Annotated in this window: 51 protein-coding genes, 3 tRNA genes, 5 rRNA genes, 1 other RNA gene and 1 other annotated feature (2 of these 61 only partly in view); of the genes, 5 read left to right on the top strand and 55 right to left on the bottom strand. The window is 37.7% G+C overall.

Going from position 1 to position 57,671, the window contains the following annotated elements:
• From yabP to metG, 24 genes are all read right to left on the bottom strand, one after another.
• Positions 1-143, bottom strand: the beginning of a protein-coding gene (gene yabP, locus O1A01_RS00355; RefSeq protein WP_066418030.1) for a sporulation protein YabP. It extends 163 nt beyond the left edge of the window; only the first 143 of its 306 coding nucleotides appear in the window; its start codon is at positions 141-143; the stop codon falls past the left edge of the window.
• A 69-nt stretch (positions 144-212) separates the two neighbouring features.
• Complete coding sequence (locus O1A01_RS00350) at positions 213-482, bottom strand: RNA-binding S4 domain-containing protein (RefSeq protein WP_066418032.1); 270 nt, start codon at positions 480-482, stop codon at positions 213-215.
• 14 nt (positions 483-496) lie between these two features.
• Positions 497-1,963 (bottom strand): bifunctional methyltransferase/pyrophosphohydrolase YabN, encoded by a 1,467-nt coding sequence (gene mazG, locus O1A01_RS00345; RefSeq protein ID WP_270065359.1) that lies wholly within the window; start codon positions 1,961-1,963, stop codon positions 497-499.
• Positions 1,964-1,979: 16 nt separating this feature from the next.
• Complete coding sequence (locus O1A01_RS00340; RefSeq protein WP_270065358.1) at positions 1,980-3,557, bottom strand: putative polysaccharide biosynthesis protein; 1,578 nt, start codon at positions 3,555-3,557, stop codon at positions 1,980-1,982.
• Between the two features lie 227 nt (positions 3,558-3,784).
• Positions 3,785-4,321, bottom strand: a complete 537-nt coding sequence (gene spoVT / locus O1A01_RS00335) for a stage V sporulation protein T (RefSeq protein WP_066418041.1) — start codon at positions 4,319-4,321, stop codon at positions 3,785-3,787.
• A gap of 294 nt (positions 4,322-4,615) precedes the next feature.
• Entirely contained in the window at positions 4,616-8,152 is a 3,537-nt protein-coding gene (gene mfd, locus O1A01_RS00330) for a transcription-repair coupling factor (protein WP_270065357.1), read from the bottom strand.
• Between the two features lie 65 nt (positions 8,153-8,217).
• Positions 8,218-8,448: an anti-sigma-F factor Fin gene (locus O1A01_RS00325; protein WP_066418045.1), complete on the bottom strand. Its 231-nt coding sequence runs from the start codon at positions 8,446-8,448 to the stop codon at positions 8,218-8,220.
• Positions 8,449-8,524: 76 nt separating this feature from the next.
• On the bottom strand, positions 8,525-9,085 hold the full coding sequence (gene pth, locus O1A01_RS00320; protein ID WP_094366351.1) for an aminoacyl-tRNA hydrolase: 561 nt from the start codon (positions 9,083-9,085) through the stop codon (positions 8,525-8,527).
• An 875-nt stretch (positions 9,086-9,960) separates the two neighbouring features.
• Positions 9,961-11,073, bottom strand: a complete 1,113-nt coding sequence (locus tag O1A01_RS00315; RefSeq protein WP_270065356.1) for an IS110 family RNA-guided transposase — start codon at positions 11,071-11,073, stop codon at positions 9,961-9,963.
• 378 nt (positions 11,074-11,451) lie between these two features.
• Positions 11,452-12,093, bottom strand: a complete 642-nt coding sequence (locus O1A01_RS00310) for a 50S ribosomal protein L25/general stress protein Ctc (RefSeq protein ID WP_066419734.1) — start codon at positions 12,091-12,093, stop codon at positions 11,452-11,454.
• Between the two features lie 93 nt (positions 12,094-12,186).
• Positions 12,187-13,140 (bottom strand): ribose-phosphate diphosphokinase, encoded by a 954-nt coding sequence (locus tag O1A01_RS00305; protein ID WP_066419733.1) that lies wholly within the window; start codon positions 13,138-13,140, stop codon positions 12,187-12,189.
• Positions 13,141-13,166: 26 nt separating this feature from the next.
• Positions 13,167-14,537 carry a bifunctional UDP-N-acetylglucosamine diphosphorylase/glucosamine-1-phosphate N-acetyltransferase GlmU gene (gene glmU, locus O1A01_RS00300; RefSeq protein ID WP_270065355.1) on the bottom strand — a complete coding sequence of 457 codons (1,371 nt, stop codon included), beginning with the start codon at positions 14,535-14,537 and terminating at the stop codon, positions 13,167-13,169.
• 205 nt (positions 14,538-14,742) lie between these two features.
• Entirely contained in the window at positions 14,743-15,039 is a 297-nt protein-coding gene (gene spoVG / locus O1A01_RS00295) for a septation regulator SpoVG (protein WP_066419729.1), read from the bottom strand.
• 117 nt (positions 15,040-15,156) lie between these two features.
• Positions 15,157-15,531 carry a RidA family protein gene (locus O1A01_RS00290; protein ID WP_066419727.1) on the bottom strand — a complete coding sequence of 125 codons (375 nt, stop codon included), beginning with the start codon at positions 15,529-15,531 and terminating at the stop codon, positions 15,157-15,159.
• A gap of 19 nt (positions 15,532-15,550) precedes the next feature.
• Positions 15,551-16,387, bottom strand: coding sequence for a pur operon repressor (gene purR / locus O1A01_RS00285; RefSeq protein WP_066419725.1), 837 nt, complete (start codon positions 16,385-16,387; stop codon positions 15,551-15,553).
• 56 nt (positions 16,388-16,443) lie between these two features.
• Positions 16,444-17,313 (bottom strand): 4-(cytidine 5'-diphospho)-2-C-methyl-D-erythritol kinase, encoded by an 870-nt coding sequence (gene ispE, locus O1A01_RS00280; protein ID WP_066419723.1) that lies wholly within the window; start codon positions 17,311-17,313, stop codon positions 16,444-16,446.
• Between the two features lie 189 nt (positions 17,314-17,502).
• The gene (locus O1A01_RS00275; protein WP_066419722.1) at positions 17,503-17,688 is read right to left on the bottom strand and encodes a small, acid-soluble spore protein, alpha/beta type; all 186 of its coding nucleotides are present in this window, start codon (positions 17,686-17,688) and stop codon (positions 17,503-17,505) included.
• Between the two features lie 156 nt (positions 17,689-17,844).
• Positions 17,845-18,111, bottom strand: coding sequence for a biofilm formation stimulator Veg (gene veg, locus O1A01_RS00270; RefSeq protein ID WP_066419720.1), 267 nt, complete (start codon positions 18,109-18,111; stop codon positions 17,845-17,847).
• A gap of 259 nt (positions 18,112-18,370) precedes the next feature.
• Positions 18,371-19,255 carry a sporulation peptidase YabG gene (gene yabG, locus O1A01_RS00265; protein ID WP_066419718.1) on the bottom strand — a complete coding sequence of 295 codons (885 nt, stop codon included), beginning with the start codon at positions 19,253-19,255 and terminating at the stop codon, positions 18,371-18,373.
• A gap of 468 nt (positions 19,256-19,723) precedes the next feature.
• Positions 19,724-20,605 carry a 16S rRNA (adenine(1518)-N(6)/adenine(1519)-N(6))-dimethyltransferase RsmA gene (gene rsmA / locus O1A01_RS00260; protein ID WP_066419716.1) on the bottom strand — a complete coding sequence of 294 codons (882 nt, stop codon included), beginning with the start codon at positions 20,603-20,605 and terminating at the stop codon, positions 19,724-19,726.
• A complete protein-coding gene (rnmV, locus tag O1A01_RS00255; protein ID WP_270065354.1) occupies positions 20,606-21,160 on the bottom strand; it encodes a ribonuclease M5 in 555 nt (184 codons plus the stop codon).
• A gap of 244 nt (positions 21,161-21,404) precedes the next feature.
• The gene (locus tag O1A01_RS00250) at positions 21,405-22,604 is read right to left on the bottom strand and encodes a G5 and 3D domain-containing protein (protein ID WP_270065353.1); all 1,200 of its coding nucleotides are present in this window, start codon (positions 22,602-22,604) and stop codon (positions 21,405-21,407) included.
• Between the two features lie 209 nt (positions 22,605-22,813).
• Positions 22,814-23,596 carry a TatD family hydrolase gene (locus tag O1A01_RS00245; protein WP_270065352.1) on the bottom strand — a complete coding sequence of 261 codons (783 nt, stop codon included), beginning with the start codon at positions 23,594-23,596 and terminating at the stop codon, positions 22,814-22,816.
• A 118-nt stretch (positions 23,597-23,714) separates the two neighbouring features.
• On the bottom strand, positions 23,715-25,703 hold the full coding sequence (metG, locus tag O1A01_RS00240; protein ID WP_270066358.1) for a methionine--tRNA ligase: 1,989 nt from the start codon (positions 25,701-25,703) through the stop codon (positions 23,715-23,717).
• Positions 25,704-26,161: 458 nt separating this feature from the next.
• On the opposite strand from metG, the gene O1A01_RS00235 reads away from it, so the two are divergent.
• Positions 26,162-26,443, top strand: a complete 282-nt coding sequence (locus O1A01_RS00235; RefSeq protein ID WP_066419709.1) for a transition state genes transcriptional regulator AbrB — start codon at positions 26,162-26,164, stop codon at positions 26,441-26,443.
• A 234-nt stretch (positions 26,444-26,677) separates the two neighbouring features.
• Here O1A01_RS00235 and rsmI read toward each other — a convergent pair whose 3' ends face one another.
• The 23 genes from rsmI to tadA form a co-directional block, all read right to left on the bottom strand.
• Complete coding sequence (gene rsmI, locus O1A01_RS00230) at positions 26,678-27,556, bottom strand: 16S rRNA (cytidine(1402)-2'-O)-methyltransferase (RefSeq protein ID WP_066419708.1); 879 nt, start codon at positions 27,554-27,556, stop codon at positions 26,678-26,680.
• Positions 27,534-27,815, bottom strand: coding sequence for a GIY-YIG nuclease family protein (locus O1A01_RS00225; protein WP_066419707.1), 282 nt, complete (start codon positions 27,813-27,815; stop codon positions 27,534-27,536). Before O1A01_RS00225 ends, rsmI begins: the two co-directional genes overlap by 23 nt.
• A complete protein-coding gene (locus O1A01_RS00220) occupies positions 27,805-28,545 on the bottom strand; it encodes a tRNA1(Val) (adenine(37)-N6)-methyltransferase (RefSeq protein WP_066419706.1) in 741 nt (246 codons plus the stop codon). The genes O1A01_RS00225 and O1A01_RS00220 overlap by 11 nt, the downstream gene beginning before the upstream one ends.
• A gap of 119 nt (positions 28,546-28,664) precedes the next feature.
• Positions 28,665-29,030 carry a DNA replication initiation control protein YabA gene (gene yabA, locus O1A01_RS00215; protein WP_066419704.1) on the bottom strand — a complete coding sequence of 122 codons (366 nt, stop codon included), beginning with the start codon at positions 29,028-29,030 and terminating at the stop codon, positions 28,665-28,667.
• Between the two features lie 13 nt (positions 29,031-29,043).
• Complete coding sequence (locus O1A01_RS00210) at positions 29,044-29,871, bottom strand: PSP1 domain-containing protein (RefSeq protein ID WP_066419702.1); 828 nt, start codon at positions 29,869-29,871, stop codon at positions 29,044-29,046.
• A gap of 4 nt (positions 29,872-29,875) precedes the next feature.
• Positions 29,876-30,868: a DNA polymerase III subunit delta' gene (gene holB, locus O1A01_RS00205; RefSeq protein ID WP_066419700.1), complete on the bottom strand. Its 993-nt coding sequence runs from the start codon at positions 30,866-30,868 to the stop codon at positions 29,876-29,878.
• 16 nt (positions 30,869-30,884) lie between these two features.
• Positions 30,885-31,325, bottom strand: coding sequence for a YaaR family protein (locus O1A01_RS00200; protein WP_066419699.1), 441 nt, complete (start codon positions 31,323-31,325; stop codon positions 30,885-30,887).
• Positions 31,326-31,385: 60 nt separating this feature from the next.
• Positions 31,386-31,715, bottom strand: coding sequence for a cyclic di-AMP receptor DarA (locus tag O1A01_RS00195; RefSeq protein ID WP_066419697.1), 330 nt, complete (start codon positions 31,713-31,715; stop codon positions 31,386-31,388).
• A gap of 46 nt (positions 31,716-31,761) precedes the next feature.
• Positions 31,762-32,400 carry a dTMP kinase gene (gene tmk / locus O1A01_RS00190; RefSeq protein WP_066419696.1) on the bottom strand — a complete coding sequence of 213 codons (639 nt, stop codon included), beginning with the start codon at positions 32,398-32,400 and terminating at the stop codon, positions 31,762-31,764.
• Positions 32,397-33,869: an aminotransferase class I/II-fold pyridoxal phosphate-dependent enzyme gene (locus O1A01_RS00185; protein ID WP_066419694.1), complete on the bottom strand. Its 1,473-nt coding sequence runs from the start codon at positions 33,867-33,869 to the stop codon at positions 32,397-32,399. Before O1A01_RS00185 ends, tmk begins: the two co-directional genes overlap by 4 nt.
• 113 nt (positions 33,870-33,982) lie before the next feature.
• Positions 33,983-34,183 (bottom strand): sigma factor G inhibitor Gin, encoded by a 201-nt coding sequence (locus O1A01_RS00180; RefSeq protein ID WP_066419693.1) that lies wholly within the window; start codon positions 34,181-34,183, stop codon positions 33,983-33,985.
• A gap of 1,217 nt (positions 34,184-35,400) precedes the next feature.
• Positions 35,401-35,517, bottom strand: a 5S ribosomal RNA gene (gene rrf / locus O1A01_RS00175).
• A gap of 78 nt (positions 35,518-35,595) precedes the next feature.
• Positions 35,596-38,530, bottom strand: a 23S ribosomal RNA gene (locus O1A01_RS00170).
• Positions 38,531-38,654: 124 nt separating this feature from the next.
• Positions 38,655-38,730: transfer RNA gene (locus O1A01_RS00165), tRNA-Ala, on the bottom strand.
• Positions 38,731-38,754: 24 nt separating this feature from the next.
• Positions 38,755-38,831: transfer RNA gene (locus O1A01_RS00160), tRNA-Ile, on the bottom strand.
• A 67-nt stretch (positions 38,832-38,898) separates the two neighbouring features.
• Positions 38,899-40,450, bottom strand: a 16S ribosomal RNA gene (locus O1A01_RS00155).
• The 16S, 23S and 5S rRNA genes sit together here with 2 tRNA genes alongside, the layout of an rRNA operon.
• Positions 40,451-40,757: 307 nt before the next feature.
• Positions 40,758-41,021: a pro-sigmaK processing inhibitor BofA family protein gene (locus O1A01_RS00150; protein WP_066421692.1), complete on the bottom strand. Its 264-nt coding sequence runs from the start codon at positions 41,019-41,021 to the stop codon at positions 40,758-40,760.
• 142 nt (positions 41,022-41,163) lie between these two features.
• The gene (locus tag O1A01_RS00145) at positions 41,164-41,376 is read right to left on the bottom strand and encodes a YaaL family protein (RefSeq protein ID WP_066421689.1); all 213 of its coding nucleotides are present in this window, start codon (positions 41,374-41,376) and stop codon (positions 41,164-41,166) included.
• A 28-nt stretch (positions 41,377-41,404) separates the two neighbouring features.
• Positions 41,405-42,001: a recombination mediator RecR gene (gene recR, locus O1A01_RS00140; RefSeq protein ID WP_066421687.1), complete on the bottom strand. Its 597-nt coding sequence runs from the start codon at positions 41,999-42,001 to the stop codon at positions 41,405-41,407.
• A gap of 11 nt (positions 42,002-42,012) precedes the next feature.
• Positions 42,013-42,336, bottom strand: coding sequence for a YbaB/EbfC family nucleoid-associated protein (locus O1A01_RS00135; protein WP_066421694.1), 324 nt, complete (start codon positions 42,334-42,336; stop codon positions 42,013-42,015).
• 22 nt (positions 42,337-42,358) lie between these two features.
• A complete protein-coding gene (gene dnaX, locus O1A01_RS00130) occupies positions 42,359-44,035 on the bottom strand; it encodes a DNA polymerase III subunit gamma/tau (RefSeq protein ID WP_066421685.1) in 1,677 nt (558 codons plus the stop codon).
• Between the two features lie 329 nt (positions 44,036-44,364).
• Positions 44,365-44,628: signal recognition particle sRNA large type (gene ffs / locus O1A01_RS00125), an RNA gene on the bottom strand.
• 97 nt (positions 44,629-44,725) lie between these two features.
• Entirely contained in the window at positions 44,726-45,220 is a 495-nt protein-coding gene (gene tadA / locus O1A01_RS00120) for a tRNA adenosine(34) deaminase TadA (RefSeq protein ID WP_066421682.1), read from the bottom strand.
• Between the two features lie 75 nt (positions 45,221-45,295).
• Between tadA and O1A01_RS00115 the strand changes: the two genes are divergently transcribed.
• The 3 genes from O1A01_RS00115 (at position 45,296) to O1A01_RS00105 (ending at position 47,286) form a co-directional block, all read left to right on the top strand.
• Positions 45,296-45,847: a cysteine hydrolase family protein gene (locus tag O1A01_RS00115; RefSeq protein ID WP_066421680.1), complete on the top strand. Its 552-nt coding sequence runs from the start codon at positions 45,296-45,298 to the stop codon at positions 45,845-45,847.
• A gap of 132 nt (positions 45,848-45,979) precedes the next feature.
• Positions 45,980-46,621 (top strand): deoxynucleoside kinase, encoded by a 642-nt coding sequence (locus O1A01_RS00110; RefSeq protein ID WP_094366246.1) that lies wholly within the window; start codon positions 45,980-45,982, stop codon positions 46,619-46,621.
• Positions 46,618-47,286, top strand: a complete 669-nt coding sequence (locus O1A01_RS00105) for a deoxynucleoside kinase (protein WP_066421676.1) — start codon at positions 46,618-46,620, stop codon at positions 47,284-47,286. The genes O1A01_RS00110 and O1A01_RS00105 overlap by 4 nt, the downstream gene beginning before the upstream one ends.
• Before the next feature lie 130 nt (positions 47,287-47,416).
• Here O1A01_RS00105 and O1A01_RS00100 read toward each other — a convergent pair.
• From O1A01_RS00100 to guaB, 6 genes are all read right to left on the bottom strand, one after another.
• Positions 47,417-47,509 (bottom strand) — tRNA-Ser (locus O1A01_RS00100).
• Between the two features lie 96 nt (positions 47,510-47,605).
• Entirely contained in the window at positions 47,606-48,883 is a 1,278-nt protein-coding gene (gene serS, locus O1A01_RS00095; RefSeq protein ID WP_066421528.1) for a serine--tRNA ligase, read from the bottom strand.
• Between the two features lie 49 nt (positions 48,884-48,932).
• Positions 48,933-49,165, bottom strand: a binding site (T-box leader).
• 62 nt (positions 49,166-49,227) lie between these two features.
• On the bottom strand, positions 49,228-49,809 hold the full coding sequence (gene pdxT, locus O1A01_RS00090; protein WP_066421525.1) for a pyridoxal 5'-phosphate synthase glutaminase subunit PdxT: 582 nt from the start codon (positions 49,807-49,809) through the stop codon (positions 49,228-49,230).
• Between the two features lie 345 nt (positions 49,810-50,154).
• Positions 50,155-51,039 carry a pyridoxal 5'-phosphate synthase lyase subunit PdxS gene (gene pdxS, locus O1A01_RS00085; RefSeq protein WP_066421523.1) on the bottom strand — a complete coding sequence of 295 codons (885 nt, stop codon included), beginning with the start codon at positions 51,037-51,039 and terminating at the stop codon, positions 50,155-50,157.
• 264 nt (positions 51,040-51,303) lie between these two features.
• Entirely contained in the window at positions 51,304-52,686 is a 1,383-nt protein-coding gene (locus tag O1A01_RS00080) for a D-alanyl-D-alanine carboxypeptidase family protein (RefSeq protein ID WP_270065351.1), read from the bottom strand.
• Positions 52,687-52,809: 123 nt separating this feature from the next.
• Entirely contained in the window at positions 52,810-54,276 is a 1,467-nt protein-coding gene (guaB, locus tag O1A01_RS00075) for an IMP dehydrogenase (RefSeq protein ID WP_066421517.1), read from the bottom strand.
• A gap of 124 nt (positions 54,277-54,400) precedes the next feature.
• Here guaB and O1A01_RS00070 point away from each other — a divergent pair, with 124 nt between their 5' ends.
• The gene (locus tag O1A01_RS00070) at positions 54,401-55,360 is read left to right on the top strand and encodes a YaaC family protein (RefSeq protein WP_270065350.1); all 960 of its coding nucleotides are present in this window, start codon (positions 54,401-54,403) and stop codon (positions 55,358-55,360) included.
• Positions 55,361-57,008: 1,648 nt separating this feature from the next.
• Here O1A01_RS00070 and rrf (O1A01_RS00065) read toward each other — a convergent pair.
• Both rrf (O1A01_RS00065) and O1A01_RS00060 read right to left on the bottom strand, forming a co-directional pair.
• Positions 57,009-57,125: ribosomal RNA gene (gene rrf / locus O1A01_RS00065) — 5S ribosomal RNA — on the bottom strand.
• A 78-nt stretch (positions 57,126-57,203) separates the two neighbouring features.
• Positions 57,204-57,671: ribosomal RNA gene (locus O1A01_RS00060) — 23S ribosomal RNA — on the bottom strand; it runs 2,467 nt beyond the window's last position.

Here is a 57,671-nt window from a genome sequence, read left to right as displayed (position 1 = left end):
GTTTCTAATAAAAATTCTTCATTGTCAAAGCTTTCAACCTGCTTTACTCCTGTAATATCTAATAACCTTCTGCCTCGCATAACAATGTCTTGATCTTGAATATTACTTTTTGATGGTTGATTCTGTTCATAATATTGGTTCATATTCATCCCTCACTATTAAGACTATTAATAGTACATATATATGAGAGAGAATCTTTTTTAGAACAAGCTCTAAACTTCTTCTTGTTCTATTCTTTCTTCTTTTATAATCGTATACATTAAAGACGCTTCTTCTTTCTTTGCATTTTCTTGAATATGGTTAACTTTAGCAGTTACAATTTTTTGACCAAAATGTAATGTCAGTTCATCGCCAGCTTTTACGTTACTACTAGCTTTTGCTTGAACACCATTAATCGATATTCTACCTTTTTCAGCTACTTCCTTAGCTAATGTACGACGTTTTATAATTCTTGATACTTTTAAATATTTATCTAATCTCATCTCACATACCCCTTTTACTTTTCTAATTTTTTTGCTTCATTCCAAAATGCATCTAGCTGTTCTAATGAAAATTCGTCCCAATCTTTTTTTAATTCTTTTACTCGACCCTCTATGTAACTAAAACGATTATAAAATTTATGATTCGTAACAGTTAATGCGTCTTCTGGATCTATTTTGTAATAACGCCCTATGTTAATGAGTGCAAATAGTAGGTCGCCAAACTCTTCTTTCACCTTTAGATCATGGTGACCTTTTTTCCACTCTTCTTGTAGTTCTTTTAATTCTTCATAAATTTTGTCCCAAATCGGATCCGTCTCTCCCCAGTCAAACCCAACTTTCGCTGCTTTCTTTTGGTAATGAAACGCTTTTGATAAGGCTGGTAAACTTTCAGACACAGTATCAAGTAGGTTACTTTGCTGCCTCTCTTTTTTCTCTTCCTTTTTTATCGCTTCCCAGTTTGTCACAACATCATCTGCAGTTTCTATCTCCACTTTAGCAAAAACATGCGGATGTCTTCTAATCATCTTTTCATTTATTGTTTGTATGACATCATCAATAGAAAAATACCCATCATCTTCACCAATTTGGGAATGTAACATTACTTGAAGCAGAACGTCACCTAACTCTTCTATTATACCTTCTATATCATCACCATTAATCGCATCAATAAGCTCATATGCTTCCTCTATCAAATATTTCTTTAGCGATTCATGCGTTTGTTCTTTATCCCAAGGACAGCCATTTGGCCCTCTTAAAGTAGCGATAGTTGCCCGGAAAGAAGCAAACTGATGATTAAGTAGTGCGCGGTCTTCAACTTTTGGTACGTATACACTCGTTAAATTATTTAATGTTGTTACCCTATCTAATTCATATAAAGGAACTTCAACTATCTTCTCTTCACTTGTACCCGCTCCTGTTACTAAATAAACTGTATAATCATCTGGTAGCAGTTCCATCAACGTTAGCTTTACTTCTGAAGCTACATAAGCATCATACACTTGGCCAATAATGAGCGCAGAAGATAGTTGAATATCATCTCTATTTAAACTTGTCGCATCCAACAATTGAAACCCATCAATAGGGTCTAAACCAATTGCGGAGAACATCGGGTCGAGAAAACTCTGTCCACCTATTATTTCCACAGCAATATTTCCTCGCTTTTCTTCTTCCAAAAGTAGTTGTACCGTTCTTTCGGCAACTAGTGGGTGCCCTGGAACAGCATATGTAATTTCATCGTTTTCACTACTTTTTTGTAATAAAACTTGCACAATTGCTTCATAGACCTGTTCAAACTGTTCGTGCTCTTCATACAAGTAATCAAACGATTCAAACGAAAGACCTTCCTGCTCTAGCTCTTTTAATACAGGATGTTCACTTGTACGTAAATACAATGATTGACTGTTTTTTAAATGTTTATATATACCTAAAGGAAGTTGATTTAGATCTCCAGCACCTAAACCTACTATGTTGATTCGTTTCATACTTTCACCATCCTAGTTAATTTAAAAGTCTAGCTATTCTTTTACCAAGAGGAAGTAATAATAGTTCCTCCTTTGAAAAATAATGTCCCCTTATTATTGTATATAAAAATATCGCTCCACCAATTATTACTCCTAAAAAAGACCTTACAATTTCTCTATTATCTAAATTCAAAGGTAGTTGCAAATAAAGTAATAAACTTACACTCATGAAGACAGTAGCTTTCCCTAAAGTCCAAATAAAACTGCTATTGAGCACTGGTCTCCTCGTTTTATTATAAATTATTACTAACATAATACTTGCAACGATAAATAATGACAGAACCGTCGCAATAGCTGCACCTAATATATCGTATTTCGGTAATAATAGGATGTTAGATATATATTTAGATCCTACACCTATCGCTACAATAAAAGCAGGCGTATAAGGAAAGCCCAACCCTTGCAAAATGGCTGCACCCGTTAATGCAATACTACTGAAAAGAATCGAAAAAGAAAGAATCATTAATACGCTAGACTGATGGTCATTCATAAATAACATTGTATTAATTGGTTTCATTAATAGTGCTAAACCAAATGATGCGCCTAACCCAATGACGATACTTACTCTTAGAGATAAATTTATTTTATCTTCTATTTCTTTCTGTTCTTTTCGCACTATCGCCATCGTTATAGCGGGGACTAGCGATAAAGAAAAGGCCGTTGCCACAACAGTACCCAATTGAATAAAAGGTTGTCCACGGTCATAGATACCTTTTAACCCCTTGGCGACAGTTTCATCTATCCCCACTTCCACCATATTTCTATATACAGTAAAAGCATCGACCATGTTAATTAAAATTAGTAGTAAACTACTTATACAAATAGTAATACCTTGAGTTAATAGTTTTTGGATAATCGTATAGCTAGAAATATTTGTTTTTTTAACACTTGTCCTGTTAGTAAGCTGCTTGGACTTCACTAAAAATACAAGTAAAACAATGATAGCTGCCATTCCACCAATGACTGATGCTAATATAGCTCCTTTACCAACGTAATACAAATTATATTCGTTATATACTAAATAAATGGAGAAGAAAATAATTAGTCCTACTCGAAATGTTTGTTCCACAATTTGTGAAACTGCTGTTGGTACCATTTCATTTCGCCCTTGAAACACCCCTCTCAAGACAGAAAGAGTTGATAGGGACAAAAATGAAAAAGCAGAAAGTTGAATTAACCCTGTTAGCTGCTCATCCCCCATAACATTCGCTATTAACTGGGCATTAAAAAATAAAAAGATAAAAAATAACGTACCAACTATGCTCAAAAATATAAATGATATTTTCCCAATTTTCCTTGTTGCTTCAAGTTGTTCTTCTTCTGGGAATTCTGCAATTAATTTTGAAATAACGACAGGAAAGCCATATGTAGACAAAATAAGTGCAATCCCGTAAATAGGGTACACTTGTTGATAGATAAAAAAGCCTACGTCACCTACTATATTTTGAAAAGGTATTCTATACGCTGCACTTAATATTTTTGTTATGATTCCAGCAATGGATAATATAGCTGCACCTTTTAGTACATGCCCTGTTACGTTTTTACTGTTATTCATTTGTATACCGCCTAATTTTCTCTAATTCCAGTTTCTCCATTATATCACCAGCTGTTTACATTTGGGTAGCGGTGGGAGGGACGCGATTCCCACGTAAATAAGAGGAACATCAACTATTAGGTCATTTTTAATGTTTTAGTTAGTCCGCTTCTGCAGTTTCACGATGCTTTTCAAAAGAAAAAGCAATAGGGTTTCCCCTACTGCTTTTTTGATTGCGGTTCTTGTTCTTATTGCTCCATTTGACGCGCTAAAAACCCAGCCGCTGTTTCTACTGCTTTTTGTTCTACTTCTCCAAGTGCCTTGTCTTTAGAAAGAATGACGACTGCACCGATGGGATCACCATTCGCTACAATTGCTCCGATAGTATAAGACGTAAGTGTTTCTGTATTACCGTCAACAATTGCAACTTGTTGCTCGTCCGTTACTAGTACAGATCCTCTTTCTTCCATAGCACGTTCAATTACGTCACTTACACTTTTGTTTAAGTATTCTTTCTTTGATCCACCAGCAACCGCGATAAACGTGTCTCTGTCACAAATTAAAACCGGTTGCCCTAAACTATCATACAAGGCTTCTGCATATTCTTTCGCAAAATCACTAAGTTCACTAATAGGAGAATATTTCTTTAGAATAACCTCCCCATCTCGATCTACGAAGATTTCCAAAGGATCTCCTTCACGAATACGTAACGTTCTTCTAATTTCTTTCGGTATAACGACCCTCCCGAGGTCATCAATACGACGTACAATACCAGTTGCTTTCATTTCTAAGTTGCCTCCTTCATCCGATGATAAAAAGAGATGATTTAATTTGGTTGAATTGATCAATTTATCCTTCTATTGAATAATTCACCTTTGTTGAAATTAGTATCTAACTTCTGGTGGTTTATATACATGTTGGGAAAGTTTTTTTGTAGAAGAAAATTACCCCAGTATTTATATAGACATGAAAAGGCATTCTTAAACCTTTTTTTCTAATATTGATTTTTTTGATGTATAAAAAAACTTCTCCTTTACTAGCAACATGCATACTAGTACGGAGAAGTTTATTTTATTATTTTAAGCACTAACGTTTTCTTTTTTTAACGTTCTTAATTGTTCTAGTATTTCTTTCACGCAATCTAACCACTCGTCATCGCTCATTTTATTTGTTGCAACAACAAGTTTAAATTTCGTTCCTTCTTGTCCTCCACCTACGTGGCGTCCATATTTTGCTATGAGCTGAGATAATTTCATCACATCTATTGTTTGTGACGCTTCTTCTGAAAATAGAATCGTAACCTGTTGCTTTTGCTGTTTTACGGAGTCAATTTTTTCTAATCTTGCTAGCACTTTAATTTCTGATACTTTTAATAAATATTGAACTTCCTTAGGATATTCTCCAAAACGATCTAAAAGTTCCTCTTTTAACTCCTCGATTTCTTCTATTGAGTCTAATCCTCGGAAACGCTTATATATCTCGATTTTTTGACGGCTATCTGATATATATACATCTGGTAAGTAAGCATCGAGTTCCACATCTAATTCTACCTCATGAGGCTTTTCTTCGTTAGTTGTTCCTATTCTTTGTTCAATAGCTTCTTTTAATAATTGAGAGTACATATCAAATCCGACAGAATCAATAAATCCATGCTGTTGAGCTCCTAATAAGTTACCTGCTCCACGTATAGATAGATCTCTCATCGCAATTTTAAACCCAGATCCAAGTTCAGTAAATTCCTTTATCGCTTGAAGTCTTTTTTCTGCGACTTCTGTTAACACTTTATCTTTTCGATATGTGAAATAAGCATACGCCACACGATTAGATCTTCCTACTCGACCTCTTAGTTGGTAGAGTTGCGAAAGGCCCATACGATCTGCATCAAACACAATAAGCGTATTTACGTTAGGAATATCGACACCTGTTTCTATAATAGTTGTACTAACTAATACATCCGCTTCCCCTTCTAAAAACTGAAGGATAACTGATTCAAGTTCATTCTCTGTCATTTTACCATGGGCTACAATAACGCGAGCATCTGGGACAAGCATCGAAATTTCCTCCGCTTTCCTTTCAATATCTTCTACCCTATTGTATAGGAAGAATATTTGGCCATCGCGGGCCATCTCTCTTTCAATTGCCTCTTTCACTAGCGCACCATTGTATTCCATCACATATGTTTGAACAGGGAAGCGGTTTTCCGGCGGCGTTTCAATTACAGATAGATCACGAACTCCAAGCATGGACATGTGAAGCGTTCTCGGAATCGGTGTAGCAGTTAACGTTAATACATCAATATTCGCTTTTAATTTTTTAATTTTTTCCTTATGTGTTACACCAAACCGTTGTTCTTCATCAATAACTAATAAACCTAAATCTTTATATTTAACATCTTTTGATAAAAGACGATGTGTTCCAACCACAATATCGACCGTTCCATTGGCCAAACCTTTCATCGTTTCCTGCTGTTGTTTTCTTGAACGGAATCGACTTAACAAACCGATATTAATAGGGTAATCTTGAAATCTTTCTCTAATTGTTTCGTAATGTTGCTGAGCTAATATCGTCGTAGGTACTAGTATTGCTACTTGTTTTTCATCCATTATCGCTTTAAATGCTGCCCGGATTGCAACCTCTGTCTTTCCATAACCAACATCTCCACATAAAAGACGGTCCATCGGTCTTTCTCTTTCCATATCCTTCTTTATTTCTAGGATGGATCGTAATTGATCCTCCGTTTCGTTGTATGGGAAAGACGCTTCGAACTCACGTTGCATTTCAGCATCTGGAGAAAATGCATATCCTGTACTAGCTTCACGTTCTGCATAAAGCTTAATTAAATCATCTGCTATGTCTTGAACAGATGACTCTACTTTTTTCCGCACTTTCTTCCAATCTGTTCCACCAAGTTTATATACTTTCGGTTCCTTACCTTCAGAGCCTACATATTTCTGAACTTGATCAATTTGTTCAACTGGAACGTATAGTTGATCGGTACCTTGATATTTAATGTGTAAATAGTCTTTATGAACACCATTAATTTGCAGCGTTTCGATTCCTAAGTACTTTCCTATTCCATGGTTTATATGTACTACGTAGTCGCCAACATTTAATTCTGAATAGCTTTTTATTCTCTCAGCGTTAGAAAGTTTTTGTCTTTTCTTTTGTAGTTTTTTCGCTTTCTTTTTGAAAAGTTCTTCTTCTGTTATTACTGCTAGTTTTTGAAGTGGTAGCTCAAAACCAGATTGCAAGTCTCCTTCTAACAATTGTACTTGTCCATGTAAGATAGGTGAATTGCTTTTTTGCTTCCTAGCTTCAATGTCATAATCGGAAAGGACTGCTTCTAATTTTTCCATACGTTCTTCGTTCGAACCTAATACAACAACTGCATAACCCGCTTTTTGCCATCTGTCCATTTCATTTTTAAGTAAATGCATTTGACCATGAAAATGTTGCATTGACTTCGAAGAAAGATTTACTAGATTTTCTGGATGCGTATGACTTACATGACGTAAAAATAACGATAAATAAACGTAAGGGCGTACCTTCTTTTGTAATGTTTGAATAAAAGAATGGGTTAACTTTACATCATGAACTATTTTCCCTTCAGCTATTAACTCTGTAAGCCATTCTGCCTCTTCCTTATCCAACGATTCCGCAGTTTCTTGAAGTCGACTAATTTCATCCATAATAACTATTGCATCTTCTGGTAAATAATCTAGTAAACTAGCTGGCTTTTCGTAGAAGACAGATAAATATTTATTTATCTCTTTTACTTCTTGGCCTGACCTTACCGTCTCTATTTCATGTGTAATGTTTTCAGCTAACAGTTGCTTTACTTTTTCTTCTTTTACCTTTTTGATTGATTTAGCTAATAAATGCTCTAATTTCTCTGCTCCACGCATCATTTCAAGCTTGGATAATAAAACCTCTGTTGCAGGCCCAATTTCAACCTTCGTATCACTTTTTTGAGAGCGTTGATCTTCTACATTAAAATAACGAATTGAATCAACTTCATCGTCAAATAACTCAATTCTCACAGCATATTCTTCCGTTAATGGATAAATATCAATAATTCCACCACGGATACTGAAATCACCTGGTGTTGACACCATTCCAACACGCTGATACCCAAGTCGAACAAGTTTTTCAGCCAATGAATCTAACTCTATTATTTTTCCAACTTCAAATGTCATTATTGACTGAAGCCACATATCCCGTTGTGGTAATATTTTTTTCACTCCTGCTAATGGAGCAATAATAATTCCCTTTTTTTGTTTCGCCAAAAAGTTTAACACTTCTAACCTTTGTGCTTTAAGCTCTGGGCTGGCAATTGCAACCTCAGCTGCTAATACATCATTTGCTGGAAATAAATAAAGTTCATCTTCTGAAAAAAGATTTGTAAAATCATCGTACAATTTTTGCGCATGATATAAATTGTGTGTTAACACTACGATAGGCTTTTGTAATTGTTCATACATCGATGTAATAAATAATGTTCTAGCCGATCCAGACAAACCAGCTACTAGCTGCTCCCGCAAACCTTCCTCTACACCTACAATTACAGATTGAAAATCATCGTTTTCTTTAAAATAAGGAATAAAACTACTTTTCATACCAGCCCTCCTCTCCTTAATGTTTTGACACAAAAAGGCTTTGGCAAGTACCAAAGCAAGTGTCATTATTGTATAAATTTTTCATATTGATGAAAATCAGGATTTCTATTAAGTGCCTCCTGACAATCTTCGCATATTGTTTGTACATGTATATCACCATTTTGTTGATATGAAATCATCTCTTGTCTCTCATCGTCACTTAAATGATGAAAGCCTAGTGCTTCTGAAAAAACGGAAGCATTCTCAATACTTCCAACACCACATTGGCAGTGTCTACAATGGTAATGAATAGCCACTTTGTTTTCCTCCCGTGCTTTTTAAGATTAGTATAAACATGGAAGGAAAATGTTATACAGCTTTTAAACCATTCTATTATTGATTAAATGTATTCATGACTTGTAAAAATGGAGTTTTCATTGATTCTTCACAAGCTTTAGCTGCTTGTTCGACAGATTCTTGTACAATTGGACGTTCTTCCACTGTAAATTTCCCTAAAACGTAATCTGAAATAGGCTGACCATTTGTAGGTCGATCAATTCCCATTCGAACACGATTAAATTGTTGCGTCTGAAGATGTTGTATTAATGATTTGATACCATTATGTCCACCTGCGCTACCTTTTTGCCTTAATCTTAATTTTCCTACTGGAAGGTCTAAATCATCATATATGACGTAAATGTCCTCTATTTCCACTTTATAATAATCTAATAATGGCCTTATACATTCTCCAGATAAGTTCATATATGTTAACGGCTTTACAAGAATTACTTTTTCACCATTTATTAGTCCTTGCCCGAATTGTCCTTTAAACTTTGATTGAGTTAAAGAGATATTCCATCTATTAGCCAATTCATCGATAACCATAAAGCCAATATTATGTCTTGTTTCAGCATATTTTGGCCCTGGGTTTCCAAGTCCGACAATTACTTTCATGCCTTCTTCACCTACTTCTACCTCTTGCTTTGAAAATATGGAACGTAACAATTGTATCATGAAACACCTTCCAAAAAATAATGTAATGATTCAAACATTTAAATATAGTGCTTTATAACGAGGTTTAAAATATATGTATATGATAGCTGATGAATGATAAAAATTCACACGTTCCTTATTTTCATTCCTCTTTATGCAAATTTTCACTTGTTTGATAGTCTCCCCTGAAAATAGGCGTGTTTAGAAATATTGCATTTCATTGTAGGCAACGTTTGTTTTTATACGTTTTAAGTTAGCCCGTTGCACTTCGCTGCAGACACTTGCTTTCCGCGGGGAGGGAGTCGAGCCTCCTGATATGAACGAAACTATCAAGGCCCCCACTCTAAATTATTATTCGTTCTATTTTTGGGCAACTTTAAGTAGAGAAGCTGTTTTTTGGCTCCTTTACTTTCTTTTAATTTTTAGCCTTTACAGGCTAGATTCACTCCTTCTTTAGCTTACAAACCCTACCTCAACTCTTTGAATGGCTGTCAAGTGCTCTCCTTGACTGTCATTCAAAGAGTTGAGACACTTATTTAAGCTAAAGGAATTTATAAACTGTCACACCTCCATATATTATTGGAATAGATGTTAAGAACACGGCACGAAAGCAAAAACTCTACTGCGGTTAGCATTCTGATATACGTGGGTTTTCACAATTTATCTTTCCGTATAAAGGACTTTCCACTAACTCGGGACGTGCGTTATTCTTATTTAGAAATAGCACAGAGGAGGCACGTGGTTTTTCCTTTCCGGTTTTAACCTTTGCTTTCGAGCCCTATTCTCACATATCTACTTTAAAGCAATTCTATTCTTCTTCATGATGCCCCTGATGCTTATGAGACTTTTGTCTCTTCTATCTCTTGTGTAACAGCCCAAATAAATCCTGACAATTCCCTAGCGACAGCGGTAATTGCCTTACCACTTTCTTTACCTCTAGATAGTAATCGGAAATATTTTTTATGGAGTCGGTTTTGTGCTTTCCATGATATCGCTTGAATTGTAGGAGATTGGCCATCTTGTCTTCTCTTTAACTCACCTTTTACTGCTGGCTGGTATCGATAACTCCAGGCAGACTCTATTAACAATCTTCGAACATGGCGGTTACCCGCTTTAGTAATTTCCCCTTGTCTTCTTCTATCACCACTAGAACTTTCACTTGGAGTTAAACCTACATAAGCCATAAATTGTTTTGGAGTAGGAAAGCGTTTAAAAGATCCAATTTCAGCTACAAGACTCGTCGCAGTTATTAGGGCAACACCTCTTAATGCCTGTAACGCTTGTATAGTTGGTGCATGAATACCTTCTGATGCTTCTAGTTTAATTTCTTCTTCTAATCTTAGGACCCGTTGTTGTAATTCTTTTAATTGGTGATAGTATTCTTGGAAAACCACTCGTAAAGATCTATTTTCAAATTTTAACGCATCCAACCATTCACGGTATTTTTTCGTCCATTTTCTTACTCCAACTGGTGGGTGTATATTATTTCTTAGTAAAAATTTAGTTAACCGATGCTTAGCTCTCAATTCATCTTCTTTGGCATCTTCACGAGCTCTAACTAAATCTCGTAACGCTTCGCCGTCCGGAGTAGGTACATATATAGAAGTTAATTCTCCAGCTCTGTATAGTTGGGCTAGACGAATTGAATCTCTACGGTCGGTTTTTACTCGCTCACCAGGTCTTTTCGGAATTAAAGATGGGGCAATGACATCACAGTGAACTCCTAAAGAGATTAATAACCTATATAATGGGTAACCAGTTGGCCCTGCTTCATAACAAACATATAATGTGTCTGGTTTACCAAGTTTCTTTATTAATTTTCTGATTGCTTCAGGTGTATGAGGTATCATTCCAAAATATCTTGGCTCTCCACGTCCCTCTTCAGCAATAGCAACAGCAATTTTTTCTTTTGATACGTCTAAACCTACGTATTTTATGGTATCCTTCATAATAACTAGCTCCTTCCGTAATGTAGCACTGATTTGGTTTTTATATTTAACAGTAACATTCTTACCAAATTAACCTACGAATTTACGAGTAAGGAGCTAGTTTCGTTCATTATAACTCGGCTGCGCCTGTGGGGTCTCGACCTTCCCTCTACCTCCCGCTGGAGTCAAGTGTCTTCCGCTCCGTTCCACTCAAGGTACTAGATTTGGAAAGGTAAAAAATTGTAGCTGTTCAAAGTCGATCCATCCATTTTTCATTCTTTATGATGCAAATTTTCACTTGCATAGTGTCTACCTTAAAAGTAACAGGAATGTGCACGTGTCTTTGTTCTAAGTGGTATTACGTTTTCTATCTTTTAATCAAAAAGCGCAACCATGTGGTTACGCTTCTTCATTTACTTCAGTTGTTTCACGACCTTCTACATTTTCTGGTTGCCCAGCCTCTTGTTCTTCGCCGCTATTTATTTCTTCTTCTTGCTTCGGAGGTAAGATGGACGCAACAGTCGTTTCTAAATCTTGGTTTATCTCGAAGTTAGAGGAAGGGACATCAGCAAGAGTAACCGTATCTCCAACTACTAGATGACTAACATCAAGCTCAATTTGTTCCGGAACATCGTTTGGAAGCACACTAATAGAAACAGAGTGAAGGGATTGCTGTAACACTCCTCCATCTTTTACACCGCTAGCTTCTCCAGTTAAAACAATATTTACATCCACGTCAATTTTTTGCGAAAAATTGACGACTTGGAAGTCTAAGTGAACAAATTCAGATGATTTTAATGGGTCTCTTTGATAATCAGAAAGCATCACTTTTCTTTTGTCCGACCCAACAGCTAGGGTAATAATTCCGTTTCGCCCAACTTCTCGAATTGTTTTAATAAAATCTTTCTCATTAACTGCGATTGATTTGTTCGAAGTATTATTTCCGTAGACAACTGCTGGAATATAGCCTTCATTTCTTACTTGACTACGCCCAGACTTATTAAAACTAGAGCGTTCTTTTGCTTCTAATACAGCTTCCATATAATCACCTTCCTAGTAATATAAGAACTTGTCTATATATATCCATTCCCTATTACTAAAAAGTTAATCACAGAAAAAATATTTTTCACTCAATCAATCAAATAACGTACTAACTGATTTCTCTTCGTGTACACGTACGATTGCTTCTGCAATTAGCTCTGCAACAGACAATTGTGTAATCTTTGGAATACATTTTTCTTCTGGAAGAGCTATCGTATTCGTTACAACTAGCTCTTTAATTTTTGAGTTTTCAATTCTCTCGATAGCCGGTCCCGATAATACTGGATGAGTACAACAAGCGTATACTTCTTTTGCTCCATTTTCCACTAAAGCGTTAGCAGCTAACGTAATAGTACCGGCTGTATCAATCATATCATCAATAAGTATTGCTGTTTTCCCCTCAATATGACCAACAATGTTCATAATTTCCGCTACATTAGGACGAGGGCGACGCTTATCAATAATTGCAATTGGTGCTTTTAAGCGGTCCGCTAGTTTTCTTGCTCTTGTAACACCACCGTGGTCAGGTGATACGATAACAAGCTCATCTAAACCTTTACTTTCAAAGTATTCAGCAAGAATAGGCACACCCATTAAGTGATCTATTAGGATGTCAAAGAAACCTTGAATTTGTGGAGCATGTAAATCAAGTGTAATGATACGATGCGCACCAGCTGTTTCTAATAGGTTTGCAATTAATTTTGCCGTAATCGGTTCTCTTGCACGTGCTTTACGATCCTGTCTACCGTATCCATAATACGGCATAACAATATTGATTGTTTTAGCAGAAGCTCTTTTTAATGCATCAATCATAATTAACGTTTCCATAATGTGCTCATTTACCGGTGCACTTGTAGATTGGATGACGAATACATCACAGCCACGAATACTCTCTTCAATATTAATTTGGATTTCACCGTCGCTAAAACGAGTAACACTACTTTTTCCAAGCGTTGTTCCAACGTGTTGAGCAATTTCTTCCGCTAGAGCGATATTTGAATTTAAAGAGAAAACTTTTAAATTTGTGTTTGCATATTTATAAGACATGTTAATAAGAACCTCCGAAATTAAATTCATTTATTGCTTAATTTTTGAACGTAGTTTTCTTTATTTACTTGACGAGCCCTTGCAATAGATAATGCTTCTCCTGGTACATCTTCCGTAATAGTTGAACCAGCAGCAATATACGCACCTTTTCCAATTGTGACAGGTGCAACAAGATTAGAATTACATCCAACAAAAACTCCATCTTCTATTTTTGTTAAATGCTTTTTCGAGCCATCGTAATTTACTGTTATAGAACCGCAGCCAAGGTTTACATCTTTTCCGACCTCTGCGTCTCCGATATAACTTAAATGAGAAGCTTTACTTCCGTCTCCAAACGTGGACTTCTTTACTTCCACAAAATTTCCAAGCTTCACTTCGTTTCCGATTGTAGATGCAGGACGTATATGTGCAAATGGCCCAATTTGTACATCATTTCCAATTTCACTTTCATGAGCAACTGACTGACGGATAGATGTATTATTACCAATCACACAATCTTTAATTTCAGAATGTGGTCCAACATGACAATCCTCGCCTATTGTTGTTTTTCCGATAATAACCGTTCCTGGATAAATGACTGTATCTCTACCTATCATAGCTTCTGCTGAAATATATGTGTTAGCTGGATCAATAATAGAAACACCGTTTACCATATGTTTTTTATTGATACGTTTTTGCATAATTTGTTCAGCCTGACTTAAAGCAACTCGGTCGTTTACACCTAACGTTTCATCTAGATCTAACGTTTGGTACGCTGTTACAATTTCATTTTGATTTTTTAAGATTTCAATCACATCTGGTAAGTAATATTCCCCTTGAACATTATCATTAGATACATTTGTAAGCGCTTCAAATAGTGCCTCATTATCAAAACAATATGTTCCAGTATTAATTTCTGTTACTTTTAACTCATCCTCCGAAGCATCTTTATGCTCGACAATCTTCTTCACATGTCCGTTATTATCGCGAATGATTCGACCATAACCAGACGGATCTTCTGCATAAGCAGTCAAAATAGTTGCTTTTGCTCCAGTTGATTCATGCTGCTCAACAAGCTTCTCCATCGTTTCAGGTGTAATAAGTGGTGTGTCGCCACAAATAACGAGGGTAATTCCTTGTAGATTATTTAAGATTGGTGCTGCTTGTATCACTGCATGTGCAGTTCCTAATTGCTCTTCTTGAAGAACATAGTCACTACGATTTCCTAAATGGTTTTTTACCATTTCAGCTCCATGTCCTACTACCGTCACTATTTTTTCTAAATTCAAACTGGTTACATGATCTACAACATGTTCAACCATAGGTTTTCCACATACTGGATGAAGCACTTTATATAATTTCGACTTCATTCTTGTTCCTTGTCCGGCTGCTAATATGACAGCATATTTATTAACCATAACAGGCCTCCATTTACCTAATTATCCATTACGAATATATCCTAAATACGATAGGTTTTCAAGGAAGTTCATAAAAGTACATTTATTTTACAAATTAATTTAGTGCGCGAACACGTTTTTGGGGATAATTGTTAAAAAGACAAAATTAAAGGCTGCCGACTAATGTCGACAGCCAATGGCAAATATACCTTTTTTAAGAAAAATTTTATGATGCCCCTGCTCCTGCTTCTTCATACTCAACTTCTAACTCGCCTAAGCGGTCATATTCCGCTAATACAGCGTCTTGAATCTTAGAACGAGTTCCAGAGTTAATCGGATGAGCAATGTCACGGAACTCCCCATCTGGTGTACGTTTACTTGGCATCGCTACGAATAACCCATTGTTTCCATCAATTACACGAATATCATGAACAACGAATTCATGATCTAATGTAATAGATGCTATCGCTCTCATGCGACCATCAGTATTAACGCGGCGTAATCTTACGTCAGTTACTTCCATTCTGTTCACCACCTTTTACTTTAAACAAAAACTTAGTATTATAAATTCTCCGAAAATTTTCAAAATCCTTCTAAATACTAAAAGTTTTTTTAAAAAAAGTGAATAAACATGAAAAAACTACTTTATTAATGCGATTACTTCAATTTCTATTAATACATCTTTCGGTAACCTTGCCACTTCCACACAAGATCTAGCTGGTTTATGACTATGAAAATACTCTCCATACACTTCATTTATAGCCTGGAAATCATCCATGTTTTTGATAAAAACAGTCGCTTTCACAACGGTATCTAAGCTTGCACCCGCTGCTTCTAATACTGCCTTTAAGTTATGAAAAACTTGGTGCGTTTGTTCTTGTACATTTCCATCCATTAATTCCCCATTCGGCTTTAAAGGAATTTGACCAGAACTATAAAACATATTATTCACTACAACACCTTGTGAATATGGACCAATAGCTTGCGGTGCATTTAAAGTTTTTACAATTTTCACAGTACATACCTCCTAGAATTTATTCATTACTTTTTGACATTACCGTTAAAAAATTTCCTGGGTTCACTTCAATTTGACGATCTCTTTCATTTACGTTCTCTAATTTCACTAATGAAATATAATCTTCTACTAGTCGCTCTTCTACGTTTTCTGATTCCACTAGAACTCCTATACCCGCCACGTTCGCTTGGAATTCGGCTAATAAATTTACCATTCCATTAACCGTTCCACCAGCTTTCATGAAATCATCAATAATTAACACGTTTGAACCCGTTTCTAAGCTTCGTTTTGCTAACAACATCGTTTGAATTCTTTTAGAAGACCCTGATACGTAGTTTATACTTACTGTTGATCCTTCTGTTACTCGACTATCTCTTCTAACAATAACTACAGGAACGTCTAAATAACTTGCAACAGCGTGCGCAAGAGGTATCCCTTTCGTTGCCATTGTCATAATAATATCGACTTTTGTGTCTTTAAAGGCTGTTGCAAACATTTTGCCGATTTTGTTCAATAGCTTTGGATTACCTAATATATCAGTCATATATAAATAGCCACCGGGTAATAAACGGTCCGGCTTCGCAATTAATTCACTCAGTTCCTCAATAAATTGTGTGGCCTCTTCCAAGCCTGTATATGGAATATATTTCACTCCACCCGCTGCACCTGGAATTGTTAATAATGATCCAATACCTTGCTGTTCAAACGTTTGCTTAATAATCCCTAAATCTTCGCTAATTGAAGACTTCGCTGATTGGTATCTATCCGCAAAGTATGACAAAGGAACTAACGTCTGTGGGTTTTGGAGCAGATAATGAGTCATATCTACGAGGCGACCGCTTCTTCGCAGTTTCATGGAACCCCTCCTAAAATCCGAAAATTTTATAGTAAATATACCATTAATATACGGATTTAATCAAGTTTATTCTGTTCTCCAATAAGTCGAACCGCAAACACTTGATCACAAAATCCTCTTAATCCATTGTACATTCGATGTAATCGGGAATCATGTTGAACTAGTCCAAAAACTGTTGGGCCACTTCCACTCATTAAGACCGCATCTGCTCCAAAACGTTTCATTTGTTCTTTTATTTGGGCAACTTCAGGATAAAGTTTTAAAGTAACAGATTCTAACACATTCCCAACTAACTTTGTAACTTCTTCATAGTTTTGGTTTTTAATTGCCTCTACCATACCATCAACATTTGGATGATTTACTTTCTTTAAATCTAAATTATTATATATTTCAGCCGTTGATACACCTGTTGTTGGCTTCGCAAGAACGACCCAACAATGCGGAGGTGCAGGAATAGGTTGGATGATTTCGCCTCTTCCCGTCGCTAAAGCTGTGCCCCCGTATACACAGAAAGAAACGTCAGAACCGATTTCTGCTCCTAGTACTGCCAATTCATCTAATGTTAGCCCAAGATTCCATAATTTATTTAATCCCCTTAGCGTAGCAGCTGCATCACTACTTCCTCCCGCTAAGCCAGCAGCAACTGGGATAATTTTTGATATTTCAATCGATACCCCTTTTGTAACTCCATACTTTTTTTGGAGTAATTGTGCAGCTTGATATGCTAAATTACGGTTATCGTCTGGCACAAATCGATTATGCGAAATAATTTCGATTTGTCCATCCGTTCTTTCTGTTAGCTCAATTCGGTCAGCAAGGTCGATTGTTGTCATTACCATTTTCACTTCATGAAAACCATCTTCCCGCTTATATAGAGCATCTAGCGATAAATTTATTTTAGCTGGGGCTTTTTCTAACACCTTCACTTTTTTCACCTACTTTTTCGTCTCTCCATTGATTATTTATGTATTGTACCATTATCTTGTACGTTGTGAAACTTCCATCATAAAAACAATATCGACTTATAAATCAATCTACATAACATGTTGTAATAATTTTTATTAACAAAGAAAAACCGAAGCGCAGGCTTCGGTTGTCGTATCTTTGAAATTTTATTATTGATTACCTTTTTGAGCAAGTTGACGTTCAGCAATTTCAATAGCTCGTTTTACCATGTTTCCAGCATCTTTAGCCCGGATTCCTCCCCAGCCTTCTTGCTGCACTACATCATAAAAACCTAACTCTTTTGCTAGCTCCTCTTTTAACTGAGGAGACATAATACCTCTACGACGTCTGCCCATGTTACGCAACCCCTTTCAAAATGATACGACATTATTAGTATGAATAAGTATTACGTAATTTATTTCATGCAAAAATTTGATTGTATAGTATTTATTTTCATGGCACATATTAACAAGACCTGAATTAGAACAAAATAAAAAGCAGCAAACTTTTGTCTACTGCCCACTTAAAGCCATATTACCTTGTTCTTCAATAAATGTAAGTTGTACCGTTTCTGTGAGGACATCTGCATAGCTGTAGGATACACGTTCAAACGCATTTTCATCTTGATCTAGTTCAATAACAAAGACAGATGGATATGTTTCTGCTAAAACACCTACACGCTCAATAGTTTTTCTACGACCACCGTTCGCACGAAGAGTTAATCTCTTCCCTAAGTTAGAATCTAACGTACTTTTAATATCATTTAGCGTTTTTCCCATTTTTACTCCACCTCACTATTTTTAAGTATAGCACAAAACGTGAAAAAAGACAAATAAAACTTTAAATTATATCAACCAGATATAAAGTTCGTCAATATAATTTAATCAACAATTATCTCCAAATGTCTACAATTACTTTGCACCAATAGTTCCGTTACTATGTAAAAATATTTTAAAAACTTTTACTTCGCTTGATATATAAAATAAAAACCTCTATTACTCATAGTGAACAACACAAAAAAACTTCTAACGAAAATTGTCAGAAGTCTTCTTCATGTTTCCGATACGGCATACCTGTACGAAGTAATCCTCTCGTTTCAATACCGCCTAATCCCTTTTCTCCTGTTAGTGTGTTACGTAATACATCCCACACATTTACCCTATCCATAAATGGGGTGAAACATATTCTAGCAACAATATACACAGGATCTAAGGCGTGTATATTTACTCTAGAAGGTGAACTCGCAAAATTCGCTCCTGCCCTAATTAATGATTCAAAATGAGACTGACAAGCTCCTGCAAAGATGACAAGCTGATCTAAGTGAGGGACTTTTTTTCTAGCTTCTTTTACTGTTTGAACAAAATGGCGTGAATGACGGTATGCTTTTATATCTGATACTTTTCCTTTTGATTTCGAATATGCATCATGACCAGTAATAACAATAATATCTGGTCTATGCTTATCGATTAATTCTCCAATCTTTAAATGCATTTCTTTTTCATGACAATGCACCCCTTGAACTGGCACTTGAAATTTTGAATACAAATCTAAACACTTTTGTAAGTAGAGAGGATCTCCATCTATATGCAAAACTTTCCCCGGCACTTGAAAATATTCATTATCGGTTTGATATCCTCCTGTAACCTCGTATTCACTTTTTTCACGAATTAACTCGTAATCTTGCTGAAAAAGATATAAGGAACGACTTAATCTCATATCTTCTACTTTTTTTCTTTCTTGTACTTCAATATTGTCCATCTTTCTTAAATCACCATAAGGTGCATCCGCCATTAAACGAACATCCTCCCCATATAGAAGTACTATTTTTTCTCCTTTCTCATTGTGATATATATCAATAACTCGGAATAGCAAGTCAAATTTATATGATGCTCTTGCAACAATATCTCCAACATTTATATTCATCGTTACTCCCTCCAAAACCAAAAAAGCTTAGGTGTTTTTCTCGGTCAAGTAAATACATTCTCCCTTATCACAAACAGAGAGTAAAAGCCATTGGGACCACAACACCGGAGCTTGACGTCACTTCAAGACTATAAGATAAACGTTAATCCATTTAACTGCTCCGTTAAACAGATTTTTCACTTTTCGCTTGCGGTCAGATTATCAAAAACTTCTCTCTCCAGAACACCGCACCCTAAGTTCTATCAAAAGTTTTACTCACTTCATAACTGGAAGACGAGCAGCTAACTTAACAGCCACCTAAACTAGACTATGCAACCAAATACCCCTTGGTGATTAGAAAAGCGTAGGTGAATCGCTTAGGGTCCAATCAAACTGTGTACCGGAAGTAGCGGATGGGCTAGACATACAAGGAGCCGCAGACAACTAGCTTATAAAAAAAAAATAGACTTGCTCTAAAAAGCAAGTCCATCATTTATTTAACAATTTATAAAGCGTGTCACTTAGAAAACCGAACTCCTCAATAGATAACGTTTCTCCACGTCGTTTCGGGTCAATCTGAGCCATTTGTAGCGCTTCTAATATCGAATCTTTCTCTACCTTTCCATTCGGCAAATTCGTTGATAAGTTATTTAAAATCGTTTTTCTTCTTTGTGCAAAGCTAGCACGCACGACAGAGAAGAAAAATTCCTCATCTAAAACAGTAACAGCTCTACCCTTCCTAACGGTTAGTCTAATAACCGCCGAATCAACGTTAGGCTGTGGGACAAATACAGTTTTAGGGACAATCATTACGGTTTCGGCATTTGTATAATATTGAACTGCAATAGATAACGACCCATAATCTTTCGTACCAGGCTTAGCAGTCATTCTATCTGCCACTTCTTTTTGAAGCATAACCGTTATGGACTGCAGAGGTAAGTCTTCTGATAGCAATTTCATAATGATTGGTGTTGTTACATAGTAAGGAAGGTTAGCAATTACTTTTAACTCACTATAAGGCTTTAACTCTTCCTTTAACACTTTCGGTACGTCAGCCTTTAAAATATCTTCATGAATAATTTTAATATTGTTATAAGGCTCTAACGTTTCTGCTAGTATTGGCAATAGTCGTTGATCAATTTCAAATGCAATCACTTGACCTGCTCTTTTAGCGATTTGCTCCGTTAATGCTCCAATCCCTGGACCTATTTCAATGGCAGCTGTTTCTTCTGTTACTTCAGCTGCGTCTACAATATTTCTTAATATATTAGTATCAATGAGAAAGTTCTGCCCTAAGCTTTTTTTAAACGAAAAGCCATACTTTTCTAATATTTGCTTTGTTCGAACAGGTGTTGCAATATCTTTATGCATTTAGCTTTCCTCCTGGTTAATTTGTGACACCGCTTCTTCTAGTTGCTCCCTCGTTATTTGGAACATTTGGAGTCTTTTTTGCAGCTGTTTCCCATTAGTATAGCCTATATTTAATATGTTTCCGAGACGCTCTCTTCTCACCTTTGACGCTGGATGGGAAACTAAATGGTAATCAATCAAAACAGACATAGGGATAAGCTCGCTTTCCCCTTCATACGATTGATGAAGCCCAGTTAGAGCCTTAATAATTGATTCTTTACTTGCATGCTCCACTCCGATGCCCCTTCCATTTTTCCCTTTAGCTAGTTCCTTCGGCAGGAAGGCATGTTTACATTCTGGTACATACTCTGATATAGTATGTCTTATTTTTTGCCCTGGAAAGTCTGGATCGGTAAATACGATCACACCTCTAGTTTTTTGTGCATGTTTAATCCGTTCCAAAATTTCTCTATTAATAGCAGATCCTCCTGTTTCAATTGTATCTGCATCAACTGCGTTTTTTATCGCTACTGTATCGTCTTTTCCTTCCACAACGATTATTTCTTTTATTTTCATTTTTTCCTCCGAAATCATGCAACTTTTCATATGTACATACGTCTATATATATAGAGTTGTTTTTATGTTTTTATATTATAACGCAAAACGTTAAAAAAAGCGCAACAAGGCTTGAATTAGTATTTGTATTAATAACACCCCGAAAACTAATTTTGAGCCAAGAGGATTAAAAAATAGGCTGTATACGATTTATAGCTAGAATGTAAATAAAAAAACAGAGGTAAAAACACCTCTGCTCTTTACGTTAATCTAAAATTGTAATCTTTACACGCTTTGATCCCCAGCGGTAAGCACTTTGCTTATCTGGGAAAAATACGTCAATTTTATTTCCAACAATCGCACCACCAGTATCTCCAGCTACTGCATAACCGTAACCTTCAACATGAACTTTTGTTCCTAAAGGTATAACGCTAGGGTCAACGGCAATAACCTTCATATTAGGGTTAGCCTTTAAATTGATTCCCGTGCTCGTTATTCCACTACACCCGTTACAATTAGCAGTATACGCTGTAGATGAAACATAAAATTCTTTTGACGATGAACTGTTGCTTCTAGAGACCTGTTGTGGTTGAGGAGCTTGCTTCGTTCCAACTGCCACAATTCGGTCACTACTATCTTTCAATGTCTTTGTTTCTACTAATTCTCTTGAAACTTCTTTACCATTTTCGATAATAACTTCGTAATGCTTAGCAACTAAACCTTCTTGACCTTGTTGAACAACTTTTTCTGTACCTTTGTTTAAAGAATTATCATTTCTCGTAACAACACCAAATTTTATCGGTTCTTCCACTACATCGGTGACTTTTTCAACTCTAATAACTTCCACATTAGAATCGCTCGTAACCATTGCTTTTAATCCAGGCTCAACTCGGTCTAAATCATTTAACGTAATTTCTTGCTGTTCTAAAAAGTCAGCGACCGTAGTCGAAGTTGACCACACTTGTTGTTCTTCTCCACCAACTGTTAAGGTAAGTTCAAATGCTTGCTCATATACAATGTTTATATCCTTTTCTAACTCTGTATCAAGACTAGGATTAATTTTATCGTGTTTCGATACTGTTATGTTTTGCTGAGCTAAAAGCTCTTTTACTGTTTTCGCCGTTGTCCAAACGATTTGCTCTTCGTTATTAACATTAAGCGTAATCTGTTTGGCTGGTTCCCATACTATTTCCATCGAGTTTGTAACAAGCTCTGAGCTCTCCGGAAATAAATAGTCTTCTGATCGAACAGTGATGTCTAGTTCATTAAGGATGTCTGCCACAGTTTTAGCATGAGTTCGAACGTTTACTTCTTCCCCATCAACGTTAACTGTTACGGACGCTTTTGTTGCTTCGTATGTACCGAAGCTTAGTATGGTTAGGAAGACTATAAAACTAGTAATAATAATAACTAATTTTTTTCTCCCCATAGAACCGGAAAACAGTTTTTTCATGTTTTGAAACATGCAAAAACGCCTCCTTCTCCTTGGATGGATTATAAACAGTTGTTTCTGCCTTGTCAACCCCTCCCTTTATTGCCCTGACGTATTGTTTATTATGCAGACAATCTAAAAAAAAGGAAAGCATAACTTCTCGACAGTTTATCCTATGAGGAAAAAGAGGCATGTAGAACTTTTTTGAATTAGTTTATAATTGGACAAGATTCTTCCATAAATTACATGTGTTTGTGTCGATTAATGCCGAATAGTTTTTCTGCATTTTGAGTTGTTTGTCTTGCAACTTCTTCGTATGAAATATTTTTTAATTCTGCAATTTGCTCTGCGATATACTTCACGTAACCTGGCTCATTTCGCTTCCCACGAAATGGGTGCGGTGTTAAATACGGGCAATCCGTTTCAATAAGTAATTTATCTAAAGGAATCTCTTTAGCCACTTCTTTCGGTTTTTTTGCATTTTTAAAGGTAACGGGACCACCTAACGAGATATAAAAATTCATATTTAAACATTGATGTGCCACTTCTACACTACCAGTAAAGCAATGCATGATCCCCCCAACCGTTTGAGCATCTTCTTCTTTTAATATTGTTACGACATCTTCTGTTGCATCACGGTTATGTATAACTATTGGCAATTTTAATTTTTTAGCAAGGCGAATTTGTTTACGGAAAACTTCCTGTTGAACCTCCTTTGGAGATTTGTCCCAATAATAATCTAATCCCATCTCCCCTATTGCAACTACTTTTTCATGCTGGGATAATTTTTCTATCCATTGTAAGTCTTCATCCTTCATGTCAATTGCATCTACTGGATGCCATCCAATTGCTGCGTATATAAAGTCATATTGATCAATTAACTCCATTGCACGTGTAATGGTAGGTCTATCAAAACCTACAACAACAATTTTCGTTACCCCTTCACTCATAGCCCGATCAATCACTTCTTGTAAATCTTCTTCATATTGATGAGCATTCAAGTGGGCATGTGTATCAAACAACAAAGAGAACACCTCATTTTAATTTAGTTATGATTATTCTTTCCTAATTCAAAAAAGGAAAAGGTGTTACCCGTCGTTACACGTGAAACACCTATTTCCAAATAGTATTTCTATATAATTATTATTTTACTTTGGCACCTATCGGTAATTCCTCATCTACAGTAGCTAGTGATAATACACCGTCTTTTTCTCCAGCTAATATCATTCCTTGCGATAATTCACCTCTAAGCTTAACTGGTTTTAAGTTTGTGACACAAATAACTTTCCTTCCAACAAGCTCTTCTGGTTTATAAAATTCTGCAATTCCGGACACGACTTTTCTCTTTTCAAATCCTAAGTCTAGCTGAAGTTTTAGCAGCTTATTAGCCTTTTTAACAGGTTCCACTTCTATTACTTTTGCTACCCGCAAGTCAACTTTAAAGAAATCATCTATTGTTATTTCCGGTAGAGTTTCTTCCTGCTCTTCTTGTTCCTTTTCGATTGTAGGAGCAGAACTTCCTGACATAGAGGTTTTAATATATTCTACTTCATCCGCTACTTCTAACCTTGGAAATAATGGCTCACCTTTTTCTATTTTTGTCCCTTCAGGTATAACTCCCCAAGTTTGGATACTATCCCAATTTGTCAAAGTAGATTCGTTAACTCCTAGTTGACTGAAGATTTTGTCTGGTGTTCTTGTTAAAAATGGCTTTAACATTACACTTGTATATCGCAAACTTTCTGCTAAATGAGTCATGACAGAAGCGAGTCCCTCTCTGTTTTCTTCATCTTTTGCTAACACCCAAGGTTGCGTTTCGTCTATATATTTATTTGTACGGCTTACTAATTGCCAAATCGTACTTAGAGCTACGGAAAACTCCATTTTCTCCATCGCTTGCTCATAATTAGTTACAGTATCTTTTGCGAAATTAGATAGTGTTTCATCATAATTCGTTACATTTCCATTGTATGTTGGTACTACACCATCAAAGTATTTCCCAATCATCGCTACAGTACGGTTTAATAAGTTTCCAAGGTCATTCGCTAAATCAAAGTTTACACGATCAACAAATCCCTCTGGCGTAAATACCCCATCTGAACCAAACGGTACTTCTCGTAATAAATAGTAGCGAAGAGCATCTAATCCGTAACGGTCTATTAAAGTATTTGGGTCCACTACATTTCCTTTAGATTTAGACATTTTCCCATCTTTCATTAATAGCCAACCGTGTGCAAATACTTGTTTAGGTAACGGTAAATCTAACGCCATTAACATAATTGGCCAATATATTGTATGAAAACGCACAATTTCTTTACTCATTAAATGAACATTAGCCGGCCAGTATTTTAAATATTTTTCGTCATTATCTGAACCGTACCCTAATGCAGTAATATAGTTGGATAGCGCATCAATCCAAACATAAATAACATGTTTAGGATCTCCAGGAACTTTTACTCCCCAGTCAAACGAAGTTCTAGATACTGCTAAATCTTCTAATCCTGGTTTTATGAAGTTATTGATCATTTCGTTTTTCCTAGACTCTGGTTGAATAAACGTAGGATTTTCTTCGTAGTATTGAAGAAGTCGATCAACATACTTACCCATGCGGAAGAAATAAGATTGCTCTCTAACTAATTCAACTGGGTGTCCACTATCTGGACTTTTCCCACCAACAACTTTTCCATTCTCCATGATTGGGTCGACTAATTGAGTTTCTGTATAAAAAGTCTCATCTGGAACAGAATACCAACCTTCATATTCGTCTAAATAAATATCTCCTTGATCAAGCAGTTTTTGAAAGATTTTTTCGACTGTTTCTTTATGACCTTGATCCGTTGTACGAATGAAATCATCGTATGAAATATCCATCTTGGCCCAAAGCTCTTTAATACCAACTACGATATCATCGACATATTTTTGAGGCGATACACCTAGTTCTTCCGCTTTTCTTTGTATTTTTTGACCATGCTCATCTGTACCCGTTAAGTACATCACATCATATCCACGCATTCTTTTGTAACGAGCCATCGCATCCCCTGCAACCGTAGTATACGCATGACCAATATGTAATTTACCACTTGGATAATAAATGGGAGTAGTAATATAAAATGTTTTTTGTACCAACACAATATCCTCCTTTTGTACGAATTGTATATAAAATGGAAGTTAATTAGTATCATTAATAGATACATCTTAACCTAATTCTTCTTATTATTATACATTCTTTCACTCCTGAATGGTAACTACTACTTCATCGAAAGGAAAACTACAAAAACATTGTTTCGACAAGTTTATGTAGAATATGTCGTATTTTGTCGAATTTGCTCGTCATCTATTTTTAGTGCATTATTTTTTTGGAAAAAATATATTATTCACCAAATAGTATTACTTTATGAAGAATGTTGATTTTATAGGGTTCTCACCGAGTATATTATACATATTTTAATAGAAGTACAAAATTCTAGAATAAAATGATTGACGGAAAATGTAAATACTGCTATGATTGTTTCATAGAATAAATGTCGAATAATGACGAAACACTATGCCAAAAACCATACATGATTTATAAAATGAAGGGAGAAAAACAAATGAAATCTACAGGTATTGTACGTAAAGTTGATGAGCTTGGCCGAGTGGTGATTCCAATTGAACTTCGTAGAACTTTAGGAATTGCTGAGAAAGACGCATTAGAAATTTATGTAGATGATGAAAAAATCATCTTAAAGAAATACAAACCAAACATGACTTGCCAAGTTACTGGTGAAGTTTCTGATGATAACCTTACTTTAGCAGAAGGTAAAATCATCTTAAGCCGTGAAGGTGCAGAAAAAATCGTGGAAGAAATCCAAAATAGATTAGTAACAAAATAATGTAAACAGCAAAAGCTTCAAGTGGTTGATTTTAACTCAACACTTGAAGCTTTTTTCATTTTAAGGAGGTTATAACACTGGAAAGCTTGTGGATAGCTTTTGACATCTTTTGTTACGTCTAGCTCTGGCGACATAGCCCTCGAGACATAAGTCAGTCACTTCCCGTCGACAAAACCTTCAGCGCCATACCTTTCTTGTCGAGCCAGAGCGAGACGCCTCCGCTTTTATTCTTTATTAATTAATATGATAGGATTGGTACACTTCTCGCTTCGGTATATTTCTTTCTTTTGCTACTAGCTTGATGGCATCCTTAGAAGAATGTCCTTCTTCTATCATTTGTTGAACATGTTCTTCAATTGATAAATCTACCCACCACTCTGTTTCCTCATCTTCTTGCTCCATTTCAATGCCTTCAATAATTAAACAGCATTCTCCTTTTACTTCATGCTGTTTTATTTTTTCGAGCACTTCCCCTACAGGTCCTCTTACGAACTCTTCAAAACGTTTTGTTAGCTCTCTACTTAAAACTATATTTCGATCACCTAATTGTTCCTGAATGAGTACTAATGTTTCTTTAAGACGGTGAGGAGACTCATATAAAATAATCGTATCTTTTAATTTTTTAAACGCATCTAGCTCTTTTTTCTTTTCTTTTTTTTGTCGATTTAAAAAACCGTAAAAGTAAAATGGTTGTGCTCGTAAACCTGATGCTATTAAAGCCGTTAACGCAGCGTTAGCTCCTGGTACAGGTATGACATATAGTTTTTCTTTTATTGCTTCTACTACTAATTCATATCCTGGATCGGATATACAAGGCATTCCGGCATCACTAACTAAAGCAACGTCTTTTCCTTCTTTCAGTAATTGGATTACTTTGTAACCACTTTGTTCTTTATTATGTTCATGATAACTTATTAACGGTGTTGCAATTTCAAAGTAATTACTTAACTTTTTTGTTTGTCTAGTGTCTTCCGCAGCAATAATATCTACTTCTTTTAATATTCGTAGAGCACGATATGTAATATCTTCTAAATTTCCTATCGGTGTTGCCACTAAGTATAATCGTCCATATTCGTATTTATCGGAAAAACTAGACTGTGTCCATTGCTCCATTCCATAATCCCTCTTTTATATAAATTTCCTTTTGTTTTCTTGTTAATTGTTTAAAGCGGTATTCTGCTTGCATCGCAGCTCTTTTTGTTGAATATTGCTCTTGATAGATTAGATGGACAGGGGTTCGATATCTCGTATATTTTGCACCTTTTCCCGCATTATGTGCATCAATTCTTTTAGCAACATTATTTGTATAACCAGCATAATAAGACTTGTCCGCACATTGTAATACATAAAAATAGTGTTCATTATTCTCCATACAATATACTCCTAATTTCAGGTGTATACTCGTTATCTTCCGTATAAACAATTAACGGTGGCAAAACCTTTAGATCTTTCTTTCCGTCTTTTATTCCTTCAATTAATAAGGTATTTGCTTCTTTTCCCTCTTTCGGGTGAACTAGCCTCATCCGTTTCGGTTCTAATTTATATTTTCTCATTAACGTTATGATATCAATCAACCTTCCAGGACGATGAACAAACGTTGCTTTTCCCCCTTGTTTTAATAATTGGCTACTTACTTGGATAACATCCTCTAGCGTACAATATATTTCATGACGTGCAATCGCTAAATGTATATTGTCACTAATCTTCTCTTCGGATACAGTTGGAAAAAAAGGAGGATTACATGTAACACTATCATACTTTTCTTTTCCTAATTGTTTTGGCATATCTTTTAAGTCACCATGTATAATTGATAATTGCTCTTCTAAGTTATTATATGTAATACTTCTCTTTGCCATATCTGACAACCGTTCTTGTATTTCAACCCCAATGATGGAGGCTTTCGTTCTAGAGCTCATTAGTAACGGAACTACTCCATTTCCACTACATAAGTCGACAATGCTCCCCTTTTGAATTGGTATAGACGCAAAACGAGATAACAACACTGCGTCTAAAGAAAACGAGAACACAGAAGGACTTTGTATAATTCTTAAATTTTCCGCTAGTAAATAATCTAATCTTTCATCACCTTGTAACTGTACCATATTTATTTCCTTTCTATGACGAGCATTAATGGATTAATTGTTGGTGTTAAAAAAATAAATAGTTATAAAATTAGTCTCTCTTAACACGTAAAGAAAAAGTCGCCAAAAATAGGCGACCTTTACTTTTTATTAAGGAAGGAGAGGCAAAATAAGCAATCCCCTTCTTTTCTTGGGCTTCCGAAATGTAAGTTACAAATATGAAATCCCTCTTGATATAAGCGAGCTAAATTATCATAGCCTTCCCCAATTTCCGCCCTTTGCTCATCTTTTTTCCCTTCTGTTTCTTTGTCTATCTTTTCAATATTTTCTTCAGAAGGAGAAAAGTGCTCTAGACGGTTGCGAAGATGAATATTTTCAACTTGTAGGTTGTGGTTTTCCTCAATAAAAAGGGCTAGCTGTTCTTTTAATTCACCTAATTGCTTATATAAGTGACCTATTTGCTCTTCCATGTTCGTAACCGAATCAAATATTTGTTTCTTGTCCAATATCTCCACCTCATTAATCTGTGGCTTGTATCGAAACGGTTCCTTCTTTGATTAATTCATCTAAGGTGTATTCAATAACCTTTTCTTCTTCTAGCAATTGTACTTGTAATACTCTTTCTAAAATATTTAAGCCAACTACTTTACCTTCACCTCTAGGTGTTGCAATTACCTCATCTAAATCAGGTAATTGCTCTTTTGCAGATTCGTATTCGTCGTTTTCATATTTTAAACAACACATTAATCGTCCGCAAAGCCCTGAAATTTTAGAAGGATTTAAAGATAAATTTTGGTCTTTAGCCATCTTAATCGATACTGGTTCGAAATCTCCAAGGAAGGTGGAGCAACAAAGCATCCGACCACAAGGTCCAATACCACCGAGTAATTTTGCTTCATCACGAACACCAATTTGACGTAATTCAATCCTAGTTCGGAAAATAGCTGCTAAATCTTTTACAAGTTCACGGAAATCTACACGACCATCAGCTGTAAAGTAAAAAATAACTTTGTTTCGATCAAAGGTATATTCTACATCTACAAGCTTCATGTCAATTCCATGTTCTGCTACTTTTTCAAAACAAATGTGAAACGCTTCTTCTGCCGCTTTTTTATTCTCTTCTACAATTAAGCGATCTTTCTGGTCTGCAATTCGAAGTACTTTCTTTAATGGAAGTACTATATCTTCCTCTTCCACCTTTTTCCCAATCAAAACTGCTCTACCGTACTCGATTCCTCTTACTGTTTCTACAATTACAAATTCGTTCTCATTTATATTAAGCCCATTTGGGTCAAAATAATATATTTTTCCCGCTTTTTTAAAGCGAACTCCTACTACTTCATACAAGCTACTATCCCTCCTGCAAGTTTAGTGCTATTTGCTCCATTAATAAATGAGCATTTACGTTTGACGCTAACCTAGACTTGCTTTGTAATATAAAAGATAGTTGATCAACAATTTTACTTTGAGTTGTTTGCAATGATTGTTTTTCAATCAATTCGAGCTGATCAATAAAAACTATCTCCTCATTTTTTTGAAGCTGTGCATATAACATATCTTTATATATATATAATAATAAATCTAGTCCTATTTCTAACTGACTTCTATCTGGGAAATGCGGCATCCATTTTTCATGAATAAATAGTAAGGCTTGTTGTGGTCTTACTTGCAATGTTTCATATAATTTTATCACTAATAATCTTGCTTCTGCAAACCAGTCGTCTGTTAATAGTTCTAAAGCTTCATTCATATCATTCGTTAGTTGTGCTACGGTTGTGGATATAGACGGTGAATATCCTTGTTCCACTAGCTTGTCTATCAATCTTTTTGAGGTTAACGCTTGGAAGGACAAAGGCTGACATCTTGATATAATCGTATTTAATATTCGGTGGATATTTTCCGTTAATAAAAAGGCATAAGTCTCTTGGTTCGGTTCTTCTAAAAATTTCAACAAGCTGTTAGCAGCACTTGTTGTCATTTTATCAGCATGATCAATAATATATATTTTTTGCTTTGATTCTAATCCTGTTTTTGAAAATTCTTCTTGTAGGTACTGAATTTGATGTTTTTTAATCGAATTTCCATCTGGTTCAACAACATGAACATCAGGGTGATTTCTTGATTCGATCCTTTTACAATTTACACATTGATGACATGGATCTTCTCCATCTCGGTTTTTACAAAAGAGGCTTTTAGCAAATAAATAGCTTGTCTCTTTTTTCCCAGTACCCTTCATACCATCTAAAAGATATGCGTGGGCAATACGGTCTCTACGTAAACTATTTACAACAATTTTTGCAACAGTCGGTTGAACGTCCGATAGTTGTGTCCAGCTTTTCAACACCTATATCACTCACTTACTACGTATATAAATTTATTAATAAACCTTTAATTTCACCGATACTACTTAAAATATCAAGCCTGTTCTTTTCCTTATTCATTACATCTCCCGTTAAAGAAAGTAATGCTTCATCTATTTGATGTACAAGTTGTAGCTGCCTTGCTTGTCCATCTTGCGTCCAATGATAAGATTGATTAAGTTCCATACCGAATTCAACCGTTTCTTCCATAAATCGCTTTACTAACGTTTTGTATTTTGCTAAGTCTTGAAACGTCCTTGAATTACTAAGACGATCCCCTGCATTATTAATATCGTGCATTAGCAACTGTAATTGATTAGACTTTAATTTGGAATCATGTTTTTGTAACATATCTCCAAATACTGCCTTTTTATTTGATCCGTTAGGTTGTTCTACTCTATTTTTATCTAAACCTGTCCGGAATTCTGATGTTATCTTCATTTTAGTCCTGCTTCCTTTCTAACTAAATAACAGAAAGGGCAGCTTAGTTAGCCGCCTATATTAATACTGCTGAAACTCTTCAACAGGAAGTACAAATACAGTAGCGCCGCCCACTTCTACTTCAACTGGGTACGGTACATAAGAATCTGCGTTTCCACCCATTGGTGATACAGGAGCAACAAGCTGCTGTCGATGTTGGCAATTTTCTTTAATAATATCTAAAGCTTTTTGTACCCGTACATCTTCAGTTCCAATCATGAAGGTTGTATTACCAGACTTAAGAAATCCACCCGTACTAGCTAACTTTGTAGCTCGAAAGTTATGTTCCACTAACGCATTTAGAAGCTTATTACTGTCTTTATCCTGTACAACAGCCATAATAAGTTTCACCTACATCCCCTCCATTTTACCATTAATTAGGCAGTTCTTCACTGACTCATTTTTGGAAATTCTCCTTGATGGTTTGAATAAATATAGCCTTTACTTCTTCATAAACTGATTCTAAATCTTTAGAAGCATCAACTAGTACACAACGGTTTTTGAATTTTTCCATTACGAGGTGATAACCTTTTCTTACTTTATAATGGAAATCAATAGTTTCTTCATCTAAACGATTGATTTCACGATTATTATTCGCTGCAATTCTTCGAAGTCCTTCTTCTGGTTCCACATCAAAATAAATTGTTAAATTCGGCATATGCTTTTGTGTGGCAAATTCATTTATTTTTAATATTTCATCTATCCCTAGTCCTCTAGCATATCCTTGATAAGCTAACGAGCTATCAATAAAACGATCACAAAGTACAATACTGCCCTTTTCGAGTGCAGGTAGAACTTTTTCAACTAAATGCTGTCTTCTAGCAGCAGCGTATAGTAAAGCTTCTGTTCTAGCATCCATCTTCGTATTGTCACAATCTAAAATAACAGCTCTAATTTGCTCAGCAATTGATATTCCACCAGGTTCGCGAGTTAATAAAATATTCAATTCGTTACTAAAATCTTTTGCAAGTCTTTGGATGACTGTTGTTTTTCCAGCTCCTTCAGGTCCTTCAAAAGTTATAAATAGTCCGTTCACTGATGTAACTCCTTTTCTATATAAAAAACATATATTTTTCGATATTTCGCTAATTCCTTCCCCTGAAGTTTAGCACCTTGTTCAGATAATGTTGTAATATACTCAATTATTTCTTTTGTTATTACTTCCCCTTTATACAAAACTGGAATACCAGGTGGATATGGGACAATTGTTTCCGCACTAACTTTCCCCTCGCTTTGTAGGAGATCGCACTCTACTTTTCTAAACATGTACTGTTTATCTAGCGGAATGTGTAAAGTACTAAGTTTCCTTATTGACTTATCTACAAAATTTAAAGGATTTGGAGATTCTTTTCTATTATCTCCTTTTAAATGAACTGCTTTCCTTATTTTATTAATCATACCATGAAAATGTTCTTCCGTGCTCAATGGCAAGATAAAAAGTACATTTTGTAAGTCCGCTAATTCTGGAAATATATTTTCTGACTCTAGTAAACTTTGTAATTGATACCCTGACAATCCTACGGTTGACCGAAGAATAATTTTAAGTGGATCCATTTTAACATTTTCTTCCGATTCCACAATTTCAATTTCTTCTATTGTACTTATCTCTTCTTTTAAATTATTTATTTTTTCTATTAGTAGGCTAGACTGTTCCCGAAAATTGGAGATATAAGCTCTTGCTAAATCTAGCGAAGCCATAATAGGATAGGACGGACTACTTGATTGTAACATCCGGAGATAATATTCCACTCGATCTCGGTTTACGAGGTTTCCTTGCATATGTAGAAATGAGCCCATTGTCATCGCAGGTAATGTTTTATGTGCTGAGTGAATGACAATATCTGCTCCACATCGAATAGCACTTGAAGGGAATGGGTCACCTATGACGAAATGAGCTCCATGTGCTTCATCCACTAAAACGGGAATATTGTAATCATGTGCCTTTTCAATTATTTTTGTTAAAGGAACGGTTAATCCGTAATAATTAGGATTTGTTATAATAAGGCCACTAACGTTATTATATTGGTCTAATGCCTCCTCTAACGATTCGAGTGTAATGGAAGTAGATACACCGATCATTTGATTATACTCAGGCATGATAAAAATTGGCTCTGCTCCAGCTAATTCTATTCCATTTAAAATAGATTTATGGCAGTTTCTTTGAACGAGTACTTTACTTCCTCTTTCACAATTGGCAAGAATCATTGCTATATTTCCTACCGTCGAGCCATTCACAAGAAAATATGTACGTTCGGATCCATACAATTGAGCAGTTAATTGCTGTGCTTCTTTTATTATTCCTTGTGGGTCATGTAAATCGTCCAGACCAGTAATTTCGGTAGCATCAATTTTTAAAATATTATCAAAAAATCGCCTACCTTCCTTCGGAAATACTGTACCATATTTATGACCTGGAACATGTCCTGATATTGGTTTTTTTTCAAAATGATTCATTAATGTAGAAAATATAGGAGTGTCTATATCGTTTTTACTTTTACTATTCATCTTTTTTCTATTCCTTTTTTTATTTTATTATAACAAGTTATTAACCTCTTATTGTATAAAGTAAACAAGTTAGTATTTTATTACAAAAATAAAAGCCCTTTTAAAGGACTTTTTTAAGAATACATTTTGGGGAGGCTTATCTTTCTTAGTTGTTGTACATAATATTTATATTTTGGATCGTCTGTACTTGTATTTAACATATCTTTCTCGCAATCCAAACATATAAATTCTGTATAAAGATGTAAACCTCTATATTTTATCTCTTCACATATAATACACGTTTCCCCAACGGATGAACGAATACTTTGATTCATTTCTCCACCTCCATCAACTATTTTGCCCTAAACATGCTTTATATATACAAGACTTTTAACTTTGTAGTTTGATTATCTTATATAAAGTGTATGACGTTGCTACTAGTCTGTGTCTGTCTTGATTACAAATAAACTTATTAGTAAAAAACGGAAGTGTTAGCCAAGCGCAAAATTTTTGATAACCCTTCTAGTATTTAAGTTGGTCCATACCCAAAGAAGGGGGGTCTCGACATTCTGGTAGGAGATAAAGGAAACACGGTGAATGCGTTAGCATGAACCGATGTTGACTTATCGTACGGACAGAATGGGAAGTTTGTTAGCCGCTAACGCCTGGAACTAGACAACAAAAAAACGGTCAGCGCCTACTAGCACTAAACCGTTTTTTTCTTTTGCCTGGCGACGTCCTACTCTCACAGGGGGACAGCCCCCAACTACCATCGGCACCGAAGAGCTTAACTTCCGTGTTCGCCGTTGGCGCCCGATAAGCTTCGAATCTCTTCGTCAGCTCTGCCGCTCCGGTCCTCATGTACCCTCGCAAACGTACACTCCGGTCCTCACGGCCTTCGCTTCCTCGATCTTCTCGCTTCTCTGGCACCATCGGGAGTGTACTGTTTTATTTTCTATTCCATTTTAATATTATTTACTTTTCGACCTTCGGTCGTTCCCATACCGAACAAAGTAGAAAAGTGGAAGGCGTTCGATCAGCGGCGTACAAACTGGACTATTCTGGTAGGAGATAAAGGAAACACGGTGAATGCGTTAGCATGAACCGATGTTGACTTATCGTACGGACAGAATGGGAAGTTTGTTAGCCGCTAACGCCTGGAACTAGACAACAAAAAAACGGTCAGCGCCTATTAGCACTAAACCGTTTTTTTCTTTTGCCTGGCGACGTCCTACTCTCACAGGGGGACAGCCCCCAACTACCATCGGCACCGAAGAGCTTAACTTCCGTGTTCGCCGTTGGCGCCCGATAAGCTTCGAATCTCTTCGTCAGCTCTGCCGCTCCGGTCCTCATGTACCCTCGCAAACGTACACTCCGGTCCTCACGGCCTTCGCTTCCTCGATCTTCTCGCTTCTCTGGCACCATCGGGAGTGTACTGTTTTATTTTCTATTCCATTTTAATATTATTTACTTTTCGACCTTCGGTCGTTCCCATACCGAACAAACTAAAAAACGGTCAGCGCCTATTAGCACTAAACCGTTTTTTTCTTCTGCCTGGCGACGTCCTACTCTCACAGGGGGACAGCCCCCAACTACCATCGGCGCTGAAGAGCTTAACTTCCGTGTTCGGTATGGGAACGGGTGTGACCTCTTCGCCTTCATCACCAGACATATTTAGTTGAAAGAATTGTTCTTTCAAAACTAGATAATATATTTTCATCAAGATCATTCATATCGTTCATTTAAATTGGTTAAGTCCTCGATCGATTAGTATTCGTCAGCTACACGTGTCGCCACGCTTCCACCTCGAACCTATCAACCTGATCATCTTTCAGGGATCTTACTAGCTTGCGCTAAAGGAAATCTCATCTTGAGGGGGGCTTCATGCTTAGATGCTTTCAGCACTTATCCCGTCCGCACGTAGCTACCCAGCTATGCCTTTGGCAAGACAACTGGTACACCAGCGGTGCGTCCATCCCGGTCCTCTCGTACTAAGGACAGCTCCTCTCAAATTTCCTACGCCCACGACGGATAGGGACCGAACTGTCTCACGACGTTCTGAACCCAGCTCGCGTACCGCTTTAATGGGCGAACAGCCCAACCCTTGGGACCGACTACAGCCCCAGGATGCGATGAGCCGACATCGAGGTGCCAAACCTCCCCGTCGATGTGGACTCTTGGGGGAGATAAGCCTGTTATCCCCGGGGTAGCTTTTATCCGTTGAGCGATGGCCCTTCCATGCGGAACCACCGGATCACTAAGCCCGACTTTCGTCCCTGCTCGACTTGTAGGTCTCGCAGTCAAGCTCCCTTGTGCCTTTACACTCTACGAATGATTTCCAACCATTCTGAGGGAACCTTTGGGCGCCTCCGTTACTCTTTAGGAGGCGACCGCCCCAGTCAAACTGCCCACCTGACACTGTCTCCCGAGCCGATAAGGCTCGCGGGTTAGAATTTCAATACAGCCAGGGTAGTATCCCACCGACGCCTCCACCGAAGCTAGCGCTCCGGCTTCTCAGGCTCCTACCTATCCTGTACAAGCTGTACCAAAATTCAATATCAGGCTACAGTAAAGCTCCACGGGGTCTTTCCGTCCTGTCGCGGGTAACCTGCATCTTCACAGGTACTATAATTTCACCGAGTCTCTGGTTGAGACAGTGCCCAGATCGTTACGCCTTTCGTGCGGGTCGGAACTTACCCGACAAGGAATTTCGCTACCTTAGGACCGTTATAGTTACGGCCGCCGTTTACTGGGGCTTCGGTTCAAAGCTTCGCGCCGAGGCGCTAACCTTTCCCCTTAACCTTCCAGCACCGGGCAGGCGTCAGCCCCTATACTTCGCCTTACGGCTTCGCAGAGACCTGTGTTTTTGCTAAACAGTCGCCTGGGCCTATTCACTGCGGCTCTCTCGGGCTTTAACACCCTAACAGAGCACCCCTTCTCCCGAAGTTACGGGGTCATTTTGCCGAGTTCCTTAACCAGAGTTCTCTCGCTCACCTTAGGATTCTCTCCTCGCCTACCTGTGTCGGTTTGCGGTACGGGCACCATATTCCTCGCTAGAAGCTTTTCTTGGCAGTGTGGAATCAGGAACTTCGGTACTATATTTCCCTCGCCATCACAGCTCAGCCTTTAGGATAAGCGGATTTGCCTACTTATCCAGCCTAACTGCTTGGACGCACATATCCAACAGTGCGCTTACCCTATCCTCCTGCGTCCCTCCATCGCTCAAACGGAATGAGGTGGTACAGGAATATCAACCTGTTATCCATCGCCTACGCCTTTCGGCCTCGGCTTAGGTCCCGACTAACCCTGAGCGGACGAGCCTTCCTCAGGAAACCTTAGGCATTCGGTGGAAGGGATTCTCACCCTTCTTTCGCTACTCATACCGGCATTCTCACTTCTAAGCGCTCCACCAGTCCTTACGGTCTAGCTTCAACGCCCTTAGAACGCTCTCCTACCACTGTTCGTAAGAACAGTCCGCAGCTTCGGTGATACGTTTAGCCCCGGTACATTTTCGGCGCAGAGTCACTCGACCAGTGAGCTATTACGCACTCTTTAAATGGTGGCTGCTTCTAAGCCAACATCCTGGTTGTCTAAGCAACTCCACATCCTTTTCCACTTAACGTATACTTTGGGACCTTAGCTGGCGGTCTGGGCTGTTTCCCTCTTGACTACGGATCTTATCACTCGCAGTCTGACTCCTGAGAAACAAGTCTTTGGCATTCGGAGTTTGACTGAATTCGGTAATCCGATGAGGACCCCTAGTCCAATCAGTGCTCTACCTCCAAGACTCTTTACTCAAGGCTAGCCCTAAAGCTATTTCGGAGAGAACCAGCTATCTCCAGGTTCGATTGGAATTTCTCCGCTACCCACACCTCATCCCCGCACTTTTCAACGTGCGTGGGTTCGGGCCTCCATTCAGTGTTACCTGAACTTCACCCTGGACATGGGTAGATCACCTGGTTTCGGGTCTACGACCACGTACTATGACGCCCTATTCAGACTCGCTTTCGCTACGGCTCCGTCTCATCAACTTAACCTTGCACGTAATCGTAACTCGCCGGTTCATTCTACAAAAGGCACGCTATCACCCATTAACGGGCTCTAACTACTTGTAGGCACACGGTTTCAGGATCTTTTCACTCCCCTTCCGGGGTGCTTTTCACCTTTCCCTCACGGTACTGGTTCACTATCGGTCACTAGGGAGTATTTAGCCTTGGGAGATGGTCCTCCCAGCTTCCGACGGGATTTCTCGTGTCCCGCCGTACTCAGGATCCACTCAAGAGAGAACGAGGTTTCAACTACAGGGTTTTTACCTTCTATGACAGACCTTTCCAGGTCGCTTCGTTTACCCCGTTCTTTTGTAACTCCGTATAGAGTGTCCTACAACCCCAAGAGGCAAGCCTCTTGGTTTGGGCTAATTCCGTTTCGCTCGCCGCTACTCAGGAAATCGCGTTTGCTTTCTCTTCCTCCGGGTACTTAGATGTTTCAGTTCCCCGGGTCTGCCTTCCATACCCTATGTATTCAGGTAAGGATACTACTCCATTACGAGCAGTGGGTTTCCCCATTCGGAAATCTCTGGATCAAAGCTTACTTACAGCTCCCCAAAGCATATCGGTGTTAGTCCCGTCCTTCATCGGCTCCTAGTGCCAAGGCATCCACCGTGCGCCCTTAATAACTTAACCATGTGCTAATTAAATTAGCGGTTTTCGATAACAGCGAATTGTTATCATTAGAAAATTACTAAGATGAACGATACTTGTGAATGTATCTTGATTACTTATATTATCTAGTTTTCAAAGAACAATTTGGTGGAGCCTAGCGGGATCGAACCGCTGACCTCCTGCGTGCAAGGCAGGCGCTCTCCCAGCTGAGCTAAGGCCCCGTATTTACTTCAATAAAATAAAAATGGTGGGCCTAAGTGGACTCGAACCACCGACCTCACGCTTATCAGGCGTGCGCTCTAACCAGCTGAGCTATAGGCCCTTCACCATATAATATAGAGAGAAGCTCTCTCAAAACTAAACAAAACAATGAGCGTGATTTTCCTTAGAAAGGAGGTGATCCAGCCGCACCTTCCGATACGGCTACCTTGTTACGACTTCACCCCAATCATCTGTCCCACCTTAGGCGGCTGGCTCCAAAAGGTTACCCCACCGACTTCGGGTGTTACAAACTCTCGTGGTGTGACGGGCGGTGTGTACAAGGCCCGGGAACGTATTCACCGCGGCATGCTGATCCGCGATTACTAGCGATTCCGGCTTCATGTAGGCGAGTTGCAGCCTACAATCCGAACTGAGAACGGTTTTATGGGATTGGCTCGACCTCGCGGTTTTGCTGCCCTTTGTACCGTCCATTGTAGCACGTGTGTAGCCCAGGTCATAAGGGGCATGATGATTTGACGTCATCCCCACCTTCCTCCGGTTTGTCACCGGCAGTCTCCTTAGAGTGCCCAACTAAATGCTGGCAACTAAGAACAAGGGTTGCGCTCGTTGCGGGACTTAACCCAACATCTCACGACACGAGCTGACGACAACCATGCACCACCTGTCACTCTGTCCCCCGAAGGGGAACGCTCTATCTCTAGAGGTGGCAGAGGATGTCAAGACCTGGTAAGGTTCTTCGCGTTGCTTCGAATTAAACCACATGCTCCACCGCTTGTGCGGGCCCCCGTCAATTCCTTTGAGTTTCAGTCTTGCGACCGTACTCCCCAGGCGGAGTGCTTAATGCGTTAGCTGCAGCACTAAAGGGCGGAAACCCTCTAACACTTAGCACTCATCGTTTACGGCGTGGACTACCAGGGTATCTAATCCTGTTTGCTCCCCACGCTTTCGCGCCTCAGCGTCAGTTACAGACCAGAGAGTCGCCTTCGCCACTGGTGTTCCTCCACATCTCTACGCATTTCACCGCTACACGTGGAATTCCACTCTCCTCTTCTGCACTCAAGTCTCCCAGTTTCCAATGACCCTCCACGGTTGAGCCGTGGGCTTTCACATCAGACTTAAGAAACCGCCTGCGCGCGCTTTACGCCCAATAATTCCGGACAACGCTTGCCACCTACGTATTACCGCGGCTGCTGGCACGTAGTTAGCCGTGGCTTTCTGGTTAGGTACCGTCAAGGTGCGAGCAGTTACTCTCGCACTTGTTCTTCCCTAACAACAGAGCTTTACGACCCGAAGGCCTTCATCGCTCACGCGGCGTTGCTCCATCAGACTTTCGTCCATTGTGGAAGATTCCCTACTGCTGCCTCCCGTAGGAGTCTGGGCCGTGTCTCAGTCCCAGTGTGGCCGATCACCCTCTCAGGTCGGCTACGCATCGTTGCCTTGGTGAGCCGTTACCTCACCAACTAGCTAATGCGCCGCGGGCCCATCTGTAAGTGTTAGCCGAAACCAACTTTCAATATAGTACCAGGAGGTACTATATATTATCCGGTATTAGCTCCGGTTTCCCGAAGTTATCCCAGTCTTACAGGCAGGTTGCCCACGTGTTACTCACCCGTCCGCCGCTAACTTCTTTAAAGCAAGCTTTAAAGAAGTTCGCTCGACTTGCATGTATTAGGCACGCCGCCAGCGTTCGTCCTGAGCCAGGATCAAACTCTCCGTAGAGTATTTGATTGCTCAAAATGTTTGCTGACTTATCGTCAATTTATTGTTTTGTCGATTTTTAAAAACCGACTTGCACGCTATTGTTTTGTTTAGTTTTCAAAGAGCTAATTTCGCTTTGAATTACCGAAGCGACTTTTATATATTAACATATCACTTAGGTGATAGTCAATATGTTTTTTTGTAGTTTTTTAAGACGTTTCTCAACGACAAAAAATAATATATCATGTTTTATATATATAAGTCAACAAAAAAATAAAAATCCCCTGTACGTACATGGAAGGGATTTTTCAATAAAGCTTATCCACTATTATATTATATACATTTGAATAATTACTAGTGCTGCTACTCCTGGTATGCCAAGGAAACCAGAGACAGCAGTTGTAACAAAATTAATTGGAACATGAATACCTATATAATTCCCAAACGCATTAAGGAAAAATAAGAATAATGCTCCGATCATTAGCTTAATAACTCCTTGACCTATAAATCGCACTGGTTTAATAGGTGCGCCAACAAGTAGCAATAATAGTATTATTCCAGCTAACACTCCAATAATAATATATGTTTCCAATCGTCCTTCCCCCTAAAAAGCTTGTACTAAAGTATATGTCGCCTTTTAGTATTCAGAACTAAATATTTACAATTCTTATTATCCATTTAGCAAACTATTATAGTAACTACACAAAAAAAGAAAAGGAGCAATTTTGCTCCTTTTAATTTCGGTTATGACGTACTCTTACTTCTTTCAATAGAAATAAGTATTTCGCTTCTTCTATTTTCATTTTACAAATCACATCTTCAGATGGATCTAAACTTTTTTCTAAAATTGCCTTTTGCGTATTCCATGTTTTCTTATTAGCTTCAATCATATTTAGCAGTTTTTCATCATACTTTTTTTTCAGTTTATCTTTCTTACGAAAAAACATGGGTGTAAACTCCTTATAGCCGATCAGTTTATATTTCTCTTCTTCCTTCTAACGCTTTAGATAATGTTACTTCATCCGCATATTCTAAATCCCCGCCAACTGGCAAACCGTGAGCAATTCTCGTCAACTTAATACCTGAAGGTTTTAACAACCTCGAAATATACATTGCGGTTGCTTCACCTTCTATATTAGGGTTAGTAGCTAGTATTACTTCTTGTACTTCATTATCTTGGAGTCGTTTTATTAGTTCAGCGATTTTAATATCCTCTGGCCCAATTCCATCCATTGGAGATATTGCCCCATGTAAAACATGATATTGACCACTGTACTCTTTCATTTTTTCCATCGCAATTACATCTTTTGTTTCTTGTACTACACATATAGTACTACGATTCCTATGTTGGTCTTCACAAATATAGCATGGGTCTTTATCTGTAATATGCCCACAAACGGTGCAATAAGATAAGTTTCGTTTTGCATTAACAAGTGCTTTAGCAAAATCTAATACCGTATCTTCTTTCATATTTAATACAAAAAAAGCCAGTCGGGCCGCCGTTTTCGGCCCAATCCCTGGCAATTTCATAAAACTATCTATTAGTTTTGATATAGGCTCAGGATAGTGCATTTAGAATCCTCCTAGAACATTCCAGGCATATTCATTCCTTTAGTGAATTGGCCCATTGTCTCGTTTGTTAAATCTTCCATTTTCTTTAACGCATCATTTGTTGCAGCTAACACTAAGTCTTGTAGCATTTCAATATCTTCTGGATCTACTACTTCTTCTTTTATCTTAACGTCAATTACTTCTTTTTGACCGTTAACAACTACGGTAACCATCCCGCCACCAGCTGTACCTTCCATTGTTTTTTCTGCAAGCTCTTCTTGAGCCTTCGCCATATCCTTTTGTAATTTTTGCATTTGTTTCATCATTTTTTGCATATTTCCCATTCCGCCACGCATCATAATCTATTTCCTCCTAAAATTATTCTTGAATTTCAAGTAATTCTATTCCCACTAGCTTTTTTGCTTCTTCAACAAGAGGGTCTACTTCCTCTTCTGATTTATTAGAAGCTTTTTGGCCTTGTAAGAACGATTCCCTAATACTTTGCCATTGTTCAGCTGGAACAGCTATCATTTCAAGGCTATTTCCTGTAAGTTCATATATTATATGTTCTATATTACTTTTTACTTGTTCCTCTGTCGCCATTTGACAATGTATTTCATATTTAAATTTTAACACAAATGCTTGGTTAGCTGCAGCAACAGGTTCACTATCATTTAATAAGGCTGCATGCGAAACTTTGTTTTGTCGTTTCAATGTATCTAATAGGTTTGGCCAACTACGTTTAATGGTTTCTAAATTTTCTCTAGTTGCTGATTTTAAAATTTCGTTTATTCTTCCGACCGCCGGCTTAAATGAATTTCGATTTCCTTGCCTTGGTGTTGCTTTCGGATTGTCTTTCTGTTCTTGAACAACTGGATTTTTCGTTAAATCCATCACCCTTTTTTCAAGCTGTTGGACCTTTTGAAGAAGTGAATTCACTTCTTCTTGATTGGCTGATTCTACTGGGCCTGCTGAGTGTTTACACAGTTTAACAACGGCAACCTCTAAAAAAATTCTAGGATGATTTGTCCATTTCATCTCTTGTTGACTTTTATTTAATATGTCAATCGTTTCGTATATAGCTTCGGAAGAGAATTGCTCAGCAAATTGTTGAAATTTATCATCCACTTGTACTAAATCTAAAATAGAATCTAAATTAGGGGCTGCTTTATATAGAAGCATATCTCTAAAATAAAAGATTAAGTCTTCAAGGAAGCGTACAGGGTCTTTCCCAAGTTGGAACAGAGAGCTAAGAGCATCTAATGCGCGACTAACGTCTTTATCGTTTATAGCTCCTACTAATTCTGTTAAAAAGGATTGAGAAACTGATCCTGTAATCGAAAGGGCATCTTGAATGGTTAAGTTACCGTCACTAAATGAGATTGCTTGGTCTAATAAACTTAGCGCATCCCTCATTCCACCTTCTGCAGCCCTTGCTATAATGGAGAGAGCATTCGGTTCCACCGAAATGTTTTGTGCGTTTATAACGGTTTCCATTCTTCCCACGATAGCTTCTGCAGTAATCCTTCTAAAGTCAAAACGTTGACAACGAGAGATAATGGTTAAAGGTATTTTATGTGGTTCTGTTGTAGCTAGTATAAAAATAACATGTTTTGGTGGTTCTTCTAATGTTTTTAATAAAGCGTTAAAAGCTCCAATAGATAACATATGTACTTCATCTATAATATAAACTTTATACTTTACAGCACTTGGTGCAAACTTTACTTTATCTCTTATATCACGTATTTCATCAACACCGTTATTTGATGCAGCATCAATTTCAATCACGTCAGCAATAGACCCGTCGGTAATCCCTTTACACGAAGGGCATTCATTACAAGGTTCTGAAACTGGAGCTCGCTCACAGTTTACTGCTTTCGCTAATATTTTTGCAGCACTTGTTTTTCCCGTTCCCCTCGGTCCAGAAAATAAATACGCATGAGAAAATTTCTGTTGGAGCAAGGCGTTTTGTAACGTTTTCGTAATATGCTCTTGTCCAACGACATCTTCAAAAAGTTGCGGACGAAAAACACGATATAAAGCTTGATATGCCATGAATATGCCCCCTTCCATTTCTCATTCAATTTATTATACCTTATGGGTTACATAGATTCAAAGCCTTTACGTTGTACTTATCCTTCAAATCTTTAATTATAATTACCCAATGAGCTTGCCTATTGGCTAACCGGAAAAGTGGGATGAGGAGTATAATGTCCGCTCCATTCACGGTTCGAAATCCAAAAAGGTAAAAGGTTGTAGCTCTTCAAAGTCGAACCTCCCATTTTCATGCGCCATGGTGCAAATTTACTTGCATGGATGTATCTCCTTGAAAACATGAAAAAACTCACCTATTTTATTAGGTGAGTTGTTCTTAAGTATAACTGCCGTGCACCTTCTGTCGATTAACCGCCATAGGCGTTACTTAAGCAGTTAGCTCGGCTCAGGCAACCCTGCGGCACATGGGATGATCCGCTTAATGCTGCTTCCTTCCGGACCTGACATAGTTCACGGGTTCCCATTGCGCAGGACCCAAGCGTCAACACCACTTACTTAAGGCAGCCCTACAGCCTGTTAACCTCGAGAAGGGATTCGGCCTCGCTAGAGCGGATTGCGAGTACAGGGCACCGCTACCTCCCCGCTTAGCACGGCAAAAGTATAACTATTAGTTATGTGCGTTATTAGTAACGCATAAATAGAGTATATATGTTTTTCATAAAAAAATCAACCTTGTCTAACTGTAAATAATTAGGAGGTTTGATTTTGTTGCTTTTCTTTCTTTTTTCTTTCTCTTAACTGTTTGAAAAAAGTAGATAACATTAATCCACATTCCTCTTCTAATATACCTAGTTCCACATCTGTTTGATGATTAAACCTGTTATCATTTAATAGGTTCATTAATGTTCCAGCACAACCTGCTTTCGGGTCTTTTGCACCGTACACTACCTTTTTTATTCTTGATTGGATAATTGCACCTGCACACATTGGACATGGTTCTAATGTTACATATAGAGTTGTATCTTCTAAACGCCAACTACCTAGCTTTTCACACGCTTCATCGATTGCTAGTATTTCTGCATGAGTGATAGACCGTTGGCTCGTCTCTCTAATATTATGTCCCCTTGCAATTATCTCTCCGTCCTTCACTATTACCGCTCCAATTGGAACTTCCATCTTTTCTAGCGCTTTTTCCGCTTCCTTTATTGCCTCTTTCATAAATACCTCATCTATAGTTTGTTCCATATTCATTTCCTCTCTTTTTTCTACCTATATTTTAACATGATAATCCATACACTAATCAACAATGGGGGTGTACATATGTCACATGCATTGTTAATAATCGATATAATTAATGATTTTCAATTTGGACATGGTGCTGTTCTTGCGGAAAAGACACAAGCTTTTGTTCCGGACCTTTTAGCACTAAAAAAGAAATTAAAAAAATTGAAGATCCCTATTATTTATGTAAATGATCACTACGGGATTTGGCAAGCGGACTACAATAAAATTATTGAAAAATGTTCTAACATACGTAGCAAACATATTATAGATATACTGGAGCCTGAACAAGACGACTTTTTTTTGATTAAACCTAAGCACTCTGCTTTTTATGAAACAGCTCTACATACATTGTTAACTGAATTGAAAATAGATAGCCTTATTTTAACAGGACTAGCAGGTAATATATGTGTTTTATTTACTGCAAATGACGCATACATGAGGGGATACAAACTTTACGCGTTAAAAGACTGCATCGCTTCTAATAATAATCACGATAATTTACATGCTTTAACAATGATGAAAAATGTAATGAAAGCAACGATTGTGACCTCCACCGATATCGTGAATTTACTTGATATAAGAGACTAGCACTTAGCTTTGTCTCTTTTTTACATTAGTTATAATTTACCGCCCTATTCTGTCAACATATATGGTAGAATAATCTGTATCTGTCTAGATATAGAATATCTTGTCGTTTTATGAATGAAGGGGTGCATCTACTTGCAAGCAACACCATTTATTACAGTTGAAGGTCCTATAGGTGTTGGTAAAACATCTTTAGCGAAAAGAATCTCCGAAGAGTTTAATTACCAACTATTAAAAGAAATTGTCGATGAAAATCCATTTTTAGGGAAGTTTTATACGAATATTGATGAGTGGAGCTTTCAAACAGAAATGTTTTTTCTTTGTAATCGCTATAAGCAATTAGAAGATATCGACAAACACTATCTACAAAAGAATCAATCTGTCGTAGCAGATTATCACATAATGAAAAATATTATTTTTGCTAAACGCACTTTAAAGCAAAATCAATACAATAAGTATTTAAAAATTTATCAAATATTAACTGCTGATATGCCAGTACCTAATGTTGTTATCTATTTAAATGCTAGTTTAGATACATTATTGGATCGTATTCAAATGCGAGGTAGAGATATTGAAAAAAATATCGATCCACTCTACTTACAACAATTAAGTATGGACTATGAAGTTGCAATGGAAGACTTTATTAAAGAAAATCCTACTATCCCTGTATTGAAATATAACGGAGATTCCATTGATTTTGTACAACGTGAAGAGGATTTACAACTAATTATTAATCAATTAAAGGAAACTTTGTATAAAGGAGTAATTATTTCATGAATTTAAGAGAAAAGTATGGTATTCCTTCTAACGCTGTTATTACTGTTGCAGGTACAGTTGGTGTTGGAAAGTCTACGATGACAACATCATTAGCACAAGCACTAGGATTTCGCACTTCATTCGAAAAAGTAGATACAAATCCTTACTTAGATAAATTTTACGCTGACTTTGAACGTTGGAGCTTTCATTTACAAGTATATTTTTTGGCAGAAAGGTTTAAAGAGCAGAAGAAGATTTTTGAATATGGTGGTGGCTTTATTCAAGATCGTTCCATTTACGAGGATACAGGGATATTTGCTAGAATGCATTATGAAAAAGGAACAATGACGCCAGTAGATTATGAAACATATACTAGCCTTTTTGATGCAATGGTAATGACACCTTATTTTCCACATCCAGATTTACTAATCTACTTAGAAGGTAGTCTAGATGACATCCTACAAAGAATAGAAGAACGTGGGCGTCCAATGGAGCAGCAAACACCAATTAGTTACTGGGAAGAAATGCATGGTCGTTATGAAAATTGGATCAATAACTTCCACGCTTGCCCTGTTTTACGCCTTAATATTAATGAATATGATGTTCTTAAAGATGCTAATTCCATTGAACCTATTGTTGAGAAAATATCATATTTCATGAGACAGACAGAACTACTAAAAAAATAAAAAAGCAAAAAAATAAAGCCGCCTAATTAGGCGGCTTTTGTCATGTCTGACATAAAAAAATTGTTACTTCTCCAGGTAACAATTTTATCTCCAGATTATGCGTGTAAGGTCATACCTTATAATTATCAAATGGCGGAGGAAGAGGGATTCGAACCCCCGCGGGCTTTAACACCCCTGTCGGTTTTCAAGACCGATCCCTTCAGCCGGACTTGGGTATTCCTCCGTATCGACAAGAAGTAATATATCATATTTAGAAATAGGTTGTCAACAAAATAACAAAACAAAAAGTAGGGATTTCCCCTACCTTTTATTTTGTTCACTATTTCGTAATATATTCTTTATTTCCCATATATGGGCGCAATACTTCCGGAATTAAAATACTACCATCTTCCTGCTGATAATTTTCAATAATTGCAGCGACAGTACGTCCTATTGCTAATCCAGAACCATTCAATGTGTGTACATGCTCTGGTTTTCCATTTTTCTCTCTACGGAAACGGATGTTTGCCCTTCTAGCTTGGAATGCTTCAAAGTTACTGCAAGAAGAAATTTCCCGGTATGTACCGTAGCTAGGAATCCATACTTCAATATCATATTTTTTAGCAGCTGTAAATCCAAGATCTCCAGTACACATGCTCATCACTCGATATGGTAGTCCAAGTAACTGTAATACTTTTTCTGCATTACCAGTTAATTTTTCTAATTCTTCATAAGAATCCTCTGGCCTAACAAATTTCACTAACTCTACCTTATTAAATTGATGCTGACGAATTAATCCTCTCGTATCGCGTCCAGCTGACCCTGCTTCAGAACGGAAACATGCACTAAATGCAGCATAGTTAATAGGTAGTTGCTCACCTGTTAAAATTTCATCTCTGTGTATATTCGTAATCGGTACTTCCGCAGTTGGAATTAAAAAATAATCTTCGCTTTCAATTAAAAAAGCATCTTCTTCAAACTTAGGTAACTGCCCTGTACCTGTCATACTAGCACGGTTAACCATATATGGTGGTAATACTTCTGTATATCCGTGTTCATCTACATGTAAATCTAACATAAAATTAAATAACGCTCTTTCTAATCGAGCTCCTAAACCACGGTAAAATACGAAGCGACTTCCAGTTACTTTTCCTGCGCGTTCAAAATCTAATATTTCTAATTCATCAGCAATATCCCAATGAGGCTTAGGTTCAAAAGAAAAGCTCGGTAACTCTCCCCATTTTCTAACTTCTACATTATCATCTTCCGTTTCTCCAACAGGAACAGATTCATGAGGGATATTTGGGATAGATAATAATAAAAGCTCTAACTTTTCTTCTACTCCTTTTAATTCTTCATCAAGCGCCTTAACCTTATCTCCTACTTCTCGCATTTCTTTAATAAACTGCTCTGCATCTTTCTTTTCTCTCTTTAACACAGCTATTTGCTGTGATACTTCATTACGCTTACTTTTCAACAGTTCTGTCTCAGATAATAACTGACGTCGTCTAACATCTAGGTCTTCAAACTGATTTAAATCCGATAAATCTTCTCCACGGTGCTGTAATTTATTCTTTACATCCTCGAAGTTATCTCTTAAAAATTTTAGATCTAACATAATTTTTTCCTCCTTTTTTTAAAAAAATACAAAAAACTCCCGTCCCCTAAATAGGGACGAGAGTCTAATACCCGTGTTGCCACCCTTGTTGAAAGGAAAAATACCTTCCTTTCCACTCCATTTGATAACGGCTTTTTAACCGAAAAGTCTTACTTAACTAGCCTAATAGTAGTTCGGACTTTTGCTCAAGGATGGATTCACAAGGTTTATTCACTGGTTTGCACCAACCACCAGCTCTCTTAGAATAAAGATCTTGTTACTATTTCCTATCAACGCTGTAATGATATTTTGTTATTAACGAATAATTTACTATAAGTTTAACTTACTTGCAATAGTTTTATTCATTAATTTACTTTTGATTCTTTCACCATGTTAACAAAGTATTGTGTAATACGGTGATCTTCTGTTAATTCTGGATGAAACGAACAACCAAGAAATTGGTCCTGTTTTGCGGCTACAATTCTCCCGTTATGTTTACATAGTACTTCAACGTTTTCCCCTACTTCAACTATGTGAGGTGCACGAATGAAAACTCCAACGAAATCATTAGCAATACCAGCAATCGTTAATTCTGCTTCAAAGCTATCTACTTGGCGTCCGAAAGAGTTACGCTCTACCGTTACGTCCATAACGCCTATATGTGGTTCTGAGTAACCTACAATGTTTTTAGCTAATAGTATTAAACCAGCGCATGTACCAAACATTGGTTTTCCGGATTGTGCAAACTGTTTAAGTGGTTCCATAAATTGATATTTATCAATTAAACGACGCATGGTCGTACTTTCCCCACCTGGCATGATAAGTCCATCTACTTCTTGTAACTGTTCTGCTTTTTTGATAACGACCGCTTCTGCACCAGATGCTTCTACAGATCGTATATGCTCACGAACAGCTCCTTGTAGTCCAAGTACTCCTATTTTCACCATTAATAAAAACTCCTTTGTTACACGTTGAGTACATAAATTGCATATATTGTTTGATGTAAAGGCGGCTAAAACTGGCCGCCTTCGCTTTTCTTATTGTCTAGCTCTGGGCGCTATCGGCTCGAGGTCACAAGTCAATCACTTCCGAAGGGCAAAAAGCGCCCTTCTACAGCGCTTGTCTTGTGCTTGTCGCCGATAAGCGAGCGCCCTCCGCTTTTCGTATTGTCTAGCTCTGAGCGCTATCGGCTCGAGGTCACAAGTCAATCACTTCCGAAGGGCAAAAAGCGCCCTTCTACAGCGCTTGTCTTGTGCTTGTCGCCGATAAGCGAGCGCCCTCCGCTTTTCGTATTACCAGCCGCGATCTTGCATGCGGTTTTCTGGTAGTAGTGTAGAAATCTCGATACCTTTCATTGCGCTTCCTAGACCTTTAGAAAGATGAGCAATTAATTCATAGTCTTGATAATGAGTCGTTGCTTCTACAATAGCACGTGCGAATTTAGCAGGGTTGTCTGATTTGAAAATTCCAGATCCTACGAAAACACCATCTGCTCCTAATTGCATCATTAATGCAGCATCTGCAGGAGTAGCAACTCCACCAGCTGCAAAGTTAACTACCGGTAAACGCCCAAGACGTTTAATTTCTAATAATAATTCAAATGGTGCACCTAATAATTTTGCTTCTGTCATAATTTCGTCTTCACTCATATGAACTACTTTTCTTACTTGTGCATTTACTTTACGAATATGACGAACAGCTTCAACGATATTACCTGTTCCTGGCTCACCTTTTGTACGAAGCATCGAAGCTCCTTCTCCAATACGACGAGCTGCTTCTCCTAAATCACGGCAACCACATACAAACGGAACTGTGTATGGACGTTTATCTAAATGGTATTCTTCGTCAGCTGGAGTTAACACTTCACTCTCATCGATGTAGTCAACACCCATTGCCTCTAACACTTTTGCCTCTACAATATGACCAATTCGAGCTTTTGCCATTACTGGAATAGAAACAGCATTCATTACATCCTCAACAATTGTTGGATCTGCCATTCTAGCTACTCCACCTGCTGCTCTAATGTCTGCAGGTACTCTTTCTAATGCCATTACAGCTACAGCACCAGCTTCTTCTGCAATTTTAGCTTGTTCTGCATTAACAACGTCCATAATAACGCCGCCTTTTTGCATTTCAGCCATACCACGTTTTACACGTTCTGTTCCTTTTTGACTCATTTTAAAATCCCCCTCTATGTATATTGATATTATTTGGACAGTGTTGTCCTAATTGTTTTCATTCTGTTCTTTATTTTACCTTAATTTTTATAAAAATCCTAATATATTTCTATATAAATAAAAACAAACTCATTCAATAAGTAAAATTACGTCTTGTAACGTTCGTAATTAATCGCCTCTTTTAAAATATGTTTCATTCACTTTATAGAAAAAAGCTATTTAAGGAAGTATTTACTCCCTTTAAATAGCTTTTTCTAGAGGATTTTAGAACCATCCTTTAACGGTGCTAGCTACACTAGACCAGATATCTCCAAAGAAGCCTCCAATTCCTCTCATAACAAGTACGAACCAGTTTGCTTTTTGTACATCTGCCACAGTTACTACGTCTACTGTTCCAACTGACCCATCATCATAAAGATACCCTAAGTCTTGTCCACCAGTATATTCAACAGTGAAATATCCTATTTTCGTTCCTTTTTCTATCGGTGCGATTAATTCACCATTTTCATTTAATAGTTCTTCATTTATTACGAAAACTGGTTCAAATTGTTCTTCTTCCCCACGTTTCACCATCATATTTAATGGTTCTACTGTAGCAATCTCAACTTCTTTATCTTTCCCTTTAATTACAGGTAATGTAGTTTCTTCCGGTTGATATCCTTCAGGGAACAACTCAACTAAATTAAAATTATCTAAACCATAGCTAAACATTCTAGCAGTTTCTAAAAAACGGAATGCTTGAGGTGGTAATTGCTCCGTATTACTCTCATCCTTTGTTGCATTCATAACTACAGTAATTAATCTTTTACCATTATGTTCTACCGTTCCAGTAAAACAATAACCAGCATTTAACGTACTTCCAGTTTTAAGTCCATCAACTACAGCGCCATCTTTATTAAATGCGTACCTTTCCGTTGAAACCATCCAGTTCCAGTTAGGCATGTCAATAGCGTCGCTAGTACCTTCTCTGAAAACCTTTTTCGGAATACTTGCAGTTTCTAATATTTCCGGGAAATCATGAATTAGATGGTAGGCTAACTTTGCAGTAGCACGTGCAGATAATCTTGTTTCAGCATCAGGAGCCGTTCCTTCTGGATGATAACCACCCATATCTTCATTATTTAAACCCGTCGAGTTAATGAATTCGTAATCTTCTAATCCAAGCTCTCCAGCTTTTTCATTCATCATTCTTACGAAATTCGTCTCAGAACCTGCAACCATTTCAGCTAATGCAATTGTCGCTCCATTTGCTGAATAAATTGCCATCGCTTCATAAAGTTCCCTTACACTATATACTCCGTCTCTTCTAAGTGGAACATTTGATAAAGCTGGGTATTGTTGAGATATATGATAAACTACCTCACTTACTTCATATTCATCATCCCATGCTAGTTTTCCATCGTGAATTGCTTCTAATAAAAGATACTCTGTCATCATTTTAGTCATACTTGCAACAGGAAGCAGTGTATCAGCATTTTTATCATATAAAACTTTGCCAGTTTCAAAATCTATTAAAATAGCTGCGCTAGCATTTATATTTAACGTATCAACCTCTTCTGCATTTGCAGGAATCGTAACAGCAGTTGTTAGTAAAGCTATTGTTATTAAACTTACAAACAATTTGTGTAAATAGCTTAGTTTTTTCACGTTTTTAAACCTCCATCTTTTTTTTCACATAGGTGTTATTTTAACATAAAGTTATCAAAAAAAATAGACAGGGAAAGATTTGTAAGTCTTCACCTGTCTATTTTAGACTAAAGTCCTAATTTATTATGTTACAGAATAGTTAGGTGCTTCTTTAGTAATTTGAACATCATGTGGATGGCTTTCTCTTAATCCAGCACCTGTCATTTTTATGAATTGGGAATTTTCCCTTAAAGCTTGTAAATCAGCAGTTCCACAGTATCCCATACCAGATCTGATTCCACCTATTAGTTGGTAAATTGTTTCATGAACCGGCCCTTTATAAGGGATTCTTCCTTCAATCCCTTCAGGTACAAACTTTTTATTATCTTCTTGGAAATATCGGTCTTTACTACCTTTTTCCATAGCGGCAATGGAGCCCATACCACGATATACTTTAAATCTTCTTCCTTGATAGATTTCTGTTTCACCTGGACTTTCCGTTGTTCCAGCTAACATACTACCTAACATAACTACATGGCCTCCAGCAGCTAGTGCTTTCACGATATCTCCAGAGTACTTTATCCCACCATCAGCAATAATAGGTACTCCAAATTTCCTCGCCTCCGTAGCACAATCATACACGGCAGTAATTTGAGGTACTCCGACACCAGCAACAACACGAGTTGTACAAATAGACCCAGGTCCGATACCAACTTTAATGATATTTGCACCCGCTTCAATTAATGCCCTAGTCGCTTCTCCAGTAGCAACATTTCCTGCAATAATATTTAAGTCAGGATATTGTTCGCGAATTTTTGAAACAGTACTTAGTACACCTTGTGAATGTCCATGAGCAGTATCTACTACGATAACATCAACGCCTGCTGCAACTAGTTTTTCAACTCGTAGCATCGTATCTCCTGTAACACCAACAGCAGCACCAACAATTAATCTACCTTGCTCATCTTTTGCTGAGTGCGGAAATTCAATTACTTTTTCGATATCTTTAATCGTTATTAACCCTTTTAATACTCCGTCTTCATCTACTAACGGAAGCTTTTCAATTTTATATTTTTGTAAAACCTTTTCCGCCTCTTCTAAAGTCGTTCCTACTGGGGCTGTTACTAAATTTTCTTTTGTCATGACATCACTTATTTTAATGGAGAAGTCTTGAATAAAACGCAAATCTCTGTTCGTAAGAATTCCAACTAATTTTTGCTCTTCGTCATTATTTACGATTGGAACACCAGAAATTCTATATTTACCCATTAAATGTTCTGCATCATATACTTGATGATCTGGTGTTAAATAAAATGGATTAGTAATAACTCCGCGCTCAGATCGCTTAACTTTATCTACTTGCTCCGATTGCTGCTCAATTGACATATTTTTATGGATTATACCTAAACCACCTTGTCTAGCCATCGCAATTGCCATTTGTGCTTCTGTTACAGTATCCATACCAGCACTAATAATTGGAATGTTTAACTTTAAAGTATCTGATAATTGTACAGATAAATCGACATCTCTTGGAAGTACCTCTGACTTTGCCGGCACTAATAAAACATCATCAAACGTTAAGCCTTCTTTTTCGAATTTACGTTCCCACATGACAAAAAATCCCCCTTTATAGGAAAAAATATTATTAGTAGATTAACAACTGGTTAAAATACTGTCAAGGACAACAGGATATGTTAGATTTTTCAGATAAATTATCTTTAAGGAGAATACTAAAATGAAAACCGATATTGCCCTTCTTTACCAATCATTTCAATCAACGGATGTAGTGCAGTCAAACTTGTTTAATTGCTATAAAAAGAAAAACATTCAGCAAGCGGAGCAAAAAAGCTACGAAAATGTTTATAGTTTTATTTATTTTATTGAACACGGATTAACGTATTATCAATCAGCTAAAACAGCTCCTTTATCTATCCGACCAGTACTACTCTTTTATGGAATGATTCAACTATTAAAAGCTTGTTTATTAACTGTTGACCCTTTATATCCTGAAACAACATCAGTATTAGCACATGGTGTTTCAACGAGAAAAAGAAAGAAACAAGGTTATTCTTTCCTACAAGACGAAGTAAAAATTCAAAAAAACGGACTTTTTACGCACTTTTCCGACAAAATGTTTCATGTGAAACAACTGGAAGGTACAAAATACACGATGAAGCAACTTCTTTCTTCTGTCCCTGAGTTAGAACTTCCATTCCGATACATTGAAAAATCTTCACCTTTTTATAAAATAGGTACTCTTAACAGTGAGCAGTATGAAATACCAGCAACGATATTAGATCACTATAAAATGACACATGATAGGTTCGTACAATATGTAGAACATAATACACCTTTGCAATTTAAAGCTGGTAGTGAGGCAGAAAAGGTCTTTATTTTCACAGGAGAAATACGTATTATAAATTCAGCCCCACTATATATTAATTTTTCAAACGAATCCATTTACTTTCCTAAGAATAAGCAATTGTTATGGGAGCTTTCCGATACGGTCATTCATTATTTAGTTTTATATAATTTAAGTATGGTTTGCCGTTACGAAACAGAATGGTGGGGTGAGTTAATACACACGTTTCATAGCAGTGATTTAACGTATATTACAAACTTTCTACACATTACTGAGGAAAAAATTCCTTATATTCTTTATGAATTTATAAAGAAACAATTTGATTGTGTTTAAATGGAATTCATCTTCATCATTTAGTGAGTAAAGGGGACATTTTAGGTCAATGTCAATGCTTACTTGCGGTTTTAATAGAACATGATTATTTTTATTGGCTACGACTTACAATAAGAGTTTTTTATGATTAACAAGTTTTTTACTTTTTTATTCCCTTTACAATAATTTTAAAATGGTTCAGCGTTTAAAAGCGCTAAACCATTTTTTCTCTTGTCCGGCAATATTCTATTATTATAGGGATACAGTATCCGACACCTAAGAGCTTACCTTCTGTGTCTCCATGGCTCCCGATGAAGTTTCATGTTCTCCCTAGTCAGCTCTGCCGCTCCGGTTCTCACGGCCTTCTCTCCTTTCTGACGCCATCGGGGGCTTATTTTATACTATTTCTTTTTACAATTCCAATATTATTTACCTTCCTTCCGATCGTCCCCATACCGAACAAAGTAGAAAAGTGGAAGGCGTTCGATCAGCGGCGTACAAACTGGACTATTCTGGTAGGAGATAAAGGAAACACGGTGAGTGCGTTAGCATGAACCGATGTTGACTTATCGTACGGACAGAATGGGAAGTTTGTTAGCCGCTAACGCCTGGAACTAGACAACAAAAAAACGGTCAGCGCCTATTAGCACAAAACCGTTTTTTTCTTTTGCCTGGCGACGTCCTACTCTCACAGGGGGACAGCCCCCAACTATCATCGGCACCGAAGAGCTTAACTTCCGTGTTCGCCGCTGGCGCCCGATAAGCGTCGAACCTCTTCGTCAGCTCTGCCGCTCCGGTCCTCATGTACCCTCGCAAACGTACACTCCGGTCCTCACGGCCTTCGCTTCCTCGATCTTCTCGCTTCTCTGGCACCATCGGGAGTGTACTGTTTTATTTTCTATTCCATTTTAATATTATTTACTTTTCGACCTTCGGTCGTTCCCATACCGAACAAACAAAAAAACGGTCAGCGCCTATTAGCACAAAACCGTTTTTTCCTTTTGCCTGGCGACGTCCTACTCTCACAGGGGGACTGCCCCCAACTACCATCGGCACCGAAGAGCTTAACTTCCGTGTTCGCCGTTGGCGCCCGATAAGCTTCGAATCTCTTCGTCAGCTCTGCCGCTCCGGTCCTCATGTACCCTCGCAAACGTACACTCCGGTCCTCACGGCCTTCGCTTCCTCGATCTTCTCGCTTCTCTGGCACCATCGGGAGTGTACTGTTTTATTTTCTATTCCATTTTAATATTATTTACTTTTCGACCTTCGGTCGTTCCCATACCGAACAAACAAAAAAACGGTCAGCGCCTATTAGCACAAAACCGTTTTTTCCTTTTGCCTGGCGACGTCCTACTCTCACAGGGGGACTGCCCCCAACTACCATCGGCACCGAAGAGCTTAACTTCCGTGTTCGCCGTTGGCGCCCGATAAGCTTCGAATCTCTTCGTCAGCTCTGCCGCTCCGGTCCTCATGTACCCTCGCAAACGTACACTCCGGTCCTCACGGCCTTCGCTTCCTCGATCTTCTCGCTTCTCCGACGCCATCGGGGATTTACTGTTCTATTTTTCTATTCAATCCAATATTATTTACTTTTCGACCTTCGGTCGTTCCCATACCGAACAAACTAAAAAACGGTCAGCGCCTATTAGCACTAACCGTTTTTTCTTCTGCCTGGCGACGTCCTACTCTCACAGGGGGACAGCCCCCAACTACCATCGGCGCTGAAGAGCTTAACTTCCGTGTTCGGTATGGGAACGGGTGTGACCTCTTCGCCTTCATCACCAGACATATTTAGTTGAAAGAATTGTTCTTTCAAAACTAGATAATATATTTTCATCAAGATCATTCGTATCGTTCATTAAAATTGGTTAAGTCCTCGATCGATTAGTATTCGTCAGCTACACGTGTCGCCACGCTTCCACCTCGAACCTATCAACCTGATCATCTTTCAGGGATCTTACTAGCTTGCGCTAAAGGAAATCTCATCTTGAGGGGGGCTTCATGCTTAGATGCTTTCAGCACTTATCCCGTCCGCACGTAGCTACCCAGCTATGCCTTTGGCAAGACAACTGGTACACCAGCGGTGCGTCCATCCCGGTCCTCTCGTACTAAGGACAGCTCCTCTCAAATTTCCTACGCCCACGACGGATAGGGACCGAACTGTCTCACGACGTTCTGAACCCAGCTCGCGTACCGCTTTAATGGGCGAACAGCCCAACCCTTGGGACCGACTACAGCCCCAGGATGCGATGAGCCGACATCGAGGTGCCAAACCTCCCCGTCGATGTGGACTCTTGGGGGAGATAAGCCTGTTATCCCCGGGGTAGCTTTT

This window comes from Sutcliffiella sp. NC1, assembly GCF_027594365.1.
Lineage (GTDB): Bacteria > Bacillota > Bacilli > Bacillales > Bacillaceae_I > Sutcliffiella > Sutcliffiella cohnii.
This window is presented reverse-complemented; position numbering and strand designations above follow the sequence as displayed.

Coding starts and splice junctions, on each gene's coding strand:
- O1A01_RS00350 (WP_066418032.1), bottom strand. CDS start 482: ATGAGATTAGATAAATATTTAAAAGTATCAAGAATTATAAAACGTCGT.
- mazG (WP_270065359.1), bottom strand. CDS start 1,963: ATGAAACGAATCAACATAGTAGGTTTAGGTGCTGGAGATCTAAATCAA.
- O1A01_RS00340 (WP_270065358.1), bottom strand. CDS start 3,557: ATGAATAACAGTAAAAACGTAACAGGGCATGTACTAAAAGGTGCAGCT.
- spoVT (WP_066418041.1), bottom strand. CDS start 4,321: ATGAAAGCAACTGGTATTGTACGTCGTATTGATGACCTCGGGAGGGTC.
- mfd (WP_270065357.1), bottom strand. CDS start 8,152: ATGAAAAGTAGTTTTATTCCTTATTTTAAAGAAAACGATGATTTTCAA.
- pth (WP_094366351.1), bottom strand. CDS start 9,085: ATGAAAGTAATTGTCGGACTTGGAAACCCAGGGCCAAAATATGCTGAA.
- O1A01_RS00315 (WP_270065356.1), bottom strand. CDS start 11,073: ATGAAGGATACCATAAAATACGTAGGTTTAGACGTATCAAAAGAAAAA.
- O1A01_RS00310 (WP_066419734.1), bottom strand. CDS start 12,093: ATGGAAGCTGTATTAGAAGCAAAAGAACGCTCTAGTTTTAATAAGTCT.
- O1A01_RS00305 (WP_066419733.1), bottom strand. CDS start 13,140: ATGTCTTATAAATATGCAAACACAAATTTAAAAGTTTTCTCTTTAAAT.
- glmU (WP_270065355.1), bottom strand. CDS start 14,537: ATGGTTAATAAATATGCTGTCATATTAGCAGCCGGACAAGGAACAAGA.
- spoVG (WP_066419729.1), bottom strand. CDS start 15,039: ATGGAAGTAACTGACGTAAGATTACGCCGCGTTAATACTGATGGTCGC.
- purR (WP_066419725.1), bottom strand. CDS start 16,387: ATGAAACTGCGAAGAAGCGGTCGCCTCGTAGATATGACTCATTATCTG.
- O1A01_RS00275 (WP_066419722.1), bottom strand. CDS start 17,688: ATGGGCAGACGTCGTAGAGGTATTATGTCTCCTCAGTTAAAAGAGGAG.
- veg (WP_066419720.1), bottom strand. CDS start 18,111: ATGGGAAAAACGCTAAATGATATTAAAAGTACGTTAGATTCTAACTTA.
- yabG (WP_066419718.1), bottom strand. CDS start 19,255: ATGAATATAAATGTTGGAGATATTGTTGCAAGAGCATCATATAAATTT.
- rsmA (WP_066419716.1), bottom strand. CDS start 20,605: ATGCATAAAGATATTGCAACACCTGTTCGAACAAAGCAAATATTAGAA.
- rnmV (WP_270065354.1), bottom strand. CDS start 21,160: ATGAAAATAAAAGAAATAATCGTTGTGGAAGGAAAAGACGATACAGTA.
- O1A01_RS00250 (WP_270065353.1), bottom strand. CDS start 22,604: ATGTTTCAAAACATGAAAAAACTGTTTTCCGGTTCTATGGGGAGAAAA.
- O1A01_RS00235 (WP_066419709.1), top strand. CDS start 26,162: ATGAAATCTACAGGTATTGTACGTAAAGTTGATGAGCTTGGCCGAGTG.
- rsmI (WP_066419708.1), bottom strand. CDS start 27,556: ATGGAGCAATGGACACAGTCTAGTTTTTCCGATAAATACGAATATGGA.
- O1A01_RS00225 (WP_066419707.1), bottom strand. CDS start 27,815: ATGGAGAATAATGAACACTATTTTTATGTATTACAATGTGCGGACAAG.
- O1A01_RS00220 (WP_066419706.1), bottom strand. CDS start 28,545: ATGGTACAGTTACAAGGTGATGAAAGATTAGATTATTTACTAGCGGAA.
- O1A01_RS00200 (WP_066419699.1), bottom strand. CDS start 31,325: ATGAAGATAACATCAGAATTCCGGACAGGTTTAGATAAAAATAGAGTA.
- O1A01_RS00185 (WP_066419694.1), bottom strand. CDS start 33,869: ATGAATAGTAAAAGTAAAAACGATATAGACACTCCTATATTTTCTACA.
- O1A01_RS00180 (WP_066419693.1), bottom strand. CDS start 34,183: ATGAATCAAAGTATTCGTTCATCCGTTGGGGAAACGTGTATTATATGT.
- O1A01_RS00145 (WP_066421689.1), bottom strand. CDS start 41,376: ATGTTTTTTCGTAAGAAAGATAAACTGAAAAAAAAGTATGATGAAAAA.
- recR (WP_066421687.1), bottom strand. CDS start 42,001: ATGCACTATCCTGAGCCTATATCAAAACTAATAGATAGTTTTATGAAA.
- O1A01_RS00135 (WP_066421694.1), bottom strand. CDS start 42,336: ATGCGTGGCGGAATGGGAAATATGCAAAAAATGATGAAACAAATGCAA.
- dnaX (WP_066421685.1), bottom strand. CDS start 44,035: ATGGCATATCAAGCTTTATATCGTGTTTTTCGTCCGCAACTTTTTGAA.
- tadA (WP_066421682.1), bottom strand. CDS start 45,220: ATGGAACAAACTATAGATGAGGTATTTATGAAAGAGGCAATAAAGGAA.
- O1A01_RS00115 (WP_066421680.1), top strand. CDS start 45,296: ATGTCACATGCATTGTTAATAATCGATATAATTAATGATTTTCAATTT.
- O1A01_RS00105 (WP_066421676.1), top strand. CDS start 46,618: ATGAATTTAAGAGAAAAGTATGGTATTCCTTCTAACGCTGTTATTACT.
- serS (WP_066421528.1), bottom strand. CDS start 48,883: ATGTTAGATCTAAAATTTTTAAGAGATAACTTCGAGGATGTAAAGAAT.
- pdxT (WP_066421525.1), bottom strand. CDS start 49,809: ATGGTGAAAATAGGAGTACTTGGACTACAAGGAGCTGTTCGTGAGCAT.
- pdxS (WP_066421523.1), bottom strand. CDS start 51,039: ATGAGTCAAAAAGGAACAGAACGTGTAAAACGTGGTATGGCTGAAATG.
- guaB (WP_066421517.1), bottom strand. CDS start 54,276: ATGTGGGAACGTAAATTCGAAAAAGAAGGCTTAACGTTTGATGATGTT.
- O1A01_RS00070 (WP_270065350.1), top strand. CDS start 54,401: ATGAAAACCGATATTGCCCTTCTTTACCAATCATTTCAATCAACGGAT.